At 63.0% G+C, this 56,168-nt stretch carries 56 protein-coding genes (1 of these 56 running past the window's edge); 24 read left to right on the top strand and 32 right to left on the bottom strand.

Translation table 11 applies throughout. From position 1 onward, the window contains the following. Positions 1-392 carry the 5' end (the start) of an ATP-dependent helicase HrpB gene (gene hrpB / locus M5B96_RS23575; protein WP_248799405.1) on the bottom strand. 2,143 nt of this gene lie to the left of the window's left edge, so only the first 392 of its 2,535 coding nucleotides appear in the window; the start codon lies at positions 390-392; its stop codon lies beyond the left edge, outside the window. Positions 393-911: 519 nt separating this feature from the next. Here hrpB and M5B96_RS23570 point away from each other — a divergent pair. Both M5B96_RS23570 and M5B96_RS23565 read left to right on the top strand, forming a co-directional pair. Then, on the top strand, positions 912-1,331 hold the full coding sequence (locus M5B96_RS23570; RefSeq protein ID WP_248799404.1) for a polyribonucleotide nucleotidyltransferase: 420 nt from the start codon (positions 912-914) through the stop codon (positions 1,329-1,331). 33 nt (positions 1,332-1,364) lie between these two features. Then, positions 1,365-2,255 carry a cation diffusion facilitator family transporter gene (locus M5B96_RS23565; protein ID WP_248799403.1) on the top strand — a complete coding sequence of 297 codons (891 nt, stop codon included), beginning with the start codon at positions 1,365-1,367 and terminating at the stop codon, positions 2,253-2,255. Positions 2,256-2,259: 4 nt separating this feature from the next. Here M5B96_RS23565 and M5B96_RS23560 read toward each other — a convergent pair whose 3' ends face one another. Continuing rightward, positions 2,260-3,411 carry a DUF6515 family protein gene (locus tag M5B96_RS23560; protein ID WP_248799402.1) on the bottom strand — a complete coding sequence of 384 codons (1,152 nt, stop codon included), beginning with the start codon at positions 3,409-3,411 and terminating at the stop codon, positions 2,260-2,262. Positions 3,412-3,867: 456 nt separating this feature from the next. On the opposite strand from M5B96_RS23560, the gene M5B96_RS23555 reads away from it, so the two are divergent. Then, positions 3,868-4,347 (top strand): Lrp/AsnC family transcriptional regulator, encoded by a 480-nt coding sequence (locus tag M5B96_RS23555; RefSeq protein WP_042934386.1) that lies wholly within the window; start codon positions 3,868-3,870, stop codon positions 4,345-4,347. Positions 4,348-4,504: 157 nt separating this feature from the next. Continuing rightward, a complete protein-coding gene (locus M5B96_RS23550) occupies positions 4,505-4,714 on the top strand; it encodes a DUF2788 domain-containing protein (RefSeq protein ID WP_191486313.1) in 210 nt (69 codons plus the stop codon). A gap of 12 nt (positions 4,715-4,726) precedes the next feature. Here the strand turns inward: M5B96_RS23550 and M5B96_RS23545 are convergent, their stop codons facing one another. From M5B96_RS23545 to M5B96_RS23530, 4 genes are all read right to left on the bottom strand, one after another. Continuing rightward, complete coding sequence (locus M5B96_RS23545) at positions 4,727-5,359, bottom strand: pseudouridine synthase (protein WP_248799401.1); 633 nt, start codon at positions 5,357-5,359, stop codon at positions 4,727-4,729. A gap of 238 nt (positions 5,360-5,597) precedes the next feature. After that, a complete protein-coding gene (gene amn, locus M5B96_RS23540) occupies positions 5,598-7,070 on the bottom strand; it encodes an AMP nucleosidase (protein WP_248799400.1) in 1,473 nt (490 codons plus the stop codon). Between the two features lie 141 nt (positions 7,071-7,211). Continuing rightward, positions 7,212-8,861: an acyl-CoA dehydrogenase family protein gene (locus M5B96_RS23535; protein WP_248799399.1), complete on the bottom strand. Its 1,650-nt coding sequence runs from the start codon at positions 8,859-8,861 to the stop codon at positions 7,212-7,214. Positions 8,862-8,951: 90 nt separating this feature from the next. Next, on the bottom strand, positions 8,952-11,333 hold the full coding sequence (locus M5B96_RS23530; RefSeq protein WP_248799398.1) for a hybrid sensor histidine kinase/response regulator: 2,382 nt from the start codon (positions 11,331-11,333) through the stop codon (positions 8,952-8,954). A 286-nt stretch (positions 11,334-11,619) separates the two neighbouring features. On the opposite strand from M5B96_RS23530, the gene M5B96_RS23525 reads away from it, so the two are divergent. The 4 genes from M5B96_RS23525 (at position 11,620) to M5B96_RS23510 (ending at position 15,151) form a co-directional block, all read left to right on the top strand. Further along, positions 11,620-12,417, top strand: a complete 798-nt coding sequence (locus M5B96_RS23525; protein WP_248799397.1) for a hydroxymethylpyrimidine/phosphomethylpyrimidine kinase — start codon at positions 11,620-11,622, stop codon at positions 12,415-12,417. A gap of 35 nt (positions 12,418-12,452) precedes the next feature. Next, positions 12,453-13,076: a thiamine phosphate synthase gene (gene thiE, locus M5B96_RS23520; protein ID WP_248799396.1), complete on the top strand. Its 624-nt coding sequence runs from the start codon at positions 12,453-12,455 to the stop codon at positions 13,074-13,076. A gap of 17 nt (positions 13,077-13,093) precedes the next feature. Continuing rightward, positions 13,094-14,377, top strand: coding sequence for a glutamate-1-semialdehyde 2,1-aminomutase (hemL, locus tag M5B96_RS23515; protein WP_248799395.1), 1,284 nt, complete (start codon positions 13,094-13,096; stop codon positions 14,375-14,377). A gap of 225 nt (positions 14,378-14,602) precedes the next feature. Then, positions 14,603-15,151, top strand: coding sequence for a tetratricopeptide repeat protein (locus M5B96_RS23510; protein WP_248799394.1), 549 nt, complete (start codon positions 14,603-14,605; stop codon positions 15,149-15,151). Between the two features lie 153 nt (positions 15,152-15,304). Here the strand turns inward: M5B96_RS23510 and M5B96_RS23505 are convergent, their stop codons facing one another. Beyond that, positions 15,305-15,631, bottom strand: a complete 327-nt coding sequence (locus M5B96_RS23505) for a DUF1820 family protein (protein ID WP_103495828.1) — start codon at positions 15,629-15,631, stop codon at positions 15,305-15,307. Between the two features lie 133 nt (positions 15,632-15,764). Between M5B96_RS23505 and miaB the strand changes: the two genes are divergently transcribed. From miaB to lnt, 5 genes are all read left to right on the top strand, one after another. Next, complete coding sequence (miaB, locus tag M5B96_RS23500; protein ID WP_248799393.1) at positions 15,765-17,093, top strand: tRNA (N6-isopentenyl adenosine(37)-C2)-methylthiotransferase MiaB; 1,329 nt, start codon at positions 15,765-15,767, stop codon at positions 17,091-17,093. Between the two features lie 258 nt (positions 17,094-17,351). Then, on the top strand, positions 17,352-18,353 hold the full coding sequence (locus tag M5B96_RS23495) for a PhoH family protein (protein ID WP_248799392.1): 1,002 nt from the start codon (positions 17,352-17,354) through the stop codon (positions 18,351-18,353). Next, a complete protein-coding gene (ybeY, locus tag M5B96_RS23490) occupies positions 18,346-18,804 on the top strand; it encodes an rRNA maturation RNase YbeY (protein ID WP_248799391.1) in 459 nt (152 codons plus the stop codon). The genes M5B96_RS23495 and ybeY overlap by 8 nt, the downstream gene beginning before the upstream one ends. Positions 18,805-18,838: 34 nt before the next feature. After that, positions 18,839-19,678, top strand: a complete 840-nt coding sequence (locus tag M5B96_RS23485) for an HlyC/CorC family transporter (RefSeq protein WP_191486324.1) — start codon at positions 18,839-18,841, stop codon at positions 19,676-19,678. A gap of 8 nt (positions 19,679-19,686) precedes the next feature. Further along, entirely contained in the window at positions 19,687-21,210 is a 1,524-nt protein-coding gene (gene lnt, locus M5B96_RS23480; protein ID WP_248799390.1) for an apolipoprotein N-acyltransferase, read from the top strand. Between the two features lie 192 nt (positions 21,211-21,402). On the opposite strand, the gene M5B96_RS23475 is transcribed toward lnt, so the two are convergent. Together M5B96_RS23475 and M5B96_RS23470 are read right to left on the bottom strand one after the other, a co-directional pair. After that, entirely contained in the window at positions 21,403-22,164 is a 762-nt protein-coding gene (locus tag M5B96_RS23475; protein WP_248799389.1) for a YdcF family protein, read from the bottom strand. 121 nt (positions 22,165-22,285) lie between these two features. Further along, positions 22,286-22,603 carry a hypothetical protein gene (locus tag M5B96_RS23470; RefSeq protein WP_248799388.1) on the bottom strand — a complete coding sequence of 106 codons (318 nt, stop codon included), beginning with the start codon at positions 22,601-22,603 and terminating at the stop codon, positions 22,286-22,288. Positions 22,604-22,826: 223 nt separating this feature from the next. On the opposite strand from M5B96_RS23470, the gene leuS reads away from it, so the two are divergent. The 5 genes from leuS (at position 22,827) to M5B96_RS23445 (ending at position 28,893) form a co-directional block, all read left to right on the top strand. Further along, positions 22,827-25,433: a leucine--tRNA ligase gene (leuS, locus tag M5B96_RS23465; protein WP_248799387.1), complete on the top strand. Its 2,607-nt coding sequence runs from the start codon at positions 22,827-22,829 to the stop codon at positions 25,431-25,433. A 92-nt stretch (positions 25,434-25,525) separates the two neighbouring features. Continuing rightward, positions 25,526-26,131: an LPS assembly lipoprotein LptE gene (gene lptE, locus M5B96_RS23460; RefSeq protein WP_248799386.1), complete on the top strand. Its 606-nt coding sequence runs from the start codon at positions 25,526-25,528 to the stop codon at positions 26,129-26,131. Between the two features lie 40 nt (positions 26,132-26,171). Further along, positions 26,172-27,209, top strand: coding sequence for a DNA polymerase III subunit delta (holA, locus tag M5B96_RS23455; RefSeq protein WP_248799385.1), 1,038 nt, complete (start codon positions 26,172-26,174; stop codon positions 27,207-27,209). Between the two features lie 132 nt (positions 27,210-27,341). Next, positions 27,342-27,503 carry an alternative ribosome rescue factor ArfA gene (gene arfA, locus M5B96_RS23450; RefSeq protein WP_248799384.1) on the top strand — a complete coding sequence of 54 codons (162 nt, stop codon included), beginning with the start codon at positions 27,342-27,344 and terminating at the stop codon, positions 27,501-27,503. Between the two features lie 79 nt (positions 27,504-27,582). After that, entirely contained in the window at positions 27,583-28,893 is a 1,311-nt protein-coding gene (locus M5B96_RS23445; protein WP_248799383.1) for a lytic murein transglycosylase, read from the top strand. Positions 28,894-29,092: 199 nt separating this feature from the next. On the opposite strand, the gene M5B96_RS23440 is transcribed toward M5B96_RS23445, so the two are convergent. The 13 genes from M5B96_RS23440 to M5B96_RS23380 all read right to left on the bottom strand — a co-directional run bounded on the left by M5B96_RS23440 (position 29,093) and on the right by M5B96_RS23380 (position 41,545). After that, positions 29,093-30,061 carry a S66 peptidase family protein gene (locus tag M5B96_RS23440; RefSeq protein ID WP_248799382.1) on the bottom strand — a complete coding sequence of 323 codons (969 nt, stop codon included), beginning with the start codon at positions 30,059-30,061 and terminating at the stop codon, positions 29,093-29,095. 3 nt (positions 30,062-30,064) lie between these two features. Continuing rightward, complete coding sequence (lipA, locus tag M5B96_RS23435; RefSeq protein ID WP_248799381.1) at positions 30,065-31,090, bottom strand: lipoyl synthase; 1,026 nt, start codon at positions 31,088-31,090, stop codon at positions 30,065-30,067. A 1-nt stretch (position 31,091) separates the two neighbouring features. Next, entirely contained in the window at positions 31,092-31,742 is a 651-nt protein-coding gene (gene lipB, locus M5B96_RS23430) for a lipoyl(octanoyl) transferase LipB (protein ID WP_248799380.1), read from the bottom strand. Beyond that, complete coding sequence (locus M5B96_RS23425; RefSeq protein ID WP_100941582.1) at positions 31,742-32,017, bottom strand: DUF493 domain-containing protein; 276 nt, start codon at positions 32,015-32,017, stop codon at positions 31,742-31,744. The genes lipB and M5B96_RS23425 overlap by 1 nt, the downstream gene beginning before the upstream one ends. A gap of 96 nt (positions 32,018-32,113) precedes the next feature. Then, a complete protein-coding gene (locus M5B96_RS23420; protein WP_248799379.1) occupies positions 32,114-33,277 on the bottom strand; it encodes a D-alanyl-D-alanine carboxypeptidase family protein in 1,164 nt (387 codons plus the stop codon). Positions 33,278-33,458: 181 nt separating this feature from the next. Then, complete coding sequence (locus M5B96_RS23415) at positions 33,459-34,475, bottom strand: septal ring lytic transglycosylase RlpA family protein (protein WP_248799378.1); 1,017 nt, start codon at positions 34,473-34,475, stop codon at positions 33,459-33,461. After that, complete coding sequence (gene mltB, locus M5B96_RS23410; RefSeq protein WP_248799377.1) at positions 34,475-35,485, bottom strand: lytic murein transglycosylase B; 1,011 nt, start codon at positions 35,483-35,485, stop codon at positions 34,475-34,477. The genes M5B96_RS23415 and mltB overlap by 1 nt, the downstream gene beginning before the upstream one ends. Before the next feature lie 17 nt (positions 35,486-35,502). Further along, positions 35,503-36,606, bottom strand: a complete 1,104-nt coding sequence (gene rodA, locus M5B96_RS23405; protein WP_248799505.1) for a rod shape-determining protein RodA — start codon at positions 36,604-36,606, stop codon at positions 35,503-35,505. Between the two features lie 38 nt (positions 36,607-36,644). Further along, complete coding sequence (mrdA, locus tag M5B96_RS23400; protein ID WP_248799376.1) at positions 36,645-38,531, bottom strand: penicillin-binding protein 2; 1,887 nt, start codon at positions 38,529-38,531, stop codon at positions 36,645-36,647. A 9-nt stretch (positions 38,532-38,540) separates the two neighbouring features. Beyond that, on the bottom strand, positions 38,541-39,008 hold the full coding sequence (rlmH, locus tag M5B96_RS23395) for a 23S rRNA (pseudouridine(1915)-N(3))-methyltransferase RlmH (protein ID WP_248799375.1): 468 nt from the start codon (positions 39,006-39,008) through the stop codon (positions 38,541-38,543). Positions 39,009-39,017: 9 nt separating this feature from the next. After that, the gene (gene rsfS / locus M5B96_RS23390) at positions 39,018-39,512 is read right to left on the bottom strand and encodes a ribosome silencing factor (protein ID WP_248799374.1); all 495 of its coding nucleotides are present in this window, start codon (positions 39,510-39,512) and stop codon (positions 39,018-39,020) included. A gap of 70 nt (positions 39,513-39,582) precedes the next feature. Next, positions 39,583-40,269, bottom strand: coding sequence for a nicotinate-nucleotide adenylyltransferase (nadD, locus tag M5B96_RS23385; protein WP_177099273.1), 687 nt, complete (start codon positions 40,267-40,269; stop codon positions 39,583-39,585). Positions 40,270-40,273: 4 nt separating this feature from the next. Beyond that, positions 40,274-41,545 carry a glutamate-5-semialdehyde dehydrogenase gene (locus M5B96_RS23380; RefSeq protein WP_248799373.1) on the bottom strand — a complete coding sequence of 424 codons (1,272 nt, stop codon included), beginning with the start codon at positions 41,543-41,545 and terminating at the stop codon, positions 40,274-40,276. A 181-nt stretch (positions 41,546-41,726) separates the two neighbouring features. Here M5B96_RS23380 and M5B96_RS23375 point away from each other — a divergent pair, with 181 nt between their 5' ends. After that, a complete protein-coding gene (locus tag M5B96_RS23375; RefSeq protein ID WP_248799372.1) occupies positions 41,727-42,422 on the top strand; it encodes a DNA-3-methyladenine glycosylase in 696 nt (231 codons plus the stop codon). Between the two features lie 133 nt (positions 42,423-42,555). Further along, positions 42,556-43,872: a bifunctional DedA family/phosphatase PAP2 family protein gene (locus M5B96_RS23370; protein ID WP_248799371.1), complete on the top strand. Its 1,317-nt coding sequence runs from the start codon at positions 42,556-42,558 to the stop codon at positions 43,870-43,872. A 14-nt stretch (positions 43,873-43,886) separates the two neighbouring features. On the opposite strand, the gene M5B96_RS23365 is transcribed toward M5B96_RS23370, so the two are convergent. The 5 genes from M5B96_RS23365 to M5B96_RS23345 all read right to left on the bottom strand — a co-directional run bounded on the left by M5B96_RS23365 (position 43,887) and on the right by M5B96_RS23345 (position 46,291). Next, complete coding sequence (locus tag M5B96_RS23365) at positions 43,887-44,120, bottom strand: cold shock domain-containing protein (RefSeq protein WP_248799370.1); 234 nt, start codon at positions 44,118-44,120, stop codon at positions 43,887-43,889. A gap of 100 nt (positions 44,121-44,220) precedes the next feature. Further along, on the bottom strand, positions 44,221-44,433 hold the full coding sequence (locus M5B96_RS23360; RefSeq protein ID WP_248799369.1) for a cold-shock protein: 213 nt from the start codon (positions 44,431-44,433) through the stop codon (positions 44,221-44,223). Positions 44,434-44,614: 181 nt separating this feature from the next. Next, positions 44,615-45,205 carry an LON peptidase substrate-binding domain-containing protein gene (locus M5B96_RS23355; protein WP_248799368.1) on the bottom strand — a complete coding sequence of 197 codons (591 nt, stop codon included), beginning with the start codon at positions 45,203-45,205 and terminating at the stop codon, positions 44,615-44,617. Between the two features lie 10 nt (positions 45,206-45,215). Further along, a complete protein-coding gene (locus tag M5B96_RS23350) occupies positions 45,216-45,932 on the bottom strand; it encodes an LrgB family protein (RefSeq protein WP_248799367.1) in 717 nt (238 codons plus the stop codon). Next, positions 45,929-46,291, bottom strand: a complete 363-nt coding sequence (locus M5B96_RS23345) for a CidA/LrgA family protein (RefSeq protein ID WP_248799366.1) — start codon at positions 46,289-46,291, stop codon at positions 45,929-45,931. The genes M5B96_RS23350 and M5B96_RS23345 overlap by 4 nt, the downstream gene beginning before the upstream one ends. A gap of 163 nt (positions 46,292-46,454) precedes the next feature. Between M5B96_RS23345 and M5B96_RS23340 the strand changes: the two genes are divergently transcribed. The 3 genes from M5B96_RS23340 (at position 46,455) to M5B96_RS23330 (ending at position 49,400) form a co-directional block, all read left to right on the top strand. Next, on the top strand, positions 46,455-46,910 hold the full coding sequence (locus M5B96_RS23340) for a MaoC family dehydratase (RefSeq protein WP_248799365.1): 456 nt from the start codon (positions 46,455-46,457) through the stop codon (positions 46,908-46,910). 102 nt (positions 46,911-47,012) lie between these two features. Then, entirely contained in the window at positions 47,013-48,731 is a 1,719-nt protein-coding gene (locus tag M5B96_RS23335) for a C13 family peptidase (RefSeq protein ID WP_248799364.1), read from the top strand. A 27-nt stretch (positions 48,732-48,758) separates the two neighbouring features. Beyond that, a complete protein-coding gene (locus tag M5B96_RS23330) occupies positions 48,759-49,400 on the top strand; it encodes an NAD(P)H-binding protein (RefSeq protein ID WP_218225870.1) in 642 nt (213 codons plus the stop codon). 142 nt (positions 49,401-49,542) lie between these two features. Here the strand turns inward: M5B96_RS23330 and M5B96_RS23325 are convergent, their stop codons facing one another. The 4 genes from M5B96_RS23325 to M5B96_RS23310 all read right to left on the bottom strand — a co-directional run bounded on the left by M5B96_RS23325 (position 49,543) and on the right by M5B96_RS23310 (position 53,929). Then, complete coding sequence (locus M5B96_RS23325) at positions 49,543-49,830, bottom strand: YceK/YidQ family lipoprotein (protein ID WP_248799363.1); 288 nt, start codon at positions 49,828-49,830, stop codon at positions 49,543-49,545. After that, positions 49,823-50,455, bottom strand: a complete 633-nt coding sequence (gene ubiX / locus M5B96_RS23320) for a flavin prenyltransferase UbiX (protein ID WP_103495795.1) — start codon at positions 50,453-50,455, stop codon at positions 49,823-49,825. Before ubiX ends, M5B96_RS23325 begins: the two co-directional genes overlap by 8 nt. Further along, positions 50,452-51,801 (bottom strand): UDP-N-acetylmuramate:L-alanyl-gamma-D-glutamyl-meso-diaminopimelate ligase, encoded by a 1,350-nt coding sequence (gene mpl / locus M5B96_RS23315; RefSeq protein WP_248799362.1) that lies wholly within the window; start codon positions 51,799-51,801, stop codon positions 50,452-50,454. The genes ubiX and mpl overlap by 4 nt, the downstream gene beginning before the upstream one ends. A 211-nt stretch (positions 51,802-52,012) precedes the next feature. After that, a complete protein-coding gene (locus M5B96_RS23310; protein WP_248799361.1) occupies positions 52,013-53,929 on the bottom strand; it encodes a sigma-54-dependent Fis family transcriptional regulator in 1,917 nt (638 codons plus the stop codon). 405 nt (positions 53,930-54,334) lie between these two features. Here M5B96_RS23310 and M5B96_RS23305 point away from each other — a divergent pair, with 405 nt between their 5' ends. Then, complete coding sequence (locus M5B96_RS23305) at positions 54,335-55,855, top strand: aldehyde dehydrogenase family protein (protein ID WP_248799360.1); 1,521 nt, start codon at positions 54,335-54,337, stop codon at positions 55,853-55,855. 127 nt (positions 55,856-55,982) lie between these two features. On the opposite strand, the gene M5B96_RS23300 is transcribed toward M5B96_RS23305, so the two are convergent. Beyond that, positions 55,983-56,168: hypothetical protein (locus tag M5B96_RS23300; protein WP_248799359.1), on the bottom strand; the 186-nt coding region annotated here is incomplete at its 5' end.

The raw sequence follows: 56,168 nt of genomic DNA, 5'->3' as shown, positions 1-56,168 counted from the left end.
AGACTGCGTTCGTGGAATTCGTCGAAGATCACCAGACCGACGCCCTCAAGGGCCGGGTCATCATTCAGGCGACGGGAGAGAATGCCTTCGGTGACCACTTCGATGCGCGTCTTCGGGCCGACCCGGCTTTCCAGGCGGATGCGATAGCCGACGGTTTCGCCGACCTTTTCCCCCAGTTCGCTGGCCAGCCGCTCGGCCGCCGCCCGGGCCGCCAGGCGCCGGGGTTCGAGCATCAGGATGGTTTGCCCGGCCAGCCACGGCTCGTTCAGCAGCGCCAACGGCACCCGCGTGGTCTTGCCGGCACCGGGCGGCGCTTCCAGTACCGCCTCATGGCGTTCGCTCAAGGCCTGGCGCAACGCCGGTAATACTTCATCAATCGGCAACGAATTCATGGTGGCTCCCAGGCTGACCGTGAATTATACGGCGAACCCGACCGGCCTCCCAAGCTAAAGGGCACGCGGCTCAGACCTTGAAGTGCGCAATCAGCCGATGCAGCTCCCGGGGCATGCCCGCCACTTCATCGCAGACATGCACGGTATTGCGCGCCTCGTTGGCGTTGCTCTCGCTCCACGCGCGAATTTCCAGAGGGCAGCCAGGTCCAGGGCGGCGATCAGCTGAGATGCGTCGATCCTGGTGGCCAGAGGCCCCGCAGCAGTTGGAGGCTTTGCACGAATGATTGAAGATTGGCGACATTCAGCGGCCATGCGCGAAAGCCTTGTCGAACACCTTGATCAGCGCTTGACCCGGTGCCGGGTACAAAGCCGGCAATACTTCATCAAGCAGCAACGCATTCAGGGTGGCTCCCAAGCAAAGAGCCGGGTATAACGGCGAACTGCCCGGTCTTAATCGTGGTCTTAACAACTGATCCAGACGCGGCCCCAGTGGCTTCACGTTTCCTTCAGGAGATATCCATGCGTATTGCTTCCCGTGTTATCGGCACCGTTCTGGCTGCTACCCTGCTGACCCAACTGAGCGCTTGTGGCTCGATTTTCTACCCGGACCGTCGCGGTCAGATCGAAGGGCGGATCGACCCGCTGATCGCCGGCCTCGATGCCATCGGCATCCTGTTCTTCGTCATCCCCGGCCTGGTGGCGTTCGGCATCGACTTCGCCACCGGCGCCATCTACCTGCCCCATGGCAAGACCGCGCAGATCGCCCCGGAAAAACTCCACGAGGCTATTACCGCCGATGGCCAGGTCGACAAGCTCAAGTTGCAGGCGATTCTCCAGAGCGAACTGCACCAGACCCTGCCGCTGAACGACCCACGCCTGATCCAGCAAAAAGGCAACCTGCAACAGTTGGCGATGTACAATCTGCGTCCCGCGGCCTGAGTCTGGGACCACTGAACGAGGATCGCCGCGCTCATGACCAGCAGCCCGGAACACGCCCGCCTGTTACGCCTGGCTACCCGGGCGTCGATGGCGGTGGCCTGCACCCTGATCGTGACCAAGGCCATCGCCTGGTGGCTGAGCGGCTCGGTGAGCATGCTCGCGGGCTTGACCGATTCGCTGCTCGACGGCGTCACCTCGTTTCTCAATCTGCTGGCGGTGTACTACGCGCTGCGTCCGGCCGATAACGATCACCGTTACGGGCACGGCAAGGCCGAATCCCTGTCGGGCATGGCCCAGGCGCTGTTCATTTCGGTGAGTGCGGTGCTGATCGCGATCCAGGCGTTCGAGCGCCTGAAAAACCCGGAGCCGATCGGCGCGCCGTGGATCGGTATCGGGGTGATCGTGCTGTCGCTGATCCTGACCGCCGGGTTGCTGCTGTTGCAGCACAAGGTGGTCCGCGCGACCGGCTCCACCGCCGTGCGCGCCGACTCCCTGCACTACCGCTCGGACCTGCTGCTCAACGGCAGCATCCTGCTGGCGCTGGTGCTCGCGGGTTTCGGCTGGCCGCAGGTGGACGCCTGGTTCGGCCTGGGAATCTCGGTCTATATCCTCTGGAGTGCGATCCAGATCGGCCGCGAAAGCTTCGCCGTGCTGATGGACGAGGAGTTGTCGCCGAACATCAGCCAGCACATGCTGGAGCTGGCCTGTAGCGTGCCCGGGGTGCTGGGCGCCCATGACCTGCGCACGCGGATCTCCGGCAACCGCTGGTTCGTGCAGTTGCACCTGGAGCTGCCGGGAGAGTTGACCTTGTCGGTGGCCCACGGCCTGAGTGACCAGGCCGCCGATGCCATCCATGCCGCCTACCCGCAGGCCGAGGTGCTGGTGCACGCCGACCCGCGGGAAGTGCTGAAGCCGCGCCGATGAGCGCTTAGTAGTTGACCTGGTAACCGCGACTGCTCAGGCAGTTGCCCTGGGCCTGGCGGTAGGCCTGGACCACCGCCGGTGCCGGTGCGTAGGTCACGTTGGCCGGATCGAAGCCACTTTGCTGCACCGCCCAGCGATAGCAATCCTCACCATCCTGCTGGACCTGCTGCGGGCTCTGGCCGTTGGCCGGATACGCCACCACATCGTAGCCATTGCCTTGCGGCTCGGGCGCCACCTGCGGCGCCGCGGCCGGCGGATCGACCACCACGTAGTCCTGGGTATCTTCCTGGTAGAGGTAATAGGCGCCGGCGGCGAGGAAAAACAGCGAGCCACCGATCCAGACTTCCCGCGCATAGTCGGGCAGGTAGGAGGTGCGAATCCCTCGTGGCGGAGCGACCACTATGTAACGTGGCCCCTGCGGGCGATACCAGTAACCACCGGAGAAAAAATAGTCCTGGCCACGATAAGGCACACGCCAATTGCGCTCGGGGAAACGGTCGACCACGTAGCCGGGCCGATATTGCGGACCAGGCCCCCAACCGTTGCCGTGGCCATCGGGACGCCCCGGCCAGCGACGATCGTCGTGGTGCTCGAAGTTGCCACCGGGACGGTTGTTATTGTTGCCGCCCTGCCAGTTCGGGTTGTTGCCGTTGCGCCGCGGGATATCGGAATAGTTGCCACGCAACGGCTCCTGGGTCTGGCGTACGCTGTCCGGGTGAGGCTGGATCGGCAGGTTGTTCTGTGGTGCCGGACGCGGCGCCTGATTCGGCTCGTTCTGCGGTGGACGGCCTTGCCATTGGCCGCCGGGGTTCTGGTCGTGCCGCTCGAAATGCTGATTGTTTTCCGGACGAACCTGAGGCGCAGGCGCAGGAACAGGCGGACGCGGTGCCTGGGGGTGGACTTCGGGAGCTTGTGGCCGCGGAGCCGGGGCCGGGGGGCGGACTTCCGGCGCTTGTGGCCGTGGAGCCGGGGCCGGCGGCGGCGGACGCGGTTGATTGTTTTGCGGACGCCCCTCGTTGCCTCCCGGACGACCTTCAGGGCGATGTTCACCCTCATGTTTCTGATTATCTTCACCCTGGTTTTCTGCCAGCGCTTGCGCACCAACACTCATACAGAGCAAGCCAACACCTGCCAGACGCCAGATGCGCGATTTCATTCCATTCCTCACTGCGGTTCAGGGCTTAACCATAAGACTGGGAAAGCGGATTCCGGTTCTATGACACTCTACCAGCCGCGCAACTTATTTTTCGCCCATTAAAAAAGGGAGACCCGTCGGCCTCCCCTTGAGAACTTCGTCCGTGCTCGACGCTTTTGACGCCGGCTCACCTCACACCGTCTTCTGGACAGCGTGTAGCCCGGTGGCCGGCGCAACCCTGTGGGATTGTCGGCCGCGGCTGGCCTGATTCGGCGGGCCGCAGTGGACTGGGGTGTCTGTCTCGAATGTGAACGTGCTTGCGAGACAGGACACTTGTCCGGGCAGTGATTCTGGTGATAAGCATAGGCTCGTAGCTGCGGCACAGGATTGCGAACATTGCTCAAATAAACATGACTTGCGCAATTTTTGACTTCAGATAGATAATTTGCCGCAATAGTTCTTGGAAAGGCCCTGACGATGAGCAAACTCGACCGATACGACCTGAGCATTCTGGCGGAATTGCAGCGCGATGCCCGTATCTCCAACCAGGAGCTGGCCGAGCGCATCGGCCTGTCGCCGTCGCCCTGTTCGCGGCGGGTCAAGCAGTTGGAGGACGACGGTTATATCTCCCGCCAGGTGGCCTTGCTCGACCGCAAGATGCTCGGCCTGAGCCTGACCGCCTATGTGCTGATCGGCATGGACCGGCATACACCGGAGCGCTTCGAAAACTTCGAGGCAGCGATCCGCACCCTGCCGCAGGTGCTGGAGTGCAGCCTGGTGACGGGGATGGACGCCGACTACCAGTTGAAAGTGGTGGTGCCGGACATGGATCACTATCAGAAACTGTTGCTGGGGCACCTGACGCGCATCGAAGGAGTGACCAGCGTGCGCTCCAGCTTTGTGCTGAACCAGGTACTCAACAGCACGGAGTTGCCATTGACCCATTTGCGCAACTGATCGCTACGGCCGCGATCAGCTGTAGGAGTAGAGCGTGCTCGGCTCCTACGGGCCCGCGGTTGACCGATAGAGTGCTTTATTGCCCGAGATCAGATGCGCTACCGCCAGTGGCGTATAATCGGACGGCTTTCACCCCGCTGGCGCTTGAGAGGTTTCGATGGATCCTGCTGTTTTCGAAGAATGGATGATGACCGGCCTAGTCAGCATCCTGATTATTTTCATGGGCTTTATCGTCTGGGACCTGGCGAAAAAATCCAAGGCCGGGCGCTTCGGCACCTTTATCCTGTTCTTCGTCCTGGGACTGGGCATTTTCGCGTTTGTGGTCAAGAGCGTGGTGATCGGACTGATCGAGTCCGGGTCGCTGTAAAACCGCGGCCCGCTACAAGCGCGCCGGCACTTCCCGCCACTGACCTTGATCCAGGCCGTCCAGGGTCCAATCGCCGATGCGCACTCGCACCAGGCGTAAGGTTGGCAATCCCACCGCCGCCGTCATGCGTCGAACCTGGCGGTTACGCCCCTCGCGAATGATCAACTCCAGCCAACCAGTGGGAATGCTCTGGCGAAACCGCACCGGCGGGTTGCGCGGCCAGAGCTCGGGCTCGTCGATCTGCCGCGCCTGGGCGGGCAGGGTCATGCCGTCGTTCAACTCCACGCCCTTTTGCAACCGTTCGATCTGCTCGGCGTTCGGCACACCCTCGACCTGCACCCAATAGGTTTTCGCCAGCTTGTGCCTGGGGTCGGCGATGCGCGCCTGGAGTTGGCCGTCATTGGTCAGCAACAGCAGGCCCTCGCTGTCGCGGTCGAGCCGACCGGCGGGGTAGACGCCGGCCACGTCGATAAAATCCTTGAGGGTCGCGCGCCCTTCGCCATCGCTGAACTGCGTCAGCACATCGAAGGGTTTGTTGAACAGGAGCAGCCTGGGTTCGGCCGGCGGGGCCTTGGCAACCCGACGCGGCGCGACAGGAGCTTTCGCGGCCGAACGGCGCGCAACGGGACGGGGTGGACGAGACATGGCAAGGAGGACATCTGGGGATCAGGAGCCGCCATGCTAGGGCGTGCCGGCCATTATTTCCAGAAGCGCGTCCACAGACTCATTGGCTACTACCTTCTCAAGGCCGCCAAAAGCTTCGCGGGCAAGCTCCGCTCCCACATTAGTTTCGTGTCGTACACAAAACTTGTGATCGGCATCCAACTGTGGGAGCGGAGCTTGCCCGCGAATAGGCCCTCAAGATCGCTAAAAATCCGCCCCCTTAGCGGAACGGCGGCTCGTCAAAACTGCGCAGCTTGCGCGAGTGCAGCGAATGCAGCTCGGTACGCAGCAGGTCCACCGCCGCGATGCCGATCTTCAAATGCTGGCTGACGGCGCGCTCATAGAACGCGTTCGCCGAGCCCGGCAGCTTGATTTCACTGTGCAACGGTTTGTCCGAAACACAGAGCAAGGTGCCATACGGTACCCGCAGGCGATAACCCTGGGCCGCGATGGTGCCACTTTCCATATCCACGGCCACGGCGCGGGACAGGTTGATCAACGGCCGCTCCTGGGCCCAGCGCAGCTCCCAGTTGCGGTCGTCGTAGGTCAGCACGGTGCCGGTGCGCAGACGCTTCTTCAAATCATCGCCACGTTCGCCGGTGACGTTCGCCGCGGCCTGCTGCAAGGCCATCTGCACTTCGGCCAGGGCCGGGATCGGGATATTCGGCGGCACCACCCGGTCGAGAATCCCGTCGCGGCGCATATATGCGTGGGCCAGCACGTAATCGCCGATGGTCTGGGATTGGCGCAGGCCGCCGCAGTGGCCGATCATCAGCCAGCAGTGCGGACGCAGCACCGCCAGGTGGTCGGTGATGTTCTTCGCGTTGGACGGGCCGACACCGATATTCACCAGGGTCACGCCATGGCCATCGGCCGCCTGCAGGTGGTAGGCCGGCATCTGGTAGCGGTGCCAGACCACCCCGGCGGCCACGGCCTGGGCCTCGCCGTAGTCCATGCTCTGGTCGATGATCACGTTGCCCGGCAACACCATGCGCACGAAACGCGGATCATCACGCAGCTGTTGCAGGCCATGCAGGATGAACTGGTCGACATAGCGGTGGTAGTTGGTCAGCAGGATCCAGGGTTGTACATGGCGCCAGTCGCTGCCGGTGTAATGCACCAGGCGGCGCAGGGAGAAATCCACCCGGGCGGCGTCGAACAGGGCCAGGGGCCAGGGCGAGGTGTTTTCCCAGTCGTGCAGGCCGTCGGCGATGTCATCGGTGGCGGCCGACAGGTCGGTGCTGGGGAACACCCGCGCCAGGGCCGAAGCGGTAACGCCGGAGCCGGCCAGTTCATCGCCCTGCTCGACTACGTAAGGGTACGGGATGTTCTGTTCGCTGACGCCCACTTCCACTGTCACGGTGAAGTCGCGCATCAGCGGCACCAGTTGTTCCAGCAGGTATTTGCGGAACGCCGCCGGGTGGGTGACGGTGACGCTGTAGGTGCCCGGCAACTGGACCTTGGCGTAGGCCCGGGTGGTAGCCGGGACTTCACCCTGGTAGGTGTAGGTCAGGCGCAATTCGGGGTAGCGGAACAGGGCACGTTGCCCGGCGTCGGGTTCGACGCGGTCCTTGAGGTAACGCTTGAGCGCCTGGCTCAGGGCGCTGGTGGCTCGCTCGTGGAGTTCGGCCAGACGGTCCACGGCTTGTTCGGGGGATTGCACGACAATAAAAGCTTCGGTCACGGAGAGCATCCTGTCTTCTGATGTTGCAGACCTTCATCTTGCCTGCAACATCGTCGGACGGGAACAGCGGGTTATAGTTCACCGCCACAACCCGGTGGCGAGCGGGCTTGCCACAATATCCGGGCAAACTCTCAAATATCCGGGCGTCCCTCAGAAACCCCGCGGCGTCGAGCGGGCAACAATCGCCTCGACATTCACCCCACGAGGCAAGGTGCCGTAGACCCGCCCCCCGGCCTCCAGCCGACTGGCGATAAAGCCGTCGCTGACCTCGGCATTGCCGGCCTCCAGCAGTAACTTGGCCTGCAATGCCAGGGCGATGTCCTCGGTCAGTTGCCGGGCGCGGTACTGGATATCGTGGGTGTCGGTAAACGCCAGCTTCAATTGCTCGATATGCCGGGCCAGGCGCTTGTCGCCATGGCCGTCGCCCAATTCGCTGAACAGCACTTCAAGGACGCCCGGCTCCTTGGACAACGAACGCAGCACATCCAGGCACTGCACGTTCCCCGAACCTTCCCAGGTCGAGTTGACCGGTGCCTCGCGGTACAGTCGCGGCAAGATGCTGTCCTCCACATACCCGGCGCCGCCCATGCACTCGGCGGCCTCGTTGATCATTGCCGGGGCGCGCTTGCAGATCCAGTATTTGCCCACCGCCGTCACCAGCCGGGCGAACTTCGCTTCATGCTCATCCCCCAGGCGATCCAGCGCCCGGCCCATGCGCAAGCTCAAGGCCAATGCCGCCTCGCTCTCCAGCGCCAGGTCGGCCAGCACATTCTGCATCAGTGGCTGCTCGCTGAGCACACGGCCACCGACCAATCGATGGGCACAATGATGGCTGGCCTGGGTCAGCGCCTGGCGCATCAAGGCACTGGAGCCGACCATACAATCGAAACGGGTCATCGCCACCATCTCGATAATGGTTGGCACGCCACGCCCTTCCTCGCCGATCATCCAGGCCAGGGCGCCACGGAACTCCACCTCGCTCGAGGCGTTGGAGCAATTGCCCAGTTTGTTTTTCAAGCGCTGGATATAGAACTGGTTGCGGCTGTCATCCGGGCGGTGCCGCGGCAGCAGGAAACAGGTCAGGCCCTTGTCGGTCTGGGCCAGGGTCAGGAAAGCGTCGCACATCGGCGCCGAGCAGAACCATTTGTGCCCCACCAGTTCGTAAGGCTGCCCCGGGCCACCGACACCGACGGGATAAGCCCGGGTGGTGTTGGCGCGCACATCGGTACCGCCCTGCTTCTCGGTCATGGCCATGCCGATGGTCGCCCCGGTTTTATGGGCGATGCCGATATTGCGCGGATCGTAGTGGCTACTGAGGATGCTCGGCAGCCATTGATCGGCGATATCCGGCTGCAGGCGCAAGGCCGGTACGCAGGCGAAAGTCATGGTCAACGGGCAACCGGTGCCGGCTTCGGCCTGGCTGTGCAGGTAGGTCATGGCGGCGCGGGCGACATGGGCGCCGTCCTGCGGGTCGGTCCAGGGCAACGATGGCAGGCCGTGCTCGACGGCGGTGCGCATCAGTTCGTGATAGGCCGGGTGGAACTCCACCAGGTCCTGGCGATGTCCATAGCGGTCATGGCTGACAAACACCGGCTTGTTCTGGTTGGCGAGAAAACCCGCCTCCATCAGCGGCCCGCCGGCCAGTGCACCATAGGCCTCGATCCGCGACTCGGCCCAGGCGGCGCCGAAACGCCGAACCCACTCTTGCAGCGGCAGGTCGATACGATAGAGGTTGGTCCCGTCCAGCGCCGGCGGCTGGTTGGTGACCTCATGGGTTTCGGCGTATTGATGGAGGTTCATATCGGGCTCCTTTGAGAAGTGGCTTCGCAGAGAGTGGCCAGGGAACCCAGTGAATCACGCGTGTCGCCGCGAAAAAAGTGACATAAACGCCTAAGTACCGGCGCTTTCACCCTCGACCGAGGTCAGCAGGCGACGGGCCAGCAGGTTCTTCAATTCCTCGAAACGCACCGGCTTGTACAGGGTGTCCGTGACGCCGGCCAGCAGGCAACGCTCGCGCTCCTCGGCGTCGGTCGAGCTGACCAGGGCCAGGATCGGCAGTCCGGCACCGCCGGGCAGCGCGCGCAGTTGCCGACAGAGCGACATCTGGTCCGCCGGTTGCGCCGGGTAATCAAGCAACAGTGCGTCCACCACCTGTCCGTGCAGCACATCGAGCGCGGCCAGGGCGTTGGCCGCGGTGAACACCCGGTACCCCAGCTTGAGCAACATGCCCCTTACCACCAGTTGGCTGACGTTGTTGTCATCCACCAGCAACAGGCTGCAGTCATAGGGGTAACGCACCGCCGCCGGCGAGGGGCGCACCGCCCGCGGGATCAACGCCTCGACCTGCACGTCAAGCTGGAAGCGGCTGCCCATGCCCGGCTCCGACTGATGGGTGAGATGGCCACCGAGCAAGTCGATCAATTGCCGACAGATCGCCAGGCCGATTCCCAGGCCGCCATATTCGCGGGTCATCGAGCCATCGAGCTGGAAGAAGCGCTGGTAGAGCGTGGCTTCATCCAGGTCGCTGAAACCGATACCACTGTCGATCAGCGCAAACGACAGTGCCCATTGCTGCTCCGCAACCTGCTGGCCGTGCACCCGCAGCACCAAACCACCTTCGCGGGTGAACTTGATGGCGTTGTCCACCAGGCACTCCAGGCACTGCACAATCTTCTGCGCATCGCCATGCAGGCTGTCCGGGAGGTTGTCATCCACTTCAATGGCGAAATGCAGGCCCTTGGCCTGGACGCGGCCGGCGAACTGGTCCTGCAAGCCATCCAGCAAGCGCCGCAGGCCGAACGACTGTGTCGTCACCTTGAGCCGACCGGCCTGCAGCTCGGTCAGGGTCAGGATGCCGTTGACCATGCGCATCATGTCCCGGGCGGAACCGGCCGCCGTCTGCTGGTATTGCGCCAGCTCCGTGTCCAGCTCCAGGGTCTGCATCAGTTCGAGGGAGCCGATCACCCCATTCATCGGCGTGCGTAGTTCATGGGTGACGGTGGCGAGGAACTCGTCCTTCAGCCGGTTGCTGTTGGCCAGCTCGCGGTTCAGCCCTTCCAGCTTCTGCCCGGACTCAAGCAAGGTCTGCGCCTGCTGCTCGCGCATGGTATTGATCCGGTCGGCCAGGGCCAGGGACAACAGCCCGACCTCCAGGGCCGAACCGATCTGGCTGGCGTACATGGTCAGGAACACGTTCGGCAGGTAGCCCAGCACCATCAGGGTATTGACCAGGCCGCCGAGCAGGAACGCCGACCAGGCGATGATGAAGTAGCGCGCCACCCGCAAGCCACAGTACCAGGCGCTGATCCCGGCGACGAAAATGGTTACGGTGAATGCCAGGGCCAGGACGGTCGCCAGGCGCAGGGCCAGGGCATAGCCGGTCAGCAGCGACAGCGCCGTGACCAGCGCGCTGTAGGTCATCAACAGCAGCAACAGCCGGTCCAGCCAGCGACTATGGGTCGCCGTCTGCAGGAAGCTGCGGGTGAACTGGCAACCGAAGAAACCCGCCAGGCCGATAAAAAAAGGCGTCGAGGCGTTGGCCCACCAGGGATTGTTCGGCCAGAAATACTGCGCAGCGGCGCCATTGACCGATAATTGATAGAAGCCGAACGAGGCGATATAGAAGATGTAATAGAGGTAGCTGGTGTCGCGCACGCTGAGGTAGATGAACAGGTTGTAGACCAACATCCCCAGCAGCACACCATAGATCAGCCCCAGGACATACAGGCGCACCGGTTCGTCTTCGAGGTAGGCCTGCATCGACCAGAGGGTCAGTGGCGCCTGCATCGAGCCTTCGGTTTGCAGGCGCAGGTAGACGGTCTTGATTTCCTTGGGGGCGAAGTCCAGCTCGAACAGGTAGTTGTTCTGCTTGATCGGTCGGCTGGCGAAGGGCAACTCATTACCGCTGCGCTGGGCCTGGCGGTAGTGGCCGTTGGCATCGGGCACATAGAGTTCGATGTGTTTCATCGGCGGATAGGCCAACTCCAGCAACCAGATACGCCGGGCATTGGAGTCCTTGGGGGCGTAGCTCAGGTCGACCTTGAGCCAGTACGCCGACAGCGTATAGCCGGCATTGAGCGAGGCCTTGTTGTGCGAATGAAACTGTGCGGCCATGGCGGGCGAGGCAATCTGCGCGATGTCGGCCTGGCCACTCGCGTCTTCGAACACCTGCATGACCCGGCCCAGAGGCAAGCTCCGAGTGGACTCATCAAACTCGACTGCACTCGCCAACAACGGCAGCCAGCTCAACAAAATCAGCAGCAAATAGCGCATACAGCCCCAGCATGGCCAATCAAGTCGCGTCAGGAGCCCCCCTTCCCTTTGAGACGACGTGAAACTTCATGGCCTGTTATTCGTTTGGATCCACTCTAGCATAGCCACTGATGGCTAAAACACACCATTGAAACATTTTATCCAAAGGCTCTAGAACGGGCGTCCCAGCACACAATCCGGCTGTACGACGAAGGGTTATCGGCCCCTTTGGAAAAACCTTCAGGACGCAAATTCAACGCCGGGCGGACGATCCCGAAAAAAGCGTTTGGTGGTAAGCTCGCGCTCCATGAATACCTACAGCTCCCGTCCCGTTGTCCTCTGTCTCTCCGGCCACGATCCCAGTGGCGGTGCCGGTCTCCAGGCAGATATCGAAGCCCTGCTCGCCCAGGGTTGCCATGCCGCTCCCGCGGTCACCGCGCTGACCGTGCAAGACACGGTCAACGTCAGCGACTTCCGCGTGCTCGACCGTGAGTGGGTGTTGGCCCAGGCCAATGCCGTGCTCAACGACTCGACCGTGGCGGCCGTCAAGCTGGGCATGCTCGGCTCCCTGGAAATGGTCGACACCGTGGTCGAACTGCTCCTGGCGCATCCGCACCTGCCGCTGGTCTGCGACCCGGTGCTGCGCGCCGGCGGTGGCGGACGCCTGGGCAAGGACGAAGTCGGCTATGCCATGCGCGAACGCCTGCTGCCACTGGCGACCATTGCCACCCCCAACCTCCCTGAAGCGCGCATCCTCGCCGAATTGCCCGAGGGCAGCGCCGACGAATGCGCGGAAAAACTCCTGCCGTTCTGCCAACACCTGCTGATCACCGGCGGACATGGCGACGAAGACGAAATCCACAACCGCCTGTACAGCCGCGACGGCAGCCGCCAGACCTTCAAATGCCAGCGCCTGCCCGGCAGCTACCACGGCTCCGGCTGCACCCTGGCGAGTACCCTCGCCGGACGCCTGGCCTTGGGCGAAGGCCTGGTCAGCGCCGTGCAGACCGCCCTGAACTACACCTGGCGGACCTTGCGCGACGCCGAGCAACTGGGCAAGGGGCAGTTCGTACCCCGACGCCTGCCCCTGGATTTCTGCTCGTAACTTTCAGCGCGACCCAACACCCCGAGGCTGACCCGATGAAACTACGCGGCCTGTATGCCATCACCGATAGCCAGTTGCTGGCCGGCAAGTTCCTGTCTTATGTCGAGGCGGCACTGGATGGCGGCGTGACCTTGCTGCAGTACCGCGACAAAAGCACCGACGAGGCCCGCCGCCTGCGGGAGGCCGAGGCCCTGCGGTTGCTCTGCGAACGCTACAAGACCCACCTGATCATCAACGACGATGCCGAGCTGGCGGCGCGGCTGGGAGTCGGCGTGCACCTGGGGCAGACCGACGGCCCGCTGACACCGGCCCGCGCGCTGCTCGGCAGCCGGGCCATTATCGGCTCCACCTGCCACGCCCAGCTTGAACTCGCCGAACAGGCGGCCCGGGAAGGCGCGAGCTATGTCGCCTTCGGGCGCTTCTTCAATTCCACCACCAAGCCCGGCGCACCGGCCGCCGACGTGGCGCTGCTGGAACGCGCGCGCCCGCGGCTGCAACTGCCGATCGCGGTGATCGGCGGCATCACCCTGGACAACGCCGCCCCGCTGGTGGCCCACGGCGCCGACCTGCTGGCCGTGATCCACGGCCTGTTCGGTGCCGACAACACCCGGGAAGTGACCCGCCGCGCCCAAGCCTTCAATGCCCTCTTCACTTCATGACTCCTGAGAGCCTGCCCATGTCTCGTTCCGAAACCCTGTTTGCCAGTGCCCAGAAACACATCCCCGGCGGCGTCAACTCGCCGGTTCGCGCGTTCAAGAGCGTCGGCGGCACCCCGCTGTTCTTCAAACACGCCGAAGGCGCCTACGTCACCGACGAAGACGACAAGCGTTATGTCGACTACGTCGGCTCCTGGGGCCCGATGATCCTCGGCCACAGCCACCCGGACGTGCTCGACGCCGTGCGCAAGCAGTTGGAGCACGGTTTATCCTACGGCGCACCGACCGCCATGGAAACCGAGATGGCCGACCTGGTCTGCTCGATCGTGCCGTCGATGGACATGGTCCGCATGGTCAGCTCCGGCACCGAAGCGACCATGAGCGCCATCCGCCTGGCCCGTGGCTTCACCGGCCGTGACGACATCATCAAGTTCGAAGGTTGCTACCACGGCCACTCCGACAGCCTGCTGGTCAAGGCCGGCTCCGGCGCCCTGACACAGGGTGTACCGAGCTCGGCCGGCGTCCCGGCGGACTTCGCCAAACACACCCTGACCCTGCCATTCAACGATATCGACGCAGTGGCGAAGCGGCTCGGCGAAGTCGGCCAGCAAGTCGCCTGCATCATCGTCGAGCCGGTGGCCGGCAATATGAACTGCGTGCCGCCGGCCCCGGGCTTCCTCGAAGGCCTGCGCAGCCTGTGCGACCAGCACGGCGTGGTGCTGATCTTCGACGAAGTGATGACCGGTTTCCGGGTTGCCCTCGGCGGCGCCCAGGCCCACTACGGCGTTACCCCGGACCTGAGCACCTTCGGCAAGATCATCGGCGGCGGCATGCCGGTGGGCTGCTTCGGCGGCAAGCGCGAGATCATGTCCTGCATCGCCCCGCTGGGTCCGGTCTACCAGGCCGGGACCTTGTCCGGTAACCCACTGGCCATGGCCGCCGGCCTGACCACCCTGCGCCTGATCAGCCGCCCCGGCTTCCATGCCGAGCTGAGCGATTACACCAGCCGCCTGCTCGAGGGCCTGCAAGAGCGTGCCGATGCGGCCGGCATCCCGTTCGTGACCACCCAGGCCGGCGGTATGTTCGGCCTGTACTTCAGCGGCGCCGACGATATCGTCACCTTCGACGACGTGATGTCCAGCGACGCCGAACGCTTCAAGCGCTTCTTCCACCTGATGCTCGATGGCGGCGTGTACCTGGCGCCGAGTGCCTTCGAAGCCGGCTTCACCTCCATCGCCCATGGCAAAACCGAGTTGAAGCTGACTTTGGATGCTGCTGAAAAGGCTTTTGCCGCACTGAAGTAAGCGATGTCCCCGACGTCGGTTTCAGCCGACGTCGGTTTTCCCGCCTAAACTTCCCCTGTTTCCTACCGCCCCCTACCCAGATACTTGCAAAACAAGTGCATATAGCGCCCGTGCAGCAGAAAAACGAGTAAAGACTTTGTAAGGTGGCCCCCGCTTATTTCATAATGCGCGCCATAGTCATCCCCTGGCCGGGTCCGCCCGCCCTTCAGAGGTACGTCGATTCCCATGAACCGCACCGGCCGCGCCCTTGCCTTGGGCTGCCTGTTGCTCCTTCAGCCGCTGCTGGCACATGCAGGCGGTAACTCGTTGTTGATCCCGGCGATGGGTCGTTGCACCCTCAACTCCCAGCCACAGGACCTCGCCGAGGCCCTGGCCGCCTGTGAAGAAGCGGCAAAGGGCGGCGATGCACAAGCGCAATACGAGTTGGGCGAGTTCTATCACGACAGCAAAAACCCGCAACATGACCTCAACAAAGCCCTGAGTCATTTCGAACAGGCGTCCCTGCAAGGTCACGCCCAGGCGCAGTTCCAGCTTGGCACCATGTTCTACAAGGGCGAGGGTGTGCCGGCCAATAACGTCCAGGCCTATATCGTGCTGAAGATGGCGGCGGTCAACGGTGCCGAAGATGCCCTGGACACGGCGGATGAGGTCGCGGCGCAGATGCCACGTGACCAGTTGGAGCTGGCGACCCAGGTGCTGGGGCAGATATTCCGCAAATACCTGCTGGAACTGCAGACGGTTGACGGGCGAACGCCGTTTTCACCTCTTCCCTGAGTCTGTAGCGTCTGGACCGGCCTCTTCGCGGGCAAGCACCGCTCCCACAGTGTTTGCGGCAGCGCACAAAATCAGAGTTCGACCCAGGGCGTTGTGGGAGCGGTGCTTGCCCGCGAAGAGGCCTTGAGGGGCACCACAAAACTCCCAGGCTTTTTATTTATCGGGCATCGGCATCGGGAAAGGCATCACATTGCTCATGCCCCGCGCCTCGCTGATCTTCGGCGTACCCAGGCGCTCGACCTCGTCGATCCGCACGATCGAATGCATCGGCACGAAACTGCGCACCACGCCTTCGAACTGGGCCTTGAGCTTTTCCTCGCCGGGATCGACCACCAGCTGCGTGCGCTCGCCAAAGACAAATTCTTCGACTTCCAGGAAGCCCCACAGATCACTTTGATAGATCTGCTTGGCGTACATTTCGAACACCTGGCCCTGGTTGAGGAAAATCACCTTGTAGATAGGGGCTTCACGTTTGGTCATGGTGGGCGGGCAACACATCGGGGGATAAAAAGAGGGCGCGAACTATAGCATAGCCGCCGAACGCACAGCGCTAGGAAGCAAGCGCGATGACCACTATAATGCGCGGTTCTTTGAACCACATTGATGAATCTCCATGGCCAAGAAGCTTTACATCGAAACCCACGGTTGCCAGATGAACGAGTATGACAGCTCGCGCATGGTCGACCTGCTGGGCGAACACCAGGCCCTGGAAGTCACCGCCCGCGCCGAAGACGCGGACGTCATCCTGCTCAACACCTGTTCGATCCGCGAACGCGCCCAGGACCGGGTCTACTCCCAACTGGGCCGCTGGCGCGAACTGAAACTGGCGAACCCGGAGATGGTGATCGCCGTCGGCGGCTGCGTCGCCAGCCAGGAAGGCGCCGCGATTCGCGACCGCGCGCCCTATGTCGACGTGGTCTTCGGCCCGCAGACCCTGCACCGCTTGCCGGAAATGATCGATGCCGCGCGCCTGACCAGGCTGCCGCAGGTGGATGTGTCGTTCCCGGAAATCGAAAAGTTCGACCACCTGCCCGAACCGCGCATCGACGGCCCGAGCGCCTATGTCTCGGTGATGGAGGGTTGCAGCAAATACTGCACCTTCTGCGTGGTGCCCTACACCCGTGGCGAAGAAGTCAGCCGACCGTTCGACGACGTGATCGCCGAGATCATCCACCTGGCCGAACACGGCGTGCGCGAAGTGACCCTGCTCGGGCAGAACGTCAACGGCTATCGCGGCGCCACCCATGACGGCCGCCTGGCGGACCTGGCGGAGCTGATCCGCGTGGTCGCCGCCGTCGACGGCATCGAGCGGATCCGCTACACCACTTCGCACCCGCTGGAGTTCTCCGACAGCCTGATCCAGGCCCACGCCGAGGTCCCGCAACTGGTCAAGCACCTGCACCTGCCGGTGCAGTCGGGTTCGGACCGGATCCTTGCGGCAATGAAACGCAACCACACGGCGCTGGAATACAAGTCCAAGCTGCGCAAGTTGCGCGCCGCCGTGCCGGGCATCTGCATCAGTTCGGACTTTATCGTCGGCTTCCCCGGCGAAACCGAGAAAGACTTCCAGCAGACCATGAAGCTGATCGAAGACGTCGGCTTCGACTTCTCCTACTCCTTCGTCTATAGCCAGCGCCCGGGCACCCCTGCGGCGGATTTACCGGACGAAACCCCGGAAGAGCTGAAGAAAGAGCGCCTCAACGCCCTGCAACATCGCCTGAACCAGCAAGGATTCGAGATCAGCCGGCAAATGGTCGGTACGATCCAGCGCATTCTGGTGACCGATTATTCGAAGAAAGACCCCGGAGAATTGCAGGGCCGCACCGAGAATAACCGTATCGTCAACTTCCGCTGCGACAATCCCCAGCAGATCGGCCAGTTTATCGACGTGCGCATCGACGCGGCGCAACCGCATTCGCTGCGCGGTTCGTTGCTGCAATGAAGCCCTTGCGGGCTGCTGTGGCGAGCGGGCTTGTCGGAACGCCGCATCGCCGCACAGGGCTGCGAAGCGGCCCCAAAACCGGCGAATCCGGTGCATCAGGGAGACCGAGGTAGCCGGCTTTACGACTGCTGCGCAGCCGAACGGGGGCAAGCCCCCTCGTCACAGGGGACATTCAGCGTTCATAAGAGCTTTCGCCCCCGGGCTGCTAGCGTTATCCTTGATTTCATCTCAATTGCCGTCGGGCGGCTAAAAACGACCTTGAACGCACCCATCGAACCTCATCGTTTCATCCTCGAGCCCTTCGAGGCTCGCCGCTTCGCCAATCTGTGCGGGCAGTTCGACGAGCACTTGCGCTTGATCGAACAACGCCTGACCATCGAGATCCGCAATCGCGGCAATCAGTTCGAACTGATCGGCGAACCCAAGCTCACCTCCTCCGCGGAAAACCTGCTGCGCCGCCTGTACCGGGAAACCAAGGGTACCGAGCTGTCGCCGGACATGGTCCACCTGTTCCTGCAGGAATCGAGTGCCGAAGACCTGCGCGACAACCCGGTGGCCGAAGCCAGCGTGGCCCTGCGCACCAAGAAAGGCATGATTCGCCCTCGCGGCCTGAATCAGCAGCGCTACGTGAAGGAAATCCTCGGCAACGACATCAACTTCGGCATCGGCCCGGCAGGTACCGGCAAGACCTACCTGGCGGTGGCCTGCGCCGTGGATGCGCTGGAGCGCGAGCAGGTGCGTCGCATCCTGCTGGTGCGCCCGGCGGTCGAAGCCGGTGAAAAGCTCGGTTTCCTGCCCGGCGACCTGGCCCAGAAGATCGACCCGTACCTGCGCCCGCTCTACGACGCCCTCTATGAAATGCTCGGTTTCGAATACGTGGCCAAGCTGATCGAGCGCCAGGTCATCGAAGTCGCACCGCTGGCCTACATGCGCGGCCGGACCCTGAACAACAGCTTCATCATCCTCGACGAAAGCCAGAACACCACCGTCGAACAGATGAAAATGTTCCTGACCCGCATCGGCTTCGGCTCCACCGCGGTGATCACCGGCGACATCACCCAGGTCGACCTGCCCAAGGGCACGCGATCCGGGCTGGCCCACGTGATCAAGGTCCTCAAGGACGTACCAGGCATCAGCTTCACCCATTTCATGCCCAAGGACGTGGTCCGCCATCCGCTGGTGCAGCGGATTGTCGAAGCCTACGAGCGCTTTGAAAACAGTGCCGAAGACGCTACCCAGGGTACCCGCCGCGATGCTTGAACTTGATCTGCAACGGGCCTCGCAGGCCCCCGCGCCGAGCGACGCCGAGTTTCGCCGCTGGTGCGAACTGGCCCTGCGCCAGCGCACGGCCGACTCCGAGCTGACCATCCGCCTGGTGGACGAAGCCGAAGGCCGCGAACTCAACCACACCTGGCGGCACAAGGACTACGCGACCAACGTGCTGTCCTTTCCCGCCGACGTGCCGGACGAAATGCTGGATATCCCACTGCTCGGCGACCTGGTGATCTGCATCCCGGTGGTCGCGCGCGAAGCCAGCGAACAAGGCAAGGCATTGGAGGCCCACTGGGCCCATCTGGTCATTCACGGCTGCCTGCATCTATTGGGCTACGACCATATAGATGACGAGGAAGCCGAGGAAATGGAAGCACTGGAACGAACGTTGCTTGCCGAATTGGGTCATCCCGACCCCTATATCGATGACGAACACTGATCACTCCACCACCAAGGGATACGAGTAAATCGCTATGAGCGAAGATCGATCGAGCAACGGGCAGAAGTCCTGGCTGGGTAAACTGACCCAGGCTTTTGCCCATGAGCCGAAAAACCGCCAGGAGCTGCTGGAGCTGCTGCGCGAAGCCCACCAGAACAAGTTGCTGGACAGCGAAGCGCTGGCCATCGTCGAAGGCGCCATCCAGGTCGCTGACCTGCAAGTCCGCGACATCATGGTCCCGCGCTCGCAGATGATCAGCATCAAGGCGACGCAGACACCCCGCGAATTCCTCCCGGCGGTCATCAACGCCGCGCACTCGCGCTACCCGGTGATCGGCGAAAGCCATGACGACGTCATGGGTGTGTTGCTGGCCAAGGACCTGTTGCCACTGGTGCTGCAGGAAAACGGCGACACCTTCAACATCAAGGACCTGCTGCGCCCGGCAACCTTCGTCCCCGAGTCCAAGCGCCTGAACGTGCTGCTGCGCGAGTTCCGCGCCAATCACAATCACATGGCCATCGTCATCGACGAGTACGGCGGCGTGGCGGGCCTGGTGACCATCGAGGACGTACTGGAACAGATCGTCGGCGATATCGAGGATGAGCACGACGTCGAGGAAGACAGCTACATCAAGCCCCTGCCCAGCGGTGACTTCCTGATCAAGGCATTGACGCCGATCGAGAACTTCAACGCCTTCTTCGACAGCGAATTCTCCGATGACGAATTCGACACCGTCGGCGGCCTGGTGATGAGCGCGTTCGGTCACCTGCCCAAGCGTAATGAAATCACCGAAATCGGCGCGTATCGTTTCCGCATCCTGAATGCCGACAGCCGTCGCATCCACCTGATCCGCCTGACCCCCATTAGCCGCTAAGGACTGACATGCTGCGCTTAACCCGCCCCGGCTGGCCCGGTAATCTGCTGGCCGTGGCGGCCGGCGCACTGACCACCCTGGCCCTGGCGCCGTACGATATCTGGCCCTTGGCATTGCTGGCGGTAGGCGTGTTCTATGCCGGCCTGCGCGAGCTGTCACCGCGCCAGGCGCTGGGGCGCGGCTGGTGCTTCGGCTTCGGCCTGTTCGGCGCCGGTACCAGCTGGATCTACGTGAGTATCCATACCTACGGCGATGCTTCGGTGTTGCTGGCGGGTTTCCTGATGCTCGCGTTCACCGCTGCAATTGCCTGGTTCTTCGCCCTGCCCGCCTGGCTCTGGGCGCGCTGGATACGCCGCAACGAAGCGCCGCTGGCCGATGCGCTGGCCTTCGCCGCCCTGTGGGTGGGCCAGGAAGCCTTTCGCGGCTGGTTCCTGACCGGTTTCCCCTGGCTCTATTCCGGTTACAGCCAGCTCGATGGCCCACTGGCGGGCCTCGCGCCGCTGGGTGGGATCTGGTTGATTTCCTTCACCCTGGCCCTGAGCGCCGCGCTGCTGTACAACGCCCGCCGCTTGCTCAAGGCTGGGCGCAAGGCCTTTATCGTCCTGGGCGCCGTGCTGTTGGTCGGCCCCTGGGTGGCGGGCATCGCGCTCAAGCATCACGCCTGGACCAGTCCGTCGGGCGAACCGCTGACGGTGGCGGCGATCCAGGGCAATATCGAACAGAGCATGAAGTGGGACCCTACGCAGATCGACGCCCAACTGGCGCTGTACCGCGACCTGAGTTTCCGCTCCAAACGCGTGGACCTGCTGATCTGGCCGGAAACCGCCGTGCCGGTACTGAAGGAGTCGGCAGAAGGCTACCTGGCGATGATGGGCCGCTTCGCCGCGGACCGGCAGTCGGCGCTGATCACCGGCGTGCCAATCCGCGAAGTGGTGAACCACGAGAAGCGCTACTACAACGGCATCACCGTGACCGGCGAAGGCGACGGCACCTACCTGAAGCAGAAACTGGTGCCCTTTGGTGAATACGTGCCGCTGCAGGACCTGCTGCGTGGACTGATCGACTTCTTCAACCTGCCGATGTCCGATTTCGCCCGCGGCCCGGATGACCAGGCACTGCTGCAAGCCAAGGGCTACCGGATCGCCCCGTTCATCTGCTATGAAGTGGTCTACCCGGAATTCGCCGCCAGCCTCTCGGCACGCAGCGACCTGCTGCTGACCATCAGCAACGACACCTGGTTCGGCACCTCGATCGGCCCCTTGCAACACCTGCAAATGGCCCAGATGCGCGCACTGGAGGCCGGGCGCTGGATGATCCGCGCCACCAACAACGGTGTCACCGGCCTGATCAACCCATACGGCGAGATCACCACGCGGATTCCGCAGTTCGAGCAGGGTATTTTGTATGGCGAGGTGGTGCCGATGCACAACCTGACGCCTTACCTGCAGTGGCGTTCGTGGCCGTTGATCATCCTGTGCGGCTTGCTGTTCGGCTGGGCCTTACTGGCCAGCCGGATTGCCAAGACGGTGTAGCCTGAGAGGTAGCATACACTTGTGGCGAGCGAGCTTGCCCGCGCCGGGGCGCGAAGCGGCCCTGAAACCAGTGATCACGGTGGAACAGCTAGAACACGTTGATCGGCTTTACGACTGCTTCGCAGCCGAACGGGAGCAAGCCCCCTCGCCACAAAGTAGCGCCCACTACACGCATTTGTGTCCGGTCTTGGCTTAACGGTAAAAGAGCCGGTAACCCACCTGCCCCAACGCCTCATTGATCAACTGCCCGCTACGCCAGATCGCCTTGAACTCCGGCATCCAGCCGCCCAGCGGCCTGGAGTTGTCCCGCCCGAAAAAGCCCACCGGTGCCGGCACCACGGTAAAACCGGCTTTTTCAAAGCTCCACATCGCGCGCGACATATGCGCGGCATGGGTCACCACCACCACCCGCTTGATACCCAGCGGCGCCAGCAGTTCATAACTGAATTGGGCATTTTCCCAGGTCGTGGTGCTACGCCCTTCCTGCCAGCGCACCGTCACGTCGAAATCACCCTGCATCGACGCCGCCATCAACGCCGCTTCACTCGGCGGCGTGCCATAGTGCAAACCACCACTGGTCAGCACCGGCAGCCCGGAAGCCTTGGCCAGCCGCGCCGCATAGCGCTGGCGCTCCAGGCCGATGCCGGTCGGCTGGTCGTCGCCCCACGCCGGATCACCGCGCTCACGCCCCGACCCCAGCACCACAATGGCATCGGCGCGCTGCGCCAGCCCCGCCCACTCACCGCGCTCAAGCGGCGGCACCGTCTCCAGCGCCCGCGCGCCCCATTCCACTGCCACCGGCAGGCTCATCAACCAGAACCCGCACAGGCCAAGGACAAAGCACAGCCCGGCCAGCCGCGGACGACTGCGCCGAAACCACCAGGCAAACAGCAGCAACAGCAACAGCAGGCCGGGCGGCAAGAGCAATTGTTTGAGGATGTAACGAATAGGCATCGGGCATCTCCAGAAGATGCCCGAAGCCTAAGTGCATCGAGATCAATCAACAACCTCTGGAACAATGACTTCAAATCGAAGCCAGGTTAGCGACAGACAACAGCATGCCGCCGGGCGAACCTTACTTGATTCCCACCGACTTGAACTTCGCCGAACCGGGGTTGGGCATTTTGTCCTTCAACCAGATAATCTCGGCCGAACGGGGTGATACCTTGTGCTCCACAACGGAAGGCGGCGCAGGCAGATCCCGTCCACTGAGATCCAGGTAGGCCCGGATCAATTCGAACTCGGCATGGCTCAAGCCACGCAACTCCAACTCGGCAGGCCGCTCATCACGCAAGCGCGCCGCCGTGCTGGCTGCGTCCAGGGCAAGCCCCAGACGGGTGATCAAACGCTCGTACAACTCGGGTTTCATGACATATCGCTGCGACTCCACCATCCGCTCACCTCATTGAAGATAAGAATCACTCCCCCTCTTCCAAGCTTAGCGGTGTCCGGCAAACCAGCCGAACGCCGCGACCAACGGCTGCGGCGGCGCAATCAGGGTTTCCCTCGATAGAGCGGCGTCATGTATGCTACGGCGCTTCCTGTAACTCCACTTCCAGCACCGCCTTACGGATGCATTGAAGAGGATTAGGCCACCCTTTCCAGTACAAGTAGCCATGCACGAACACTATCAGCCCCGTGAAATCGAAAACGCCGCCCAATCGTTCTGGGACGCGCAAAAGTCCTTTGAAGTCAGTGAACAGCCAGGCAAGGAGACGTATTACTGCCTGTCGATGTTCCCTTACCCCAGCGGCAAGCTACACATGGGGCACGTGCGCAACTACACCATCGGTGACGTGATCGCCCGTTACCAGCGCATGCAAGGCAAGAACGTCCTGCAACCCATGGGTTGGGACGCCTTCGGCATGCCGGCGGAAAACGCCGCGATGAAGAACAACGTCGCACCGGCCAAGTGGACCTACGAAAACATCGCCTACATGAAGACCCAGCTGCGCAGCCTGGGCCTGGCGGTGGACTGGTCCCGCGAAGTGACCACCTGCAAGCCGGATTACTACCGCTGGGAACAATGGCTGTTCACCCGCCTGTTCGAAAAAGGCGTGATCTACCGCAAGAACGGCACCGTCAACTGGGACCCGGTGGACCAGACCGTACTGGCCAACGAGCAAGTGATCGACGGCCGCGGCTGGCGCTCCGGCGCGCTGATCGAAAAGCGCGAAATCCCGATGTACTACTTCAAGATCACCGCCTACGCCGATGAACTGCTGGAAAGCCTCGACGAGCTGCCGGGCTGGCCCGAGCAGGTCAAGACCATGCAGCGCAACTGGATCGGCAAGTCCCGCGGCATGGAAGTACAGTTCCCCTACCATGTCGACTCCATCGGCGAAGCCGGCAGCCTGAAAGTCTTCACCACCCGTCCGGACACCCTGATGGGCGCGACCTACGTCGCCGTGGCCGCCGAGCACCCGCTGGCCAGCCTGGCCGCGCGCAACAACCCGGCATTGCAGGCGTTCATCGCCGAGTGCAAGGGCGGCAGCGTCGCCGAAGCCGACGTCGCCACCCAGGAAAAGAAAGGCCTGCCGACCGGCCTGTTCGTCGAGCACCCGCTGACCGGCGAGCAACTGCCGGTATGGGTCGCCAACTACGTGCTGATGCATTACGGCGACGGCGCGGTCATGGCCGTGCCGGCCCACGACGAGCGTGATTTCGAGTTCGCCCACAAATACAACCTGCCGATCAAGTCGGTGGTGCGCACCAGTTCGGGCGACAGCAACCCGGCACCGTGGCAAGACGCCTATGGCGAGCACGGCAGCCTGATCAACTCCGGCGAGTTCGACGGCCTCGACTTCGCCGGCGCCTTCGACGCCATCGAAGTCGCCCTGATCAAGAAAAACCTCGGCGCCTCGCGCACCCAGTTCCGCTTGCGCGACTGGGGCATCAGCCGCCAGCGCTACTGGGGCTGCCCGATCCCGATCATCCACTGCGACAGCTGCGGTGACGTGCCGGTCCCGGAAGACCAACTGCCGGTGGTACTGCCGGAAGACGTGGTGCCGGACGGCGCCGGTTCGCCGCTGGCGCGCATGCCCGAGTTCTACGAGTGCAGCTGCCCGAAATGCGGCAAGCCTGCCAAGCGTGAAACCGACACCATGGACACCTTTGTCGAGTCGTCCTGGTACTACGCCCGCTACGCCTCGCCACATTACGAGGGCGGCCTGGTCGACCCGAAAGCCGCCAACCACTGGCTGCCGGTGGACCAGTACATCGGCGGTATCGAACACGCGATCCTGCACCTGCTGTATGCGCGCTTCTTCCACAAGCTGATGCGCGATGAAGGCCTGGTCAGCTCCAACGAGCCGTTCAAGAACCTGTTGACCCAGGGCATGGTGGTCGCCGAGACCTACTACCGCCGCGAAGCCAACGGCGGCTACACCTGGTTCAACCCGGCGGACGTCGAGCTCGAGCGCGACAGCAAGGCCAAGATCATTGGCGCCAAGCTGCTCAGCGATGGCCTGCCGGTGGAAATCGGCGGCACCGAGAAGATGGCCAAGTCGAAGAACAACGGCGTCGATCCGCAGTCGATGATCGAGCAGTACGGTGCCGACACCTGCCGCCTGTTCATGATGTTCGCCTCGCCGCCCGACATGAGCCTGGAGTGGTCCGACTCCGGCGTCGAAGGTTCGCACCGCTTCCTCAAGCGCGTCTGGCGCCTGGCCCAGGCCCACGTGACCCAGGGCCTGCCGGGCAAGCTGGAGCTGGCGACGCTGAACGATGAGCAGAAAGCCATTCGTCGCTCGATCCACCTGGCGATCAAGCAGGCCAGCCAGGATGTCGGCCAGCATCACAAATTCAACACCGCCATCGCCCAGGTGATGACGCTGATGAACGTGCTGGAAAAAGCCCCGCAAGGCACCGCGCAGGATCGTGCGCTGGTCCAGGAAGGCCTGGAAACCGTGGCCCTGCTGCTGGCCCCGATCACCCCGCACATCAGCCACGAGCTGTGGCACCGCCTCGGTCACGAAGGCGCCATCATCGACGCCGGCTGGCCGCTGCTGGATAACAGCGCACTGGTCCAGGACAGCCTGCAACTGGTGATCCAGGTCAACGGCAAGCTGCGCGGCCAGATCGACATGCCGGCCAGCGCCAGCCGTGAAGAAATCGAAGCAGCGGCGCGGGTCAACGAAAACGTACTGCGCTTCACCGATGGCCTGACGATTCGTAAAGTGATCGTCGTGCCCGGCAAACTGGTCAATATCGTCGCCAGCTAACTAAATGGGATCGGGCGCCCGCACTCACGGGCGCCTTGCAAGACTTCCGCGGTCGCACCGTCGACCCACAGGGTTTCAAGGGGAGCAACAAGATGATCAAACGCAATCTGCTGGTAATGGGCCTCGCCGTGTTGCTGAGCGCCTGCGGCTTCCAGCTGCGCGGCACCGGCACCAACCAGCTGACCATCAAGGAATTGTCGGTCAGTGCCCGTAATGCCTACGGTGATACGGTCAAGCAGCTGACCCAGGTCCTCGAACACAGCGGCGTCAAGGTCTATACCGGTGCGCCTTACAAGCTGGTGCTGACTGACGAACAGGAAACCCAGCGTACCGCCACCTACTCGGGCTCCGGCCGTAACGCCGAGTACGAGCTCAACACCGCGCTGTACTATGAAATCCGTGGCGACCATGACCTGCAACTGCTCACCGGCAAGCTGAACGTACAGAAGTACTACGTGCACGACGGCAACAACATCACCGCTGGCGATACCGAAGCGGGTCAGCTGCGCAAGGAAATGCGTCGCGACCTGATCCAGCAGATGGTCCTGCGCCTGCAATTGCTGACCCCGGCGCAACTGGATGGCCTGCAACAGACCGCCGATGCCAAGGCCAAGGCCGATGCCGACGCCCTGGAAGCCGCGCGCAAGTACGAAGCGTCGCAGCCGCAGCAATCGCCGCTGCAACTGCCGAAGCAGTAAGCCTGTCGGGGCGCCCTCGGCGCCCCGCACTTGCCCGCCTATGAAACTCGCCCCCGCCCAACTCGCCAAACACCTGCAAGGCAGCCTTGCGCCGGTCTACGTCATCAGCGGCGACGATCCGCTGCTGTGCCAGGAAGCCGCCGACGCCATCCGTGCCGCCGCCCGCCAACAAGGTTTCGACGAGCGCCAGGTGTTCAGCGCCGACGCCAACTTCGACTGGGGCACGTTGCTGCAAGCCGGTGCCAGCATGTCGCTGTTTGCCGAAAAACGCCTGCTGGAACTGCGCCTGCCTTCGGGCAAGCCCGGGGACAAAGGCGCCGCGGCACTGATCGAATACTGCTCGCGTCCGGCCGAAGATACCCTGCTGCTGATCAGCCTGCCCAAGCTCGATGGCAGCGCGCAGAAGACCAAGTGGGGCAAGGCCCTGGTCGAAGGCCAGGACACCCAGTTCATCCAGATCTGGCCTGTGGACGCGGCCCAGTTGCCGCAGTGGATTCGCCAGCGCCTGTCCCAGGCCGGTCTTTCCGCCCAACAGGACGCGGTGGAGCTGATTGCCGCGCGGGTCGAAGGCAACCTGCTGGCGGCCGCCCAGGAAATCGAAAAGCTCAAGCTGATGGCTGAAGGTGGACAGATCACCGTGGAAACGGTGCAGGCCGCCGTGGCCGACAGTGCCCGCTTCGATGTGTTCGGCCTGGTGGACGCGGTACTCAACGGTGAAGCGGCCCATGCATTGCGGATGCTCGAAGGGCTGCGGGGCGAAGGGGTCGAGCCGCCGGTGATTCTCTGGGCCCTGGCCCGGGAGCTGCGACTGCTGGCCAACCTGTCGCTGCAATACAGCCAGGGCGTGCCCCTGGACAAGGCCTTCAGCCAGGCCCGGCCACCGGTCTGGGACAAGCGCAAGCCGCTGATGAGCAAGGCCCTGCAACGGCACTCGGCGCAACGCTGGAGCCAGTTGTTGCTGGACGCGCAACGCATCGACGCACAGATCAAGGGCCAGGCGGCGGGTTCGCCGTGGAGCAGCCTGAGCCGGTTGAGCCTGTTGATGTGCGGGCAGCGGCTGGCATTACCGGCAGAATAGCCCTGCAATCACTGAAGGCACACAGGTTCGCCACAATGCCTCAACAGTCCAATAGCCAAATGCCCCCACTGGACAGCGATAAAAATCTGCCCGATGATTCGCACTCCTCCACACACCCAAGAGTGCACGCCCATGAGCAAGCCGTCCCGGCAGCGTTCCAACAAAGCCAAATCCATCATCGCCCAGCCACTGTTCCGCAGCCGTCAGGAACAACCGGCGAAGGGCAAAGGCAGCTACCGCCGCGAAGCCTTCCAGTCCAAAAGCTGGGAGGCTTCTTACTTTCTGGCGGCCTGAAAGCATAGAGCGCCATCACGACTGCACCCCATCAAGCATGGTAAGGTCAGCACCTGATTCGCATAATCCGGACCCGCGCATGCCCTTTTGCCTTACCCTTCGTTGGCCGTTACGCCGACTGTTCGCCGCCACCAGCTTTATCCTGTTAGTTGCCTGCGCGGAAAAGCCGACCGCCGCCGACGCCGAGCCGCTGCAAACCCTTCCCGCAGCCCCGCTCCCGACCCTGCCACAGGTCAATGACGACCTGACGATCCAGCCTGCGCAGAGCTTTGCCGAATGGATGTCCGCGTTCCGTATCGACGCCCTGAGAGCCGGCATCACACCCGCCATCTTCGACACCGCCTTTGCCGGGGTCACCCCGGACATGAGCGTGATCAAGGCCGACCGTAGCCAACCGGAGTTCACCCGCCCGGTCTGGGAATACCTCGACGGCGCCCTGTCGCCCGTGCGCGTACGCAAGGGCCAAGCCCTGCTGGCACAGAACAGCGCCTTGCTGGCGAGCATCGAACAACGCTATGGCGTCGACCGCGAGGCACTGGTGGCCGTATGGGGCATGGAAAGCAATTTCGGCCAGTTCCAGGGCGACAAATCGGTGATCCGTTCGCTGGCGACCCTGGCCTACGAAGGCCGGCGCCCGGGTTTCGCCCAGGCACAGTTGCTGGCGGCGCTGCAGATTATCCAGCATGGCGATATCCAGCCTGAGCAGATGCTCGGTTCCTGGGCCGGAGCCATGGGCCAGACCCAGTTTATCCCCACCACCTACAACAGTTATGCGGTGGACTTCGATGGCGACGGACGCCGTGATATCTGGAACGACTCCGCCGATGCCCTGGCTTCGACCGCCAACTACCTGCAAAGCTCCGGCTGGCAGCGTGGCCAGCCGTGGGGGCTGGAAGTGGTGCTGCCACAGGCCTTCGACTACGCCCAGGCCGATGGTGCAATCCGCAAGACGGTGAACGAGTGGCTGCAAATGGGCATTCGCTTGCCAGCGGGCGCCGCACTACCAAATGGCTCGGCGACACTGTCCGCCGCCCTGCTGCTGCCGGCCGGTTATCGCGGCCCGGCGTTCCTGGTACTGGATAACTTCCGCGCCATCCTCAAGTACAACAATTCGTCGTCCTATGGGCTGGCGGTGAGCTTGTTGTCCCAACGCTTCGGTGGTGCGGGTCTGATTCGTGGCGACTGGCCGAAGGATGACCTGCCGTTGAGCCGTTCCGAGCGGATCGAGTTGCAGACCCTGCTCAGCACCAAGGGTTATGACGCTGGCAATCCCGATGGCATTATCGGGGCGAATACCCGCAAGGCGATTCGCGGGGCCCAGCAAGTGTTGGGCTGGCCGGCGGATGGCTATCCGAATCACAAGCTGCTGGAGAGCTTGCGCAACCCTTGATAGCCAGGGCAAACGTTGGGGGCTCTGTTACTCGAAGTCGAGCACGGCCTTGTGGCGAGCGGGCTTGCCCGCGCTGGGGTGCGAAGCGCCCCCAAAACCTGCAATCACGGTGTGTCAGAAAGAACGGGGATTGTGGTTTTACGACTGCTTCGCAGCCGAACGCGGGCAAGCCCGCTCGCCACAAGTCAGCAGTCAGCAGTCAGCAGTCAGCAGTCAGCAGAATCGTCACATCCTGCTCCAACACCAACTGCCGCGCATCGGCATCCAACCTCACCTGCGCTCCCAGCGGCAACGTCAGGTTCGGGTCGCAATGCCCGCTGCGCCACCCCGCCAGCACCGGAATGCCCAAGGCCCCCAGCTCCTGCCTGAGCAGGCGCGCCAGCGCATCGGCGTCGACCCCGGCGAAATCCCCCACCAACACGCCATTCAAACCTTCCAGCTTGCCCGCCAGGCGCAGATGGGTCAGCAACCGATCAACCCGGTACAGCGGCTCGTTGACGTCCTCGATCAGCAGGATCACACCGCGGGTGTCGATCTCATAAGGCGTGCCCAGCGTGGCGCAGATCAACGACAGATTGCCGCCCTGCAGGCGCCCTGAAGCCGCGCCCGGCACCACAGTGGTCAGTGGAAACGCCGCGGGATGCTCGAAGCAGCTACCGGCGCGCACCTGTCCGCTCAGCAGGTTGAACAATGAGGATTCGGTCGGTGGCAGCTTGTCCCCGAGCAGATCCGCATTGAACAGCGGCCCGTGGAAGGTCATGAACCCCGCATAACGGGCAATCGCCAGGTGCAGCGCAGTGATATCGCTATAACCGACCAAAGGCTTTGGATGTTTTTTGAGCAATTCGAAATCAATATCGTCCAGCAGGCGCGGACAACCGTACCCCCCGCGCAGGCAGAGAATCACGTCGATTTCAGGATCGGCAAAGGCATCGTGCAGGTCGCGCAGGCGCACTTCATCGTCGCCGGCCAGGTAACCGTCGCGTTGCGAGACACCGGGAAATATCCGCAGCTCATAGCCGCGGGCCTGGACCCACTGCTGCGCCTTGAGCGGATCAAGGGCAGCGGGGCCAGCCGGGGCGATCAAACCGATCACCCCGCCCTGACGCAGCGCCGGCACCGCGCTCTGGACCTGATAGGAAGCCTGCACGGGTCGACGACGGTTCAAGGGTTACGCTCCGGTCAGTTCAGCCTTGACCAGCTTGGCCTGCTCGTCGGCGTGGTAGGACGAACGCACCAGCGGCCCGGAAGCCACGTTCTTGAAGCCCATCTTGTAGCCTTCCTCGGCGAACCAGGCGAAGGTGTCCGGATGCACGAAACGCTGCACCGGCAAGTGGCTGCGGGACGGTTGCAGGTACTGGCCCAAGGTCAGCATATCGATGTCGTGCTCGCGCATGCGCTGCATGACTTCGATGACTTCCTCGTCGGTTTCGCCCAGGCCCAGCATCAAGCCGGATTTGGTCGGAATGTGCGGCATCATCTGCTTGAAACGTTGCAGCAGGGTCAGCGACCACTGGTAGTCGGAACCCGGACGCGCGGCCTTGTACAGGCGCGGCACGGTTTCCAGGTTGTGGTTGAACACATCCGGCGGCTCGGCGGCGGTGATTTCCAGCGCGATGTCCATACGCCCACGGTAGTCGGGGACCAGGGTTTCGAGCTGCACGTTCGGCGACAGCTTGCGGATCTCGCGGATGCAGTCGGCGAAGTGCTGGGCACCGCCGTCACGCAGGTCGTCGCGGTCCACGGAGGTGATCACCACGTACTTCAGGCGCAGGTCGGCAATGGCGATGGCCAGGCTTTGCGGCTCGTTGACATCCAACGGCTTCGGCCGGCCGTGGCCGACGTCGCAGAACGGGCAACGGCGGGTGCAGATATCACCCATGATCATGAAGGTCGCGGTACCGCCGCTGAAGCACTCACCCAGGTTCGGGCAGGAGGCCTCTTCGCAGACACTGTGCAGCTTGTGCTTGCGCAGCAATTGCTTGATGCGGTCGACTTCCGGCGAAACCGGGATGCGCACGCGAATCCAGTCGGGTTTCTTCGGCAGTTCGGTGGTCGGAATGATCTTCACCGGGATTCGTGCGACTTTCTCGGCGCCACGCAGCTTGACGCCGGTTTCGACTTTCGCACGGGCCGGGCGCTCGGAAACGTCCAGCGCCGGGATCAGGGTTTGCACAGCGTCTTGCGCAGTAGTCATATCAATCGATTCCGCCCGTGAGGGTCGTCTGCTCAGCATAGTCGAGGTGTTTGACGAGCTGCGCACGCAGCCGGGCACTTACCTCGGCAAATTCAATCGGTCCTGTGTGGTCACGCAGCTGGGTCATCGCCAGCCCCGCATAACCGCAGGGGTTAATCCGTCGAAACGGCCCAAGGTCCATATCGACATTCAGCGCCAGGCCATGGAACGAACAGCCGTTGCGAATCCGCAGGCCCAGGGAGGCGATCTTCGCGCCGTCGACATACACCCCGGGCGCGTCGGCCTTGGCCTCGGCGCTCACGCCATACTCGGCGAGCAAATCAATCAGGCAGCGCTCCATCCGGCTGACCAGCTCGCGCACGCCATAACCCAGGCGACGGACGTCCAGCAACAGATAAGCCACCAGTTGACCGGGACCATGATAGGTCACCTGGCCGCCGCGATCGACCTTGACCACCGGAATATCTCCCGGCAGCAGCACATGCTCGGCCTTGCCGGCCTGGCCCTGGGTGAACACCGACGGATGCTGCACCAGCCAGACTTCGTCCGCCAGGTCGGCATTCTTGCGCCCATCGGTGAACGCTTGCATGGCATGCCAGACCGGCTCGTAAGGGGTCTGGCCGAGCTCGCGAAAGCCCAGCACACCGCCCATCACAGCACCATGTGTACGAAACCGGTGGCCCGCAACTCGCTGTTGATGTCGTACAGCTGGTCCTGGCCGGTGGCCACGATATGCAGCTGGATCGTGGTGTACTTGCCGTTGGTGCTCTGGCGTTCATCCACGCGGTTATCGTTGATCGTCGCGTGCTTCTTGACGATCTCGACGATCTTGTCCTTGTTGCCCACCCCCGTGTCGCTGATCACCTTGACCGGGTAGTCGGTAACGGGAAATTCGATTTTCGGCGCTTTTACTTCAGTGTCTGTCATGACAATAACGGCCTCGTAAGCCCAGGCAACGGACATACCTCGCGCCCGGGTCAGGCGCGAGGTACGCAAATCGACACTTTCTGTTAATGGTCGACCTCAGTTGAACATGCCGTAGAAGAACATACGGATGCTGTCCCACAGGCGACGGAAGATACCACCTTCCTCGACTGCGTCCAGCGCGATCAGATCAGCGCTGTGTACCACTTTGTCGTCCAGTTTGACTTCGACTTTACCGATCACGTCACCCTTGGCGATCGGCGCGACCAGTTTCGGATTCATGGTCATGCTGGCGGCGAGCTTCTTGAGCTGGCCTTTAGGCATGGTCATGGTCAGGTCTTCGGCCAGGCCGGCCTTGACCTGATGGGTGGTGCCTTTCCAGACCGGAGCCTGGGCCAGTTCGGTACCCTTCTGGTAGAAGGTCTGGGTTTCGAAGAAGCGGAAACCGTAGGTCAGCAGCTTCTGGGTTTCAGAGGCGCGGGCCGATTCGCTGTTGGTACCGAACACTACGGCGATCAGGCGCTGGCCGTCACGCACCGCCGAGGACACCATGCAGTAGCCGGCTTCTTCGGTGTGACCGGTTTTCAGGCCGTCGACGGTCTTGTCGCGCCACAGCAGCAGGTTGCGGTTAGGCTGCTTGATGCCGTTCCAGAAGAACTCCTTCTGCGAGTAGATCGCGTAGTGCACCGGGTCGACGCGAATGATCGCGCGGGCCAGTACCGCCATGTCGTGCGGCGACGAGTAGTGCTCGGGGTTCGGCAGACCGGTCGGGTTCATGAAGTGGCTGTTGGTCATGCCGAGGTCGGCGGCCGTCTTGTTCATCATGTCGGCGAACGCGTCTTCGCTGCCGGCGATGTGCTCGGACAGTGCCACGCTGGCGTCGTTGCCGGACTGGATGATGATGCCGTGCAGCAGGTCGCTGACAGTCACCTGCGAGCCGACCTTGATGAACATCCGCGAACCGCCGGTGCGCCAGGCGTTTTCGCTGACGGTCACCGGATCGTTCTCGCCGATCTGCCCGCGACGGATTTCCAGGGTCGCGATGTAGGCGGTCATCAGCTTGGTCAGGCTCGCCGGAGGCAGGCGCTGGTCGCCGTTGTTCTCCACCAGCACGTTGCCACTGGCGGCATCCATGAGCACATAGGCTTTGGCGGCCAGTTGCGGCGTGGCGGGAAGGGCCATGTCATCGGCGGCCCAGGCGGCCGGCGCGACGATCAGGGGTACAAGCAGGCACAAACGTTTGGCAAAGGTGGTGATGTTCATCCGTCTCTCGAAATCGCTAATGGAAACTTGCCCTCGCGGGCAAAAATAAATCCGGCAGTTTTCCAACTGCCCCGTGTCAGGTTGCTCGCTCCACCACCCTTTCCAGGCTTTTATTATCTAACGAACCAACAACCCAGGACCCGGCCCCTTGAAAGCGGCCCAATCCACAATTGTGCCTGTGTTACTCCGACGTCACCAGACTTGGCGAACCGAGATTGGCCAGGCGCACGCTGTTCTGCACTTGCTGGACTTCACCCGGCGTGCCGATCGGCCCCATCCGCACCCGATGCAGGGTCTGCTGGTTGCGCACGAATGAACTGACGAAGACCGGCGCCTTGACCATCGAGCTTAGCTTCGACCTCAACAGTTCGGCAGCGTCCGGGTTGGCGAACGCGCCCACCTGGAGATACTGGCCAGAGGCTGGTGCAGAAGCGTTTTTTTTTGCGTCAGCCTGTACCGGCACAACGTCAGTGGCGTGCTGCTGCGGTGGCGGTGTCCACTGCTCGATCGTCCCGGTCGAGGCGCTCAGGGCCGGGGCCTGGGACTGCGCCACCTGCGGTTCGTTGAGCATCAGCGGCGCCGGACGGCCGCGCTGGGCCCACCACTCCTGCGGGTCGATGCCCTCGACCTTGACCCGCGCCGTGCCGATCTCGGCATAACCGAGCTTCTTCGCGGCGGCGTAGGACAGGTCGATGATCCGATCCGAATAGAACGGCCCGCGGTCGTTGACCCGCAGGATCACGCTGCGATTGTTGTCCAGGTTGGTCACCCGCACATAGCTGGGCAACGGCAGGGTCTTGTGCGCGGCACTCATGCCGTACAGGTCATAGACCTCGCCATTGGCGGTGTTCTGGCCATGGAACTTGGTGCCGTACCAGGACGCCGTGCCCTGGGCCACGTAGCGCTTGGAGTCGGTCAGGGGGAAATAGGTCTTGCCCAGCACCGTGTAGGGGTTGGCCTTGTATGGCCCGGTGTGCAGGGTCGGCGTGGCATCCGGGATCCGCGACACGTCGACGTCCCACCACGGCGCGCCGTCTTTATGCGCGCGGTTGATGTCCAGGCCCGGCTTGGCGCGGATGGTATTGGAGGCCGAGGACGACTGATACGGCGAGCGGCTGGTCGAACAACTGACCACCAGCACCGCCAACGCGGTGTAAGCCAACAGCTTCAGTGGTTTTGGAATCGGCAAAGCCTGCATTACTTGACGCCCCGTGCTTGGACCAACAGGTCAGACAGCTGATGCACGGCCATGGCGTACATTACGCTGCGGTTATAGCGCGTGATCGCATAAAAATTCTTCAGGCCCATCCAATACTCCGGGCCATTGTCGCCTTCCAGGCGAAACGCCGTCACTGGCATATCATCGCGCAGCGCATCATGACTCGACCAGCCCAGCGCCCGCAACTCCCCAACGGTCTTGACCGGGTCGATCCCCGGGCTCAGGCCCTGGTCGACCTGGTCGCCACGCACGTCCGCGCGACTGACCACCGGTTCCCCGGCCACCCAGCCGTGGCGTTTGAAATAGCTGGCCACGCTGCCGATGGCGTCGTCGGCGTTGGTCCAGATGTTGATATGCCCGGTACCGTCGAAATCCACCGCATAGGCGCGAAAACTGCTCGGCATGAACTGCGGCAGGCCCATGGCCCCGGCGTAGGAGCCCTTGAGGCTCAGCGGGTCGAGCTGTTCTTCGCGGGCCAGCAGGAGAAACTCGCGCAGCTCCTTGCGGAAGAACTCGGCGCGTGGCGGGTAGTCGAAGCCCAGGGTCGACAAGGCGTCGATCACCCGGTAGTTGCCGGTGTTGCGGCCAAAAAAGGTTTCCACGCCGATGATCGCGACAATCACCTGGGCCGGCACGCCATATTCCTGCTCGGCACGGGCCAGGGCCGCCTCATGCTGGCGCCAGAAGTCGACACCACGGGCAATCCGCGCGTCGGTGATGAAGATCGGACGGTATTCCTTCCACGGCTTGACCCGTTCCGCCGGGCGCGAAATCGCGTCGAGAATGCTCTGCTTGCGCTCGGCCTGACGGAACACCTCCATCAGTTGCTCGCCGGCAAAGCCATAGTCGCGGGTCATTTCCGCGACGAACTGGGCCACTTGCGGCGAACCTTCGTAATCACCGGCCAGCGCGCCCGTTCCCGCCCCCAGACAGCCGACCAGGCCTATCCAGGGCGCATACCGAGCCGCCCAACCGCGCAATACTTGCATTGAATTGTTCACCTTGCTCAAACCTGTGCGATCCACTTGCGGTGGGTATGGATCGACATCAAAACCCCAAACGCTGACAGCAGTGTCACCAGCGAAGTTCCGCCGTAGCTAATGAATGGCAACGGCACCCCTACTACCGGCAACAGACCGCTGACCATACCGATGTTGACGAAAACATACACAAAAAACGTCATGGTCAGGCTGCCGGCCAGCAGTTTGCCGAACAGCGTCTGGGCCTGGGCGGTGATCACCAGCCCGCGCCCGATCAGCAGCAGGTAGAGCAGCAGCAAGGCGCAGATGCCCACCAGGCCGAACTCTTCACCCATCACCGCGATAATGAAGTCGGTATGGCTTTCCGGCAGGAAGTCCAGGTGCGACTGGGTGCCCAGCAGCCAGCCCTTGCCGAACACGCCGCCGGAACCGATGGCGGCCTTGGACTGGATGATGTTCCAGCCAGTGCCCAGCGGATCGCTTTCCGGGTCGAGGAAGGTCAGGATCCGCTGCTTCTGGTAGTCGTGCATGATGAAGAACCACATGCCCACCGCCACCGGCACCGCCGCCGCCAGCACGCTGAGGATCCAGCGCCAGCGCAGGCCGCCCATGAACAGCACGAACGCGCCGCCGGCCAGCACCAGCAGCGAAGTGCCGAGGTCGGGCTGGCGGACGATGAGGATAAACGGCACGCCGATCAGCATCAGGCTGATCGCCACGTGCTTGAGCTGCGGCGGCAGGGTGCGCTTGGACAGGTACCAGGCGATGGTCGCCGGCATCAGGATCTTCATGAATTCCGACGGCTGGAAGCGGATCACCCCGGGAATATTGATCCAGCGCGTGGCGCCCATGGCGTTGTGGCCCATGACGTCCACCACCACCAGCAGCATCACCCCGAGCACGTAGGCCAGCGGCACCCAGCGAGCCATGAAGCGCGGTTCGAGCTGGGCGATCACGAACATCGAGACCAGGCCGATGCCGAAGGAGGTGGCCTGCTTGATCAGCAAGTCCCAGCTCTTGCCGCTGGCCGAATAAAGGACGAACAGGCTGCCGGCCGCCAGGGTCAGCAGCAGGACCAGCAAGGGACCGTCGATGTGCATGCGCTGCAACAAGGTAGCCCGGCGGCGCATCACATCTTCACTGGAGAGGATGCGGTCGAAATTGGCGATCAAGGCATCACCTGCAAGGGGGTTGAATCGGCATATTCGGGTTTGAGCTTGCCATCCGGGCCGAGCAACCAGGCGTCCATGACCTGGCGAACCACCGGCGCGGCCACGCCGGAACCGGACTCACCGTTCTCGACCATCACCGCCACGGCGATTTTCGGGTTGTTGGCCGGGGCGAAGCCGACAAACAGGGCGTGGTCACGATGGCGCTCCTGGACTTTCGAACGGTCGTATTTCTCGCCCTGCTTGATGGCCACGACCTGGGCGGTACCGCTCTTGCCGGCGATCAGGTACTGCGAACCGATGGCCGCCTTGCGCGCGGTGCCACGGGCACCATGCATCACTTGCTGCATGCCGTGGCTGACCTTGTCCCAGTCCGCCGGGTTACGCAGGACGATATCCGGCATCGGGTCGGGATCCTGTGGCTTCTGGCCCTCAATGGTCCTGGCCAGGTGCGGGCGGTTCCACACACCCTTGTTCGCCACCAATGCCGTGGCCTGGGCCAGTTGCAAGGGCGTGGCCTGCATATAGCCCTGGCCGATCCCGAGGATCAAGGTTTCGCCCGGGAACCAGGCCTGGCGCCGGGTGGTACGCTTCCATTCACGCGAAGGCATCAGCCCCGGCGATTCCTCGAACATGTCCAGCGAGACCTTCTGGCCCAGGCCGAACTTGCTCATATAGGTGGACAGCCGGTCGATGCCCAGCTTGTGCGCCAGGTCGTAGAAGTAGGTGTCGTTGGAACGCATGATCGCCGTGTCCAGGTCGACCCAGCCATCACCGGTGCGGTTCCAGTTGCGGTACTTGTGATCGTAGTTGGGCAGTTCGTAGTAACCAGGGTCGAAGACCCGCGTCGAGGCGTTGACCACCCCGCTGTCGAGCCCGGCCACCGCCACCGCCGGTTTGATGGTCGAGCCCGGCGGATAGAGGCCGCGCAGCACCCGGTTGAACAGCGGCCGGTCGATGGAATCGCGCAACTCGGCGTAGGCCTTGAAGCCGATCCCGGTGACGAACAGGTTCGGGTCGAAGCTTGGCTGGCTGACCATCGCCAGCACCTCGCCGGTGGCCGGGTCCAACGCCACCACGGCTCCGCGCCGGCCACCGAGGGCTTCTTCGGCGGCTTCCTGCAACTTGATGTCCAGGCTCAGGACAATGTCCTTGCCCGGCACCGGGTCGGTGCGCTTGAGCACCCGCAGAATCCGCCCGCGCGCATTGGTCTCGACTTCCTCGTAACCGACCTGGCCATGCAGCTCGGCCTCGTAGAAACGCTCGATGCCGGTCTTGCCGATATGGTGGGTGCCGCTGTAGTTCACCGGGTCCAGGGCCTTGAGTTCGGCCTCGTTGATCCGCCCCATGTAACCCACCGAGTGCGCGAAGTGCGCACCCTGGGGGTAATGGCGAACCAATTGCGCGACCACCTCGACGCCCGGCAGGCGGAACTGGTTCACCGCCACCCGGGCGATCTGTTCCTCGGTCAGCTCGAACAGGATCGGCACCGGCTCGAACGGCCGCCGACCCTGGCGCACGCGCTTTTCGAAGAGCACGCGATCTTCCGGGGTGAGCTGCAGGACCTCGACCAGCACATCCAGCACCTGGCGCCAGTCACCGGAGCGTTCACGGGTCACGCTGAGGCTGAAACTGGGCCGATTATCCGCCACCACGAGGCCGTTACGGTCGTAGATCAGGCCACGGCTCGGCGGAATCGACTGGACATGGACGCGGTTGTTTTCCGACTTGGTCGAGTGATAGTCGTACTGGATCACCTGGAGGAAATACAGCCGGGCGATCAGCACGCCGATCAGCGCCACCACCACAATTGCGCCGACCACGACACGGTTACGCACCAGGCGGGCGTCTTTCTCGTGGTCCTTGAGGCGAATCGGCTGGGTCATTCGGCAGGCTTATTTATGGTAAGGGTGCCCGGACAGCACGGTCCAGGCGCGATACAGCTGTTCACCGATCAGGATCCGCACCAACGGGTGCGGCAAGGTCAGCGGCGACAGCGACCAGCGCTGCTCGGCCCGCGCACAGACCTCCGGCGCCAGCCCCTCGGGGCCGCCGACCATGAAGTTGACCGTGCGCGAATCCAGCCGCCAACGATCCAGTTCGACCGCCAACTGCTCGGTGCTCCACGGTTTGCCGTGGACCTCCAGCGTGACGATCCGCTCGTTGGCACCGACCTTGGCCAGCATCGCTTCGCCTTCCTGACGGATAAAACGCGTCACGTCGGCGTTCTTGCCCCGGGTGTTAAGCGGAATTTCTACCAGTTCCAGCGCCAGTTCGGATGGCAGACGCTTGGCATACTCGTGCCAACCCTCTTCCACCCACTTGGGCATGCGTGAACCGACAGCAATCAGGCGCAGGCGCACAACGCCACCTTATTCCTGGTCTTTGTTGAGCTTGATGAAATGCTCATGGGTGTTTTCCGGGCTGTGGTGCGCGGCGCTGGCCGAACGGCTCTGCTCGGCACCCTGCCACAAGCGCTCCAGGTCATAGAACTGACGCGCGCTGGCGGTCATCATGTGGACGATCACATCGTCCATGTCCAGCAGCACCCAATCGCTGTCGCCCTTGCCTTCTTCGCCCAACGGCTTGATGCCCAGGGCCTTGACCGCTTCGCGGACCTTGTCCAGCATCGCGCCGATCTGGCGGTTGGAGGTACCGGTGGCGATGATCATGAAGTCGGTGATGCTCTGCTTTTCGCGAACGTCGATCACCAGGATGTCCTGGCCCTTGACGTCTTCCAGGGCGGCCACGGCGATCTTGACCAGCTCTTCGCCCTTGAGGGGCTCACCGCTGAGCACTTTTTCCGGCAGCGGAGCACTCTTGAACGTGCCTTTGCGCTTTGTTTTGCTTACGTCGTTGTTGGTCATATAAAACTCGTTTTGCTCATATGTTCGGGCGCTTCAATACACGACTGTTCGTGCTTTCAAGCGCGCCTTTTCAGTTCGACGCACGGTACAGCCCGTGCGCATCGATATAGGCCAGGACCGCGTCAGGCACCAGGTAACGTACCGACTTACCGCTGGCCAGCAGTTGACGGATCTGGGTGGCCGACACCGCGAGGGGTGTCTGCCAGACGAATGTAATATGCCCGCCAGGCCCCGGCAGGGCCTTCGGGTCGCTGACCGACCGCGCGGCCAGCAGGTTGCGCAAGGCATCCGGCGGTTCGCTGTCGGCATCCGGGCGTTGCAGCACCAGGATATGGCAATGCTGGAGCAACTCCTCCCAGCGGTGCCAAGTGGGCAGGCCGCAAAATGCGTCCCAACCCAACAACAAGAATAACTGGTCCTCGGCGGCCAACTCGGCGCGCATCAGTTCCAGGGTGTCGATCGTGTAGGACGGTTTGTCCCGTTGCAGCTCGCGGTCGTCCACCACCAGCGGGCTCACGCCGGCCACCGCGCAATCGACCATTGCCAGGCGATCGATGGCCGAGACTTGCGGTGTATCGCGATGCGGTGGCCGGGCACTGGGGGTCAGGCGCAACTCATCGAGGTCCATCAGTTCCGCGACTTCCAGGGCACTGCGCAAATGGCCGATGTGCACCGGGTCGAAGGTTCCGCCGAGCACGCCGATACGCCGGGGCGGAACCTGGCGCGGGCTGACGACGGCTGGCGGACGCTTGCTCACTCGATCAGACCGCGGCCTGACCGCGCAACTGCCCGTCGCCGACCACGATGTACTTCTCGCAGGTCAGGCCTTCCAGCCCTACCGGGCCGCGGGCGTGCAGCTTATCAGTAGAAATGCCGATCTCGGCACCCAATCCGTATTCGAAGCCATCGGCGAAGCAGGTCGGGGCATTGAGCATCACCGAACTGGAGTCGACTTCGGCCATGAAGGCCCGGGACTCGGCGAGGTTTTCGGTGACGATCGAGTCGGTGTGGTGCGAACCATAGTGATTGATGTGTTCGATGGCCGCGTCCAGCCCGTCGACCACGCGAATCGACAGGATCGGCGCCAGGTATTCGGTGTTCCAGTCTTCTTCGGTGGCGGCGATGGCCTCGATCACTGCCCGGGTTCGCTCGCACCCGCGCAGCTCGACGCCCTTGGCACGCAGGCGCTCGGCCATGGCCGGGAGAAATTCGGCGGCGACGGCCTGATCCACCAGCAGGGTTTCCATGGCGCCGCAGATGCCGTAACGATAGGTCTTGGCATTGAAGGCGATGTCGCGAGCCTTCGCCAGGTCGGCGTGGGCGCTGACATATACGTGGCAGATACCGTCCAGATGCTTGATCACCGGCACCCGCGCTTCGCGGCTGACCCGCTCGATCAGGCCCTTGCCGCCACGCGGCACGATCACGTCGACGTACTCGGGCATGCTGATCAGCGCCCCGACGGCGGCGCGGTCGGTGACTTCCACCACCTGCACCACCGCTGCCGGCAAACCGGCCTCGTCCAGGCCGCGCTGGATACAGGCGGCAATGGCACGGTTGGAATGAATGGCCTCGGAGCCGCCGCGCAGGATGGTCGCGTTACCGGATTTGAGGCACAGGCTGGCGGCATCGATGGTCACGTTCGGCCGCGACTCGTAGATGATCCCGATCACGCCCAGGGGCACGCGCATCTTGCCGACCTGGATCCCCGATGGCCGGTAGCTCATGTCGCGGATCGCCCCCACCGGGTCCGGCAGGCTGGCCACCTGGCGCAGGCCGACGATCATGCCGTCGATGCGCTCGGGGGTCAGGGCCAGGCGTTCGACCAGGGCCGGCTCCAGGCCATTGCCGCGGGCGGCGGCCAGATCGAGTTCGTTGGCGGCACTCAGCTCGGCGCGGGCAGCGTCCAGCGCGTTGGCGGCAGCCAGCAGGGCGCGGTTCTTCTGCGCGGTGCTGGCACGGCCGATCACGCGGGAAGCCTCGCGGGCAGCGCGACCCAGACGGGTCATATAGTCGAGAACGGACTCAGTCATGGCTCTTAAGGGGGACTTGGCAAAGAGGAAAGCGGCCGATTATAGCTGTCGCGCCGCCTCACGGACAGCGGTGCCGGGCGGATGGTCGAAATGGAGGCTAAATAGTGCGTGTTCAGACGCAATTAAGGCATAAAACGTTATGCTTCCCCTCCGACCAGCCGTCAACAGTCTCGCGCCCACGATGCCCAGTCCCACCCCCGCGCCCTTGCCGAATGCCCTGCCCGACGCTTTTTTCGACCGCGATGCACAGTTGCTCGCCCGCGAACTGCTGGGCAAAGTCATCCGCCACAAGGTCGGCGATCTCTGGCTGGCGGCGCGGATCATCGAGACTGAAGCCTACTATCTCGAGGAAAAAGGCAGCCACGCCTCTCTCGGCTACACAGAAAAGCGTAAGGCTTTGTTTCTGGATGGCGGACATATCTACATGTACTACGCCCGCGGCGGTGATTCGCTGAACTTCAGCGCCCACGGGCCGGGCAATGCGGTGCTGATCAAATCCGCCTATCCGTGGGTCGACACACTGTCCGGCGCGGCGAGCCTGGCGCAGATGCTGCTGAACAACCCGGCGGCCAACGGCACGGCGCGTCCGACCGAGAAGTTGTGTGCGGGTCAGACCCTGCTGTGCAAGGCCCTCGGGCTCAAGGTGCCGATGTGGGACGCCAAGCGTTTCGACCCGCAGGGGCTGCTGGTGGAGGATGTCGGCACCCAGGTGGCGCAGATCATCCAGACCACCCGCCTGGGCATTCCCGGCGGGCGTGACGAACACCTGATGTACCGCTTCGTCGACGCCAGCCATGCGCCGTATTGCACGCGCAACCCGCTCCGGCGCGGGCAGGTCGAAGGTCGCGATTACTACACCGTTCCACAAAACCTGTAGGAGCCGGCTTGCCGGCGATGGCGGCCGATCAGACGATGCAAGGCTCACCGAGCTCATCACCGGCAAGCCGGCTCCCACATCAAGAATGTGCAATACCGAATGTTTCTGTTTCACCTGAATAAGGAAGTCCTCGATGGGCCCATGGCTCGATAGCATCACCGCCTGGCTGACCGCCAACCCACAATGGCTGGGCCTGGCGATCGTCATCGTCGCCTGCCTCGAATGCCTGGCCATCGTCGGGAGCATCGTGCCGGGTACCGTCCTGCTGTTCGCCATTGCCGTGCTCGCCGGCAGCGGCGCCCTGCCCCTGGGCGAAACCCTGCTGCTGGGGTTCATCGGCGGCCTGCTCGGCGACGTGGTCTCCTACACCCTGGGCCGCCGCTTCCACCAGAATATCCGGCGCCTGCCGGGTCTGCGCAGCCACCCGCAATGGATGAGTGGCGCGGAAAGCTATTTCCAGCGCTATGGTATCGCCAGCCTGCTGGTCGGACGCTTTATCGGCCCTTTACGCCCGATGCTGCCGATGATCGCCGGCATGTGCGACATGCCGCTGCCGCGCTTTATCGGCGTCAGCCTGATTGCCGGTGCCGGTTGGTCGGTGGTCTACCTGCTGCCGGGCTGGGCCACCGGCGCGGCCATCCGCCTGCCCCTGCCCGAAGGGTTCTGGTCACAGGCCGGGGTAGTCGCGCTCGGCCTCGTCGCACTGATCGGGCTATGTATCCATTGCAGCGTGAAGCGCCATCCCAAGGCCACGCTGCTGATTTCAGGCTTGAGCCTGGCATTGCTGACCGGCCTGTTTCTCGGCTACCCCCACCTCACGGCGTTCGACCAGGGCCTGATAGCGCTGCTACAGGAACATCGCGACAAAGCGCTGGACGTGGCAGCGGTGATCGCCACCCGCCTCGGCGATTTCCGCATCCAGCTCATCGTCGCGGGCGCCCTCACCGCCCTGCTGTTTCTCGCCCGCCAATGGCGCCAGGGAGTGTTTTTCGGCGCCACCCTGGCGGTGACGGCATTGGCCAACACCGCCGCCAAATACTTCTTCGCACGGATCCGTCCGCAAGTGCTGGCCGAACCGATCACCAGCTTCAGCATGCCCAGCGGACACAGCTCAGGCTCATTCGCGTTCTTCCTGATGCTCGCGGTACTGGCCGGGCGTGAGCAACCGCCACGGCTGCGCGTGACCTGGCTATTGCTCGGCTGCCTGCCGGCGCTGGCAGTGGCGTTGTCCCGGGTGTACCTGGGCGCGCACTGGCCCACCGACATCCTCGCCGGCGCACTGCTCGCGGTCACGGTGCTGGCGGCCAGCCTGAGCCTCAGCCAGCGCTTCATGCCGCTACCGGCCATGCCCCCCCGGGCCTGGTGGCTGATCCTGCCGGCCGCCGTGGCGATCTATGGGCTGCATGCGCTGTGGCATTTGCCGCATGAAATCGGGCGATATGCCTATTAAGAGAGCGTTGCGGGTTAAGAGAGCATTGCGGGCGGAGCGCTGTCGAGGACTTCAAGGTTGATGGCATAGAACTGGCCATCCGCGCCCCGGACGACTTCATAGCTGACGGTGTCGCCGGCCCGTAACTTCGGCCCACCGTCGGCAGCGGATCGCACATGAAAGAAAAGCTCTCGTCCGTCCACATGCGCGGTGATCACGCCGATCCCGCCCCGGGCGGCGTCGTAACGTTCTTCGCAGTACTTATCCATGACTGTTTCCCCCAAAAAGGAAGAGGCACCCCCTGACGTCGCCCCATGAAGCCCGGTTGCCCGGAGGACGTTCGGATCGAGCGGTCTTGATAGCAGAACCTCAAATCAATTTAACGTTTTCCGCTTGTAGACCTTTTTGTCCCTGAGCAACTTCAAAACTTACCTTCTGCCCTTCGGCGAGGGATTTGAAACCAGTCGCCTGGATCGCCTTGAAATGAACAAACACATCTTGCGACCCATCATCTGGCGAAATAAAACCGAAACCCTTCGCATCATTGAACCACTTGACCCGACCTTCTTTGTGCTCTGACATTTCCAATATTCCCAGTTACTGAATGACGCAAGCTCGTCCATGGACAACTCTCGTCCCCGAGCTCCCCAAACTTTCGCCATGCAAGTCTGGAAGCATCACGCATAACCGGCTACTGTCATTTCTGACAGTTCTTCAGATTATTTTCATATAGAAACTATTCCATGCAATTACATGGACCTACTCATGCAAACAACTCCCCCTGCAACTCATCCAGCAATACCTGAATTGCATCCAGGCGCTGTTGGGGATCATCGAGTTCCAGCAGGTCGATCTTGTCCAGCTCGGAAAACGGCAGCAGATACGCCAACTGATTGGCCAGCGACTGCTGTCCGGTTGCGCTGGTCCCCATGTTCAGGGCGGCGACCATCGGGTGTTCGGCCAGCGCCTTGAGCAGCGCCACCAGATCCTCGTCCTCGTCCTGCAGCGGTTGCTCGGGGATCTCATCCAGCCACTCGACCTCGGCGACCGTCAGCTGGTCGCGCTGCAACTCGCTGTGCAGTACGCGGAAACGCCGAGCGCCTTCGACCCGGATACCCAGCAGGCCGTTGTCCTGCTGCTGGAAATCGCGGATCAAGGCTTCGCAGCCGACCAGGGCAAAGCCTTCCGGTGCATCGCCGACCTCCTGGCCCTCGAGAATACAGACCACGCCAAAACCGCTGCCCTGTTTCATGCAGCGACTGATCATGTCCAGGTAGCGCGCCTCGAAAATCTGCAAGTCGAGGATACAACCGGGAAACAGCACGGTGTTCAGGGGAAACAACGCCAGGCTCATAACAATTTCCTCAAACCACCAAAGACACCGCCAACGGCAGCAAGACGGCCGTGGCTACGCCCATCAGGCTCATTGCCAACGCTGCGAAAGCGCCGCACTCCTCACTTTCCTGCAAGGCCACCGAAGTGCCCACCGCATGGGCGGTCATGCCCAGGGCCATGCCCCGGGCTTCCGGCGCCAGCACGCCCAACCGCGTCAGCAGCCAGGGCCCGGCAATGGCGCCGATCACCCCGGTGATCAACACGAACACCGCCGCCAGCGCCGCCACACCGCCGATCTGCTCGGCGACCAGCATGGCGATGGGCGAAGTGACCGACTTGGGCAGCAGGGTCATCAGGATCATATGGTCGGCCCCGAACAACCAGCCGAGCAATACCCCCAGGCCCGTCGCCAGTACCCCGCCAATCACCAGCGTAGTAAAAATCGGCCAGAACAACTGCCGGATCCGCCGCAGGTTCAAGTACAGCGGCACGGCCAGCGCCACCGTGGCCGGCCCCAACAGAATACCGAGGATCTCGGTGCTCCTGCGGTACTCGGCGTACTCCAGGTCGCAGAGCAACAGGATAGCGACCACCAGCGCCATCGAGGCCAGGACCGGTTGCAGGAAGATCCAGCGGGTCTTCTCGAAGCCCGCCAAGACCATCTGATAGGCCCCCAGGGTAATGCCGATGCCGAACAGCGGATGATGGATCACCGCCGCCCAGGCGCCCTGCCAGTCGAGACTCATGGCTGCTCTCCGCGCCGGGCATGGCGCTTGATCAGGGCGTTCATCAAGACCCCGACGAACGCCATGGAGATCAGCACCGACAATACCAGCGCCCCCGCAATCGCCCAGAAGTCCGCGGCGATCTGCTTGGCATAGACCATCACCCCGACCGCCGGCGGCACCAGCAATAGCGGCAGATAACGCAACAGACTGGACGCCGCCTCGCTCAACGGCACGCTGACTTCGCCACGCACCATCAGAAACACCAGCAGCAGCAACAAGCCGATAATCGGGCCCGGCAACACCGGCACACACAAATGATTGAGGGCAGTACCGAGCAACTGAAACAGCACCAACCAGGTCAGACCACGTAACAACATCCGAACTCTCCCTTGAAGATGCCAGCATTATAAGCATGCCCATACACCGCCATTCGCCAAAGGTATGGTGGCTTGACCGGGCACATATCCCATGATGATCTACAGTGGATGCCAAGGGCTGCAACCCGAGGCCCGATAACTCGAAAGACCAAGGAGTGTGTCAATGCCCTATGTACCTGTAGCGCAGCTCAACGATTATGTCGGCAAGGAACTCGGATACTCCGAATGGCTCACCATCGACCAGGCGCGGATCAACCTGTTCGCCGAAGCCACCGGCGACTATCAATTCATCCATGTCGACCCGGTCAAGGCCGCGCAAACCCCGTTTGGCAGCACCATTGCCCACGGTTTCCTGTCGCTGTCGCTGATTCCGAAACTGATGGAAGACATCTTCATCATGCCCGAAGGCCTGAAGATGGCCGTCAACTACGGCCTGGACAGCGTGCGTTTCATCCAGCCGGTGAAGGTCGACTCGCGGGTGCGCCTCAAGGTCGAACTGACCGAGGTCACCGAGAAAAAACCCGGCCAATGGCTGCTCAAGGCCACCGCCACGCTGGAAATCGAAGGCCAGGAAAAACCCGCCTATATCGCTGAACCCCTGTCACTCTGCTTCGTCTGATAGCAGCTACTCACGAAACAGAGTGCACTCTGTTTCGTGCAGGACACTGGACACGCCATATTGCTACGGCATACTCGGTCCCCTAATTATCCGGATCCCGTTATGCGCCCACTCGTACCCCTTGCTTTGACCCTGCTGCTCACCGCCTGCGGTGATGGCGAATCGCTATTGCCGCCGGACGCTCGTCTGCCGGACGGCGGTCGCTATCGCGGCGAAGTGGTCAATGGGCTGTTGCAAGGCCCGGGCCGTATCGACTATCCCAGCGGCAGCTGGTACGCCGGCCAGTTCGACCACGGCCAGTGGCAAGGCGATGGCGAGTGGCATGGCAGCAATGGCGAGGTCTACAAGGGTCAGTTCCAGCAGGGCCTGTTCCACGGCCAGGGTACCCTGACCGTGCACGACAGCAACTACACCGGCGGTTTCAAGCAGGGTCGGCGCGACGGCGAAGGCACGCTCAAAGAAGCCGGCATGACCTACCGTGGCGAATTCAAGGACGACCAGTATTCCGGCCTCGGCCATCTGGAACTGGAAGACGGCAGCCAGTACCAGGGGGAATTCGCCCATGGCAAGCCCAACGGCGAGGGCCAGCGCAGCGATGCCAACGGCAACCTGTTCACCGGCCACTTCGTCAACGGTCAACTGGAAGGCGTCGGCACCTTCAACAGCGCCGACGGCGACCAATATGCCGGTGGTTTCAAGCACAACCAGCTGAATGGCAAGGGTCGCTACGAAAACGCCGACGGCGATGTCTGGATCGGTGAATTCAAGGATGGCGTGCTCAACGGCAGCGGCCAACTGATCGGCGTCGACGGCAGCCATTATCGCGGCGAGTTCAGCGAGTGGCGCTTCAATGGCCAGGGCCATTTGAGCCTGGGCGACGGCAGTGTCTATATCGGCGAATTCGCCAGCGACACCTACAACGGCCGCGGCAGCCTGACCCTGGCCGACGGCAGCGTGCAAAGCGGTATCTGGACCAATGGCCAGCGGGTCCGCGATGCCGACGGCAAGCTGCTGCCCGACCTGCTGGAGATCGGCCTGCTGGCCCAGGGCCCGCTGCTGGAAAAAGCCCTGGCCGCAGTGCCGGCCTCAACCCCGGCGATCGAACTCTACAGCCTGGTGCTGGCCGGCGACGGCAAGCAAAGCGTGTTTATGCGCGAAGCCGATTACGTCAACCAGATGCTCGCCACCCGCTTCGGTGCCTATGGCCAGATCAGCCTGGTGAACCATCGCGACCACCTCGGCGATCGCCCGATGGCGACCCGCGAGAACCTGCACCGCGCCGCCCAGACCCTGGCTGAACGCAGCGGGCCGGAAGACCTGATCTTCATCTACCTGACCAGCCATGGCACCCATGAACACGAGTTCGTGCTGGATCAGCCACGCCTGGAACTGGCCGACCTGCCGGCCGACGAATTGGCCTCGGCGTTGGCGCCGCTGAAAAATCGCGACAAGGTCATTGTGATTTCCGCCTGTTATTCCGGCGGTTTCATCCCGGCGCTCAAGGATGAAAAAACCTTGATCATGACTGCGTCCCGCGCCGACCGGGTGTCCTTCGGCTGTTCCGAAGAGGCGGATTTCACCTATTTCGGCGACGCCCTGTTCGCCCAGGCGCTGAACCAGACCGACGACCTGCAACAAGCCTTCGTCCTGGCCAAGGCGCATGTCGCCGAGCGCGAGCAGGCGGACAACTTCGACGCTTCGGAACCGCAGATCTGGGCGCCCCGGGGCGTGCTGGCGCATTGGCAGTCGCTGCGCAAACAACAGGCAAGAAAAGCACTACAAAGCGCATCCGCGGACAGCAAGACAGCCAAGAGCAACTAAGCTGAACAGTATCAAGGGAGGTATTTTATGTACTTGACGCCTCAGCATATCCTGCTCGCTGGAGCCACCGGCCTGACCGGTGAGCATCTACTTGACCGCCTGCTCAACGAGCCGACGGTGACCCGTGTACTGGCGCCCTCGCGCCGACCGCTGGCCGAGCATCCGCACCTGGAGAATCCGGTAGGTGACCCAGCGATTTTCCTGCCGCAGTTGAGCGGCCGTGTCGACCTGGCAATCTGCTGCCTGGGCACCACCATCAAGCTGGCCGGTTCCGAAGAAGCGTTCCGCGCCGTGGACCACGACATGGTCGTGGCCTTCGGCAAGCGCGCGCGGGAAATGGGCGCGCGGCATCTGATCGTGGTCAGTGCCATCGATGCCGACCCGAAATCCAAGGTGTTCTATAGCCGGGTCAAGGGCGAGATGGAACAGTCGCTGCGGGCGCAGAACTGGCCGCAGCTGACCATCGCCCGGCCTTCGTTGCTGCTGGGCGAACGGATCGAACCGCGCCTGGCGGAGCAATTGGCGGCGCCGCTGTCGAAACTGATTCCAGGGAAGTATCGCGGCATCGAGGCCTGCCAACTGGCCCGGGCGCTATGGCGCCTGGCGCTGGAGGAACAGGATGGCGTGCGGATAGTCGAGTCGGACGAGTTGCGCCGACTGGGTAAATAACACGGCCCCATCGCCCCCGCAGCAGAGCAATGAAATGCATACCTTGTGGGAGCGGTGCTTGCCCGCGAAGCTTTTAGTGGCCTCACCGCCGTCTTCACGGGCAAGCTCCGCTCCCACAGTTCATCACTCGGCCCTACAGGCGCTACAACCCACCTGTCGCCTGATACCCCACACCCAGTACCGTCAACACCGACAGCGGCAGCAGCAGCGTATCCAGCAACGCGCTGGCCGGCAGATCCACCCCGGGATAACTCGGCGCCTGCGCGCCGAAGCGGTCATAAGCGCAACAACCGCCCTGCAAGGCATACAGGTCCAGGCGCATCCCCGAATACACCACCGGCGCCCCGGCCTTGCCGGCATCCAGGGTGCGCACCGTCGCACAACCCACCAGTTGCAGTACCAGCAGCAGGCACAGCAGCGGCTTACTCATCGCTGCTCAAATGATGCTCACCCCAACGCGGCAGCATGTCCTGGGGAATATTCAACAGGTTGAGAATCCGTGCCACGACAAAATCCACCAGGTCATCGATGGTCTGCGGCTGGTGATAGAAGCCCGGCGACGCCGGCAGGATGGTCACACCCATATTCGACAGCTTGAGCATATGCTCCAGGTGAATGCTCGAATACGGCGCCTCGCGCGGTACCAGGATCAGCTGGCGGCGCTCCTTGAGGGTGACATCCGCCGCCCGCTCGATCAGGTTGTTGCAGGCACCCGTGGCAATGGCCGACAAGGTCCCGGTGGAACACGGCACCACGACCATCGCCGCCGGCGCGCCGGAACCCGAGGCTACCGGCGACATCCAGTCTTCCTTGCCGTACACCCGAATCTGCCCGGCTGCCGCGCCGGTGTATTCGGTGAGAAAGGCTTGCATCATCTGCGGCTTGGCCGGCAGCGCCACGTCGGTCTCGGTGGCCATTACCAACTGCGCGGCCTTGGAGATCAGGAAATGCACCTCGCGGTCCTCGCGCACCAGGCAATCGAGCAGGCGCAGGCCATAGGGCGCGCCGGAAGCGCCGGTCATCGCCAGGGTGATGCGCTCCGGTCCATTGTTCATTGCAGCGCCTCGGCCAGTTTGCCGTGCAGGCCGCCGAAGCCGCCGTTGCTCATGATCACCACGTGGGTCCCGGGTTTGGCCTGGCTTTTCACCCGTTCGATAATGCCTTCCAGGGAATCGCTGACGATGGAAGGTACCGAACACAGCGCCGCCGTGGCGCCCAGGTCCCAGCCAAGATTGGCCGGCGCATACCAGATCACCTGGTCGGCCTGGACCACGCTGTCCGGCAAACCATCGCGGTGGGCACCAAGCTTCATCGAGTTGGAGCGCGGCTCGATAATCGCAATCAGCGGCGCATCGCCGATTTTCTTGCGCAAGCCATCAAGGGTGGTGGCAATCGCCGTCGGATGGTGGGCGAAGTCGTCGTAGATCGTCACGCCATGGACTTCGGCAACCTTTTCCATCCGCCGCTTCACGCTCTTGAAGGCGCTGAGGGCGGCGATGCCCATCGCCGGCACCACGCCGACATGCCGCGCCGCCGCCAGGCTGGCCAGGGCATTGGCGACGTTGTGCTGGCCGGTCAGGTCCCATTCGACCACGCCTTGGGCCACGCCGTCGAACATCACCTCAAACCGTGAGCCGTCTTCGCTGAGCAACTTGACCTGCCACTGGCCGCCGGCGCCGGTGGTCTGCACCGGGGTCCAGCAGCCCATTTCGATGACGCGCTGCAGCGCCGGCTCGGTGGTCGGATGAATCACCAGCCCCTCGCTCGGAATGGTTCGCACCAGATGGTGGAATTGCCGCTCGATCGCCGCCAGATCCGGGAAAATATCCGCGTGATCGAACTCCAGGTTATTCAGGATCGCGGTACGCGGGCGGTAATGGACGAACTTGGAGCGCTTGTCGAAAAAGGCGCTGTCGTACTCATCGGCCTCGATCACGAAGAACGGTGTGCTGCCCAGGCGCGCCGACACCGAGAAATTCTGCGGCACACCGCCGATCAGGAAACCCGGGCTCATGCCGGCGTGTTCCAGTACCCAGGCCAGCATGCTGCTGGTGGTGGTCTTGCCATGGGTACCGGCCACGGCCAGGACCCAGCGACCTTGCAGCACATGGTCCGCCAGCCATTGCGGGCCAGACACATAGGGCAGGCCTTTGTTCAACACGTACTCGACCGCGGGATTGCCACGGGACATGGCATTGCCGATCACCACCAGGTCCGGGGCCGGATCGAGTTGCGCCGGATCGTAGCCCTGGGTCAGCTCGATGCCCTGGGCCTGGAGCTGGGTACTCATGGGCGGATAGACGTTGGCATCGGAACCGGTGACGTGATGACCCAGTTCCTTGGCCAGAACGGCCATCGAACCCATGAACGTACCGCAGATACCGAGAATATGAATGTGCATAGTCGACCTCGTAAAACGTGGTCGCAGGTTAGCCCAGGGCGGGGGAAATCGCACCTGGAGTTTCGGGCTCAAGGATGCCTTCGCTGGCAAGCCCTGCTCCTACAGTTATGCGTCACATGTGCCATGGCGTTACAACACAAATCCTGTAGGAGCAGGGCTTGCCCGCGAAGGCGTCAGTACAGGCGCACTTGTACTCAAGGCCGAAGCAGGTCTAGCGGGCGATCCCGTGCTTGCGCAACTTGCGATACAAGGTGTTGCGACTCACCCCCAACTGCTCCGCCGTATGGGTCATATGCCAGCGCTGCTGTTCCAGGGCATTGAGCAAAGCCAGGCGCTCGGCGTCTTCCAGGGGATGCGCGGACGGCTCGTCGACCGCCACCGTGACCAGGCTTGGCCGCGCCTGGCGGATCAGCGCCGGCAGGTCCTCAACACCGATCCGGCCGTCCTCGCACAACGCCGCCAGCGTGCGCAACACCGTGCGCATCTGCCGCACATTGCCCGGCCACTCGAATGCCAGCAGCGCCTGACGCGCCGCCGCGTCGATCAATACCTGCTGCTCGCCGGCCTCTTCCGCCAACAGGAAATCCAGCAACTGCGATTTGTCGCTGCGCTCACGCAGCGCCGGCAGGCCAACCTCCAGCCCGTTGAGCCGGTAGTACAAATCCTCGCGGAAGCTGCCGTCGCCGACCCGCTCCATCAGGTTGCGGTGCGTGGCGCTGATAATGCGCACATTGACCGCCTCCGGCTCGCCGCCGATGGGCACCACCTGGCGGTCCTCCAGCACCCGCAGCAAGCGGGTCTGCAAAGCCAGCGGCATATCGCCGATCTCATCGAGAAACAGCGTGCCGCCGTCGGCCTGTTGCAGCTTGCCGCGCATGCCTTCCTTGCGCGCGCCGGTAAAGCTGCCGCCGCGATAACCGAACAGCTCGCTTTCGATCAGGCTCTCGGGAATCGCCGCGCAGTTGAGGGCGACAAAGGCTTTCCCGGCGCGCTGGCTGGACTGGTGCACCGCCTTGGCGAAGGCCTCCTTGCCCGAACCGGTTTCGCCGTTGATCAGCAATGGCACATCGCGTTCGAAGACCCGCAGCGCCCGGCGAAAATCGCTCTGCAAGGCCGGATCGCCGAGACAGATGCTCGACAGCTTCGCTCGCTCCAACGGGGCCGGTGTCGGGACCAACACCTTGGGCACGCTGCGCGGCTGGCCGCGTAGCACCGCGAACAGGGCCCGCCCGTCGCGGCTGCGCAGCGGCCAACTGGCACTGGCCTGGGCACTGGCACGGCCGAGCAGTTCATCCAGCGAACAATCGAAGAACACCTCCACCGGCTGGCCCAGCAAACCGCTGCGGCCATGCCCCAGCAGGTTCAGGGCACTCTGGTTGACCGCACTGATCCGACCTTCGCCGTCGAACGCCAACAAACCCTCGCTGAACAGCCCCACCGACTCGGCCTGCAAGTGGAAACGCAGCAGCCAATGGTTTTCGTAATGGCGCAGGAAATAGCAGCTCTCGATCATCTTCGCCGAGAGGTTGACCAGCGCCATGGTGTGGAACTGGCTCTGGCGCGACACCTCCGGGCGGGCCGAGGACACATCGAGCACTGCCATCAATTCGCCATGAGGATCGAAGACCGGACTCGCGGAACAGGTCAGGCCGGTGTGACGACCGCGAAAATGTTCATCCTGATGGATAGTCAGGGACTGGCGCTCCACCAGGCAGGTGCCGATGCCGTTGGTGCCTTCGCAGGCTTCGCTCCAGTCGGCGCCGAGCCAGAGGCCGGCGCGCTCGAAGATCTTGCGTTCGGCGGGCGCGGTAACGCAGTTGAGGATCACCCCGCGGGCATCGGTGAGCAACACCGCGTGACCGGCGCCGGAGAGCTGCTGGTGCAGGCTGGTCATTTCATTGCCGGCGATCTGCAGGACCTGGCGCAGGTGCTCGCGGCTTTCCAGCAGGCGCCCATGTTCGAGCACGGTGGGGGCGATGCTCAGCGAGGGGTCGAGGTGATAGTCCTCCAGGCAACGCAGCCAGGAGCGGGCGATGGACGGATCACTGCCGGGGCCGCCCGGACGGGCCTTGCCCTGGGTCACGGTCAACACCTGCTGGGCGTGGCGAGTCAGATGGTTGTTCTGCATTTCTTATTATTCTCCCGACCTTGCAGGAGCCGGCTTTCCGGCGATGGGACCAATGAGCCTTGCATCGCCTGATCGGCCGCTATCGCCGGCAAGCCGGCTCCTACAGGGGTTCGTGGTGTCCGAAAAATATCGTGCGCATTCACCTGGATGCCCAGCATCCTCCAGCGCCGCGAGCAATGCAATCATCCCGCGACCGCCGAGTCACAGGCCGCGCCAAATCCGGTACAAACTGTCACCCCCGCTGTATCACCACTGTCGCAACAACCCCGCCATCCGTCACCGCGCACCTCGGCCAAAGGCTCTGGCGCCCGGCCCACCACGCACTGGCCCGACCTTTGCTCTACGCTTATGAAGCGCTCAAGCGCGTACTCCCTTATAAGCACAATAGCCAAGGAGACACACACCATGCGTTACGCCCACCCTGGTACTGCCGGCGCCATCGTTACGTTCAAGGCCAAGTACGGCAACTACATCAATGGCGAATTCGTCGCGCCTGTCGACGGCCAGTACTTCACCAACACTTCCCCGGTCAATGGCAAGGCCATTGCCGAATTCCCGCGCTCCAACGCCAAGGACATCGACAAGGCCCTCGACGCCGCCCACGCCGCCGCCGATGCCTGGGGTGCCACTTCGGTCCAGGCGCGTTCGCTGGTCCTGCTGAAAATCGCCGACCGTATCGAACAGAACCTGGAAACCCTGGCGATTACCGAAAGCTGGGACAACGGCAAGGCCGTGCGCGAAACCCTCAACGCCGACATTCCGCTGGCCGCTGACCATTTCCGCTACTTCGCCGGTTGCCTGCGCGCCCAGGAAGGCAGCGCCGCGGAAATCGACGGCAACACCGTGGCCTATCACATCCACGAGCCGCTGGGCGTGGTCGGGCAGATCATCCCGTGGAACTTCCCGATCCTGATGGCCGCCTGGAAACTCGCCCCGGCCCTGGCCGCCGGCAACTGCGTGGTACTCAAACCGGCCGAGCAAACCCCGCTGGGCATCACCGTACTGATGGAACTGATCGGCGACCTGCTGCCACCCGGCGTGCTGAACGTGGTGCAAGGGTTCGGCAAAGAAGCCGGCGAAGCCCTGGCCACCAGCAAGCGCATCGCCAAGATCGCCTTTACCGGCTCGACCCCGGTCGGCTCGCACATCATGAAATGCGCGGCCGAGAACATCATCCCGTCCACCGTGGAACTGGGCGGCAAGTCGCCGAACATCTTCTTCGCCGACATCATGAAAGCCGAGCCGAGCTTTATTGAAAAGGCCGCCGAAGGCCTGGTCCTGGCCTTCTTCAACCAGGGCGAAGTCTGCACCTGCCCATCCCGTGCCCTCATTGAAGAGTCGATCTACGACGAGTTCATGCAAGTGGTGATGAAGAAAGTCGAGCAGATCAAGCGTGGCGACCCGCTGGACACCGACACCATGGTCGGCGCCCAGGCTTCCGAGCAGCAGTTCGACAAGATCCTCTCCTACCTGGAAATCGCCAAGAAGGAAGGCGCGCAATTGCTGACCGGCGGCCAGGTGCAGAAGCTCGAAGGGGATCTGGCCACCGGCTACTACATCCAGCCGACCCTGCTCAAGGGCACCAACAAGATGCGTGTGTTCCAGGAAGAAATCTTTGGCCCGGTAGTGAGCATCACCACCTTCAAGGACGAAGCCGAAGCCCTGGCGATTGCCAACGACACCGAGTTCGGCCTCGGTGCGGGCCTGTGGACCCGTGATATCAACCGCGCCTACCGCGTGGGTCGGGCAATCAAGGCCGGGCGCGTCTGGACCAACTGCTACCACCTGTACCCGGCGCACGCCGCGTTCGGCGGCTACAAGAAGTCCGGCGTGGGTCGCGAAACCCACAAAATGATGCTCGATCATTACCAGCAGACCAAGAACCTGCTGGTGAGCTATGACATCAATCCACTTGGGTTCTTCTAAACCCTGAGACCGCCTTCGCGGCGGTTCGGCGTCCCGAAAAGCTCCGCTCCCACAGTGTCCGAGTCGAATCCAAAAGCTGTAAACGACCGAAAACCTGTGGGAGCGAAGCTTGCCCGCGAAGAGGCCATCACTGACACCCTGAAAATAACGCCTGGCCGCTCTGGCACGGGCTTTGCGTGCACGCTGTACCAAAAATCGATACCCGCAAGTCCAACAACCCAACAATAAAAATGACAAGCGAGGACTTATGACAACCCAAACAGAACTCAAACCCACCCTCGGCACCCTGCACCTCTGGGGCATTGCCGTGGGC

The organism is Pseudomonas sp. MWU13-2105, assembly GCF_023242315.1.
Taxonomy (GTDB): Bacteria; Pseudomonadota; Gammaproteobacteria; order Pseudomonadales; family Pseudomonadaceae; genus Aquipseudomonas.
The sequence above is the reverse complement of the archived record's forward strand: the minus strand, read 5'-3'. Positions and strand labels throughout refer to the sequence as shown.

What these genes read in the sequence shown, in the direction of transcription:
- M5B96_RS23475 (WP_248799389.1), bottom strand. Translation starts at nt 22,164, where the DNA reads ATGCCTATTCGTTACATCCTCAAACAATTGCTCTTGCCGCCCGGCCTG.
- M5B96_RS23305 (WP_248799360.1), top strand. Translation starts at nt 54,335, where the DNA reads ATGCGTTACGCCCACCCTGGTACTGCCGGCGCCATCGTTACGTTCAAG.
- M5B96_RS23545 (WP_248799401.1), bottom strand. Translation starts at nt 5,359, where the DNA reads ATGTCTCGTCCACCCCGTCCCGTTGCGCGCCGTTCGGCCGCGAAAGCT.
- miaB (WP_248799393.1), top strand. Translation starts at nt 15,765, where the DNA reads ATGGCCAAGAAGCTTTACATCGAAACCCACGGTTGCCAGATGAACGAG.
- M5B96_RS23380 (WP_248799373.1), bottom strand. Translation starts at nt 41,545, where the DNA reads ATGACTGAGTCCGTTCTCGACTATATGACCCGTCTGGGTCGCGCTGCC.
- M5B96_RS23560 (WP_248799402.1), bottom strand. Translation starts at nt 3,411, where the DNA reads ATGAAATCGCGCATCTGGCGTCTGGCAGGTGTTGGCTTGCTCTGTATG.
- M5B96_RS23525 (WP_248799397.1), top strand. Translation starts at nt 11,620, where the DNA reads ATGAATACCTACAGCTCCCGTCCCGTTGTCCTCTGTCTCTCCGGCCAC.
- M5B96_RS23310 (WP_248799361.1), bottom strand. Translation starts at nt 53,929, where the DNA reads ATGCAGAACAACCATCTGACTCGCCACGCCCAGCAGGTGTTGACCGTG.
- M5B96_RS23555 (WP_042934386.1), top strand. Translation starts at nt 3,868, where the DNA reads ATGAGCAAACTCGACCGATACGACCTGAGCATTCTGGCGGAATTGCAG.
- M5B96_RS23325 (WP_248799363.1), bottom strand. Translation starts at nt 49,830, where the DNA reads ATGAGTAAGCCGCTGCTGTGCCTGCTGCTGGTACTGCAACTGGTGGGT.
- M5B96_RS23375 (WP_248799372.1), top strand. Translation starts at nt 41,727, where the DNA reads ATGCCCAGTCCCACCCCCGCGCCCTTGCCGAATGCCCTGCCCGACGCT.
- M5B96_RS23530 (WP_248799398.1), bottom strand. Translation starts at nt 11,333, where the DNA reads ATGCGCTATTTGCTGCTGATTTTGTTGAGCTGGCTGCCGTTGTTGGCG.
- M5B96_RS23485 (WP_191486324.1), top strand. Translation starts at nt 18,839, where the DNA reads ATGAGCGAAGATCGATCGAGCAACGGGCAGAAGTCCTGGCTGGGTAAA.
- M5B96_RS23360 (WP_248799369.1), bottom strand. Translation starts at nt 44,433, where the DNA reads ATGTCAGAGCACAAAGAAGGTCGGGTCAAGTGGTTCAATGATGCGAAG.
- rodA (WP_248799505.1), bottom strand. Translation starts at nt 36,606, where the DNA reads ATGCGCCGCCGGGCTACCTTGTTGCAGCGCATGCACATCGACGGTCCC.
- mrdA (WP_248799376.1), bottom strand. Translation starts at nt 38,531, where the DNA reads ATGACCCAGCCGATTCGCCTCAAGGACCACGAGAAAGACGCCCGCCTG.
- M5B96_RS23340 (WP_248799365.1), top strand. Translation starts at nt 46,455, where the DNA reads ATGCCCTATGTACCTGTAGCGCAGCTCAACGATTATGTCGGCAAGGAA.
- M5B96_RS23330 (WP_218225870.1), top strand. Translation starts at nt 48,759, where the DNA reads ATGTACTTGACGCCTCAGCATATCCTGCTCGCTGGAGCCACCGGCCTG.
- lnt (WP_248799390.1), top strand. Translation starts at nt 19,687, where the DNA reads ATGCTGCGCTTAACCCGCCCCGGCTGGCCCGGTAATCTGCTGGCCGTG.
- lipB (WP_248799380.1), bottom strand. Translation starts at nt 31,742, where the DNA reads ATGGGCGGTGTGCTGGGCTTTCGCGAGCTCGGCCAGACCCCTTACGAG.
- M5B96_RS23505 (WP_103495828.1), bottom strand. Translation starts at nt 15,631, where the DNA reads ATGACCAAACGTGAAGCCCCTATCTACAAGGTGATTTTCCTCAACCAG.
- M5B96_RS23470 (WP_248799388.1), bottom strand. Translation starts at nt 22,603, where the DNA reads ATGGTGGAGTCGCAGCGATATGTCATGAAACCCGAGTTGTACGAGCGT.
- M5B96_RS23420 (WP_248799379.1), bottom strand. Translation starts at nt 33,277, where the DNA reads ATGAACATCACCACCTTTGCCAAACGTTTGTGCCTGCTTGTACCCCTG.
- M5B96_RS23415 (WP_248799378.1), bottom strand. Translation starts at nt 34,475, where the DNA reads ATGCAGGCTTTGCCGATTCCAAAACCACTGAAGCTGTTGGCTTACACC.
- hemL (WP_248799395.1), top strand. Translation starts at nt 13,094, where the DNA reads ATGTCTCGTTCCGAAACCCTGTTTGCCAGTGCCCAGAAACACATCCCC.
- lipA (WP_248799381.1), bottom strand. Translation starts at nt 31,090, where the DNA reads ATGACTACTGCGCAAGACGCTGTGCAAACCCTGATCCCGGCGCTGGAC.
- M5B96_RS23425 (WP_100941582.1), bottom strand. Translation starts at nt 32,017, where the DNA reads ATGACAGACACTGAAGTAAAAGCGCCGAAAATCGAATTTCCCGTTACC.
- M5B96_RS23370 (WP_248799371.1), top strand. Translation starts at nt 42,556, where the DNA reads ATGGGCCCATGGCTCGATAGCATCACCGCCTGGCTGACCGCCAACCCA.
- M5B96_RS23355 (WP_248799368.1), bottom strand. Translation starts at nt 45,205, where the DNA reads ATGAGCCTGGCGTTGTTTCCCCTGAACACCGTGCTGTTTCCCGGTTGT.
- rsfS (WP_248799374.1), bottom strand. Translation starts at nt 39,512, where the DNA reads ATGACCAACAACGACGTAAGCAAAACAAAGCGCAAAGGCACGTTCAAG.
- M5B96_RS23565 (WP_248799403.1), top strand. Translation starts at nt 1,365, where the DNA reads ATGACCAGCAGCCCGGAACACGCCCGCCTGTTACGCCTGGCTACCCGG.
- M5B96_RS23365 (WP_248799370.1), bottom strand. Translation starts at nt 44,120, where the DNA reads ATGGATAAGTACTGCGAAGAACGTTACGACGCCGCCCGGGGCGGGATC.
- M5B96_RS23550 (WP_191486313.1), top strand. Translation starts at nt 4,505, where the DNA reads ATGGATCCTGCTGTTTTCGAAGAATGGATGATGACCGGCCTAGTCAGC.
- arfA (WP_248799384.1), top strand. Translation starts at nt 27,342, where the DNA reads ATGAGCAAGCCGTCCCGGCAGCGTTCCAACAAAGCCAAATCCATCATC.
- lptE (WP_248799386.1), top strand. Translation starts at nt 25,526, where the DNA reads ATGATCAAACGCAATCTGCTGGTAATGGGCCTCGCCGTGTTGCTGAGC.
- holA (WP_248799385.1), top strand. Translation starts at nt 26,172, where the DNA reads ATGAAACTCGCCCCCGCCCAACTCGCCAAACACCTGCAAGGCAGCCTT.
- M5B96_RS23570 (WP_248799404.1), top strand. Translation starts at nt 912, where the DNA reads ATGCGTATTGCTTCCCGTGTTATCGGCACCGTTCTGGCTGCTACCCTG.
- M5B96_RS23510 (WP_248799394.1), top strand. Translation starts at nt 14,603, where the DNA reads ATGAACCGCACCGGCCGCGCCCTTGCCTTGGGCTGCCTGTTGCTCCTT.
- ubiX (WP_103495795.1), bottom strand. Translation starts at nt 50,455, where the DNA reads ATGAACAATGGACCGGAGCGCATCACCCTGGCGATGACCGGCGCTTCC.
- M5B96_RS23350 (WP_248799367.1), bottom strand. Translation starts at nt 45,932, where the DNA reads ATGAGTCTCGACTGGCAGGGCGCCTGGGCGGCGGTGATCCATCATCCG.
- M5B96_RS23345 (WP_248799366.1), bottom strand. Translation starts at nt 46,291, where the DNA reads ATGTTGTTACGTGGTCTGACCTGGTTGGTGCTGTTTCAGTTGCTCGGT.
- amn (WP_248799400.1), bottom strand. Translation starts at nt 7,070, where the DNA reads ATGCTCTCCGTGACCGAAGCTTTTATTGTCGTGCAATCCCCCGAACAA.
- leuS (WP_248799387.1), top strand. Translation starts at nt 22,827, where the DNA reads ATGCACGAACACTATCAGCCCCGTGAAATCGAAAACGCCGCCCAATCG.
- M5B96_RS23445 (WP_248799383.1), top strand. Translation starts at nt 27,583, where the DNA reads ATGCCCTTTTGCCTTACCCTTCGTTGGCCGTTACGCCGACTGTTCGCC.
- M5B96_RS23335 (WP_248799364.1), top strand. Translation starts at nt 47,013, where the DNA reads ATGCGCCCACTCGTACCCCTTGCTTTGACCCTGCTGCTCACCGCCTGC.
- mltB (WP_248799377.1), bottom strand. Translation starts at nt 35,485, where the DNA reads ATGCAAGTATTGCGCGGTTGGGCGGCTCGGTATGCGCCCTGGATAGGC.
- thiE (WP_248799396.1), top strand. Translation starts at nt 12,453, where the DNA reads ATGAAACTACGCGGCCTGTATGCCATCACCGATAGCCAGTTGCTGGCC.
- ybeY (WP_248799391.1), top strand. Translation starts at nt 18,346, where the DNA reads ATGCTTGAACTTGATCTGCAACGGGCCTCGCAGGCCCCCGCGCCGAGC.
- M5B96_RS23535 (WP_248799399.1), bottom strand. Translation starts at nt 8,861, where the DNA reads ATGAACCTCCATCAATACGCCGAAACCCATGAGGTCACCAACCAGCCG.
- mpl (WP_248799362.1), bottom strand. Translation starts at nt 51,801, where the DNA reads ATGCACATTCATATTCTCGGTATCTGCGGTACGTTCATGGGTTCGATG.